Source organism: Nitratireductor sp. ZSWI3, from assembly GCF_024655565.1.
Lineage (GTDB): Bacteria > Pseudomonadota > Alphaproteobacteria > Rhizobiales > Rhizobiaceae > Nitratireductor.
In genome coordinates, this window is record NZ_JANKOF010000006.1 from 1 (window position 1) to 56,872 (window position 56,872).

Here is a 56,872-nt window from a genome sequence, read left to right on the forward strand (position 1 = left end):
GGCCAGCCGGCGAGGAAGTCGAGCGTGAGATCGCCGCGCCGGGCGGCGATCTCACGCAGGGCGCGCGGCAGGGCGATGGCCTTGCGCTCGGGATGCGTGATGCCTTCGAGCAGCCGGTCGACCTCATGGAACGAAGCATTCGCAAGCCGTGTCCAGCGGCCGCCATGTCGCGCCACCTCGAAATGCTCTACGAGCGTGGCAAAGACCTTGAGGGCGATCTCGCTGCGGGTCCTGGCGCTGAGCATGGCCAGAAGCATCTGGCTGACCGGGTCGAGGCGCACGAATTCGGCCGGCGCGCCGAACGTCGCCCGCAGGCTTCGATGGACGCCTGCAATCCGGTTGAATGGTGCAAGGGGCAGGGTGTACTGCATCCCTTCATGATAAGAACAAAAAGGGAACAAATCAATCGGCTACCACGCCGGAATGAAAAAGGCCGCCAGACGGATCTGCATCGCGGTCATTGCGATCCGTCTGACGGCCGTGCTCCAGCGCTCTTTGCGACGCCTTCCTGGAGAGTCCCCTCCGGACTCGCCAAGGAAAAGCATCAAACGTGCCAGTTTCTGAAAGACGGAATTACATCTTCATTTTCAACAAGTTGCTTGATCTGGCAAAGAGCTCGATTGCCGAGGCATCCGCAGGCTTGGACAGAGCGAAAGCAGCATGTGTAAAATTTAGGCAACGGGAGCGTGCGCATTTCCTGTGCGCACGAGCGGCCTCGCCTCGCCTTACAGCGTTCTTTCTGCGTCCAAAAAGACGCACAGCGCTCTAGTTTGCGACTTCGAGGCGGTTGCGACCGGTCGAGCGCGCACGGTTGAGCGCGGTGTCGGCCTGACCGAGAGCGGCCCAGAACCCTTCCTGGCGCGGCAAGGGCGTGTGAAGCCCGACGCTGATGGTCAGCGAAACCGGCGTGCCTTCGATCAGGAAGGGCGCCCCGGCGACCGCATCGCGAATGCGTTCCGCAAGGCCGAATGCCCGTTCGGCATCGTAAGCGGGCAGCACGAGCGCTATCGCCTGCGCGCCGAAACTTGCCACCATGTCGGTCTGCCGGACATTGGCCTGGACGACGGAAGCCACGTGCCGCAGAGCTTCCTCGCCGACGGCTTCGCCGTGCCTGTCAAGGATGTCGTCGAAGGCATCGATGTCGATGATGGCCATCGAATAGGGCTGTCCGGCCCAGTTCATGGCGTCGGCGAGTTCCGGCCCAAGCTTGTCGAAGACGCGGCGGTTGAGCAGGCCGGTGCGCGGATCGGTAGCAGCGTCGACCTTGCCGTCGTTGGGCGCAGGCTTGCGCCCCTTCTGCAGCCTGAGCAGGCGGCCGATCACCAGCGTGCTGGCCACGAGCCCGACCGCCGCAAGGGCAAGAAGCTGCAGCGACCCGGGATGCGGGAAGGCGAGAAAGACGGTCAGCGCAACGGCAGAAAGGGTGCTGACGACGGCCAGGGGCCCCATCGTGATCGAGCGGCCCTTCATGGCGCGTGCGAAGGCAAAGCCGATGAGGGAGCAGAGCACGACACCGAGAATCCCGCTCGGATCGCCAAGGAAGACACGCCCGGCAGCGGCGGCGAGGGTCGAGGCGATCGCCGCCCACCAACCACCATAGGCCATGGCCAGAATGACGAAGGTATTCTCGATGCCGAAGGGCAGGCTCCTCGAGAAGTCCGGCGCAATCAGCATCGGCCCGACGCTGCCCACGGAAAACAGCAGCGCCAGAATGATGTTCCTGAAGGTGCTGGTGGTCTGCGGCCGAAGAGCCACATGATAGAAAACCACAACGATTGCCGCGATCCCCAGCCCCTGCAGGAAGTGGGACGTCAAGCCCAGCATGTCCATCAAGCGAACTCCCGCAACATCGAACACCCTGCAACAGCAATGTAACAGGTAAATAACGGTGACAATAGTGTGTTGGCCGCAATATGCCGAGGCGGCATGCTTTAGGCAAGAAACAGTGATGACGTGGATCAATATTCAACTTTTAAGAGATTTTTAACGTTAAATACTCCCGCTTAGGTAGAGTGATTTGATTTCGCTTCACCTCTGCGCGGGACGGGAAGCAGCCGCGGGGCAGGCGGATCGGCGTCGCGAGCGGCACGGAACCGATTGGACGCGTGATGGTGTTGCCGAATAACCATGTCCGTAAAAATGGTGTTACGAAATACAAAGCGATTAACCCAGGTTAATTACGCGGGCTTTCACCTATGCTAGCTAATTATCACGCCGCGAGGGCGGGGAAGTTGGGGCTTAAGGAACGGCCGTGACGACAGCAGGATAAGAAAATCAAGCTCTGTCGCCCGTTTCTTGCAAAAAACCCTGCCAGTTTTACTGGCAGGGTTTTTTGCTTTTTGGAACCTTTGGCGGTGTGCCCCATCTTGTGCCGGGTTCAGCGCACCAGGATCATCGTTCGACCCGCATACATCTTTCGGCCGCCCAGTTCCGCCGTGCAGTCGGATGCTATATCCGACGTGCCGTTCATTTCGATCGTGTCGCCAACGAGGCGCAGGCACTTCCCCGATATTGAGCTTGCATTGCCGGTGTATTGTATGTGCGCACCCGGCGCATAGATGAAGCCGCTGACGGCCGAATCGAGGGTCCCGTTGATCGTCACCGCGTTGCTGTTGGACGCTTCCTGATAGACAGTAACGCCCGCATAAGGACCGTTGTCGGGCGGCGACAGCTCGACTTTCTGATTCGCGTTGATGGCCATCTCCGCGCCCTCGAGCAGGAAGATCGTGACGCCGTGGCCGACAAGCGAGCCATTGCCGCCGAGCTGGATGCGTCCGCCGCGCAGGATGTAATATCCAGGGTCGAGGACGACGTCGCCCGAGAAGGTCTTGCCGCAATAGGTGCCTGGCTTCAGCGTTTTCGATTTGCCGCCCGGCATCGATTGGCAGGCCGTGTAGTTCGGCGTGACGAGGTTTTTCAAGGGGTCGGGTGACGGATACTGATTCTCGATCGCATTCGGGCATTCCAGCGAAACGCTGGATGTTCCGCCGAGGCCGTAGGAACCGCCGACCGTGACCACGCATTCCGCCGCGATCTTCGCCGATCCGCCGCGATAGACCGAACTGGACGAGGCGGAGTTCGAGGCGATGACGCATTTGTCCAGCGTGACCTCCGTCGATCCCTGGATCTTGACCGCCTGATCCGCGGTCTTGTCGAGCGCGAGAACGCAAGCCGGTTGGCCCGGCTGCACCTTCACGACGCTCAGCCGCTCGAGCGGCCAGTCGAACTTCCCGAACAGGCTCTTGTGCAGGATCGTTCCGCGAACCGTCACATAATCGCCCTCGGGCGCCTCGCCGTCGGTTGCCGGGTAGCCCTTGTGGAAATCGAAGCCATCCTTCGACACCGCCAGGCCGTCGCCGTTGGTTTCGACATATTGGAAGCCGACATCGGTGAATTCGGTGTCGGACAGTCCCGAATAATATTGCGCGGCGATCGACAAAGCCGCGTGGTCGAGCGCGTTCTGCAACTGACCTGCCTTGCGGCTGGCGGTCGCGTAATCCACCACGCCCGCAACCGCTGCCATGACGGGAACCATTGCCAGTGCCGTCAAGGCAGCAAAGTTCCCGTCCCGGTTCCCCAGGAAATGGACAATCATAGCGTTAGCCCCTTCGCCGAATTTGCCCAAGAGAGGAACTTTACGGCCGAGGTCTGTGTGATGTGTTTACGAAACAGTTACACTTTGAGCGATCGGCCGATTCCGGAGGCCCATGGACCCGCTCCGCGCTCTATGGCTGCAGCGTTCTTGAATCTGCGCATCGTGCTCTCCGAAAACCGATCCCGATTTTCCGGCCGATGCGCTAGCCCGGCAGGTGGATCGAGTTGGCGACCTCGATGATGTGCGGCGCGATCTCCTCGCGCACCCGGTCGACGGTCCAGCGCATGGCGGAGACGGAGCACTGGACGGTGGCCACCGGCCGGCCGCGTTCGGAGGGAATGGGGGCGGCGATGCCGATCTCGTTGATGATGTTTTCGCTGACGGTCAGCCCGTAGCCGCAGGCCGCCGCTTCCTCCACCGCCTGCGCGATCTTGCTGCGGTCGAGCGTCGTTTTCGAGGTCATGACCCTGACCGGCCACGTCTCGACGGCTTCCTTGCGGGCGGCGGGATCAAGGCAGGAGACCAGGGCGCGGCCGCTCGACGTGGTGAGCGCCGACAAGCGGCGTCCGGCGACCATCGCCCCGAAGGCTGTCAACTGGGTCGGGATGCGGATGATGTAAACGATCTCGGTGCCGTCGAGCCGCGCCACGTTCACGCGCTCGCCGAGCTTGCGGCCGAGTTCGATCAGCTTCGGCATGGCGAGCTGCACGAGCGGATCGGCCCAGAGATAGGCATTGCCGAGCTCCAGAAATTTCAGCGCCGGGCTGTAGCGCCGCGACTCCGGATCCTTGTGAAGATAGCCGGTCTTGTGAAGCGTGTTGGCGAGCCGCTGCACGGCGCTCTTGTCGAGGCCGGTCAGATTGGCGAGATCCGTCAGGCCGAGCGCGGTGTGGTGCTCGTTGAACGCGCTGAGGACGCGCATGCCTTTTTCAAGCGAGCCGACGAACAGCGTGTCCTGCTTTTCTCTTGTCTCTTTTTTCTCCGACACCGCGCGCCCTTCTTCCCGTCCAGCCCTTCACACAAGTCTTTCGCAGACACCCGACATTCTTGACAAGCGTGCATCCCGTTAATACGCTAAATTATAATACAGTGCCATGTATCATTATATAATAAAAAATCCACAGAGGGGCCGGCCAGGCCGGTAAGAGAGAAATGAGAACATGTCTTTTGGCGAGTTCCGTCGCATTGGCCGTTGCGGCGGGCGTTGGTAGCGCAATGGCCGGCAAGGCGGACGATACGCTGAATGCCGCCTTCACCAAGGAGCTGGAATCGGTCGACAGCTATTTCAATTCGGCGCGCGAAGGCGTCATTCTCCAGCGCTCCATCTGGGACGGCCTGCTCTATCTCAACCAGGAGACGGGTGAATACGAAGGCAACCTCGCCACCTCGTGGCAGTGGGTCGACGACACGACGCTGGAGCTGAAGCTGCGCGAGGGCGTCAAGTTCCACAATGGCGAGGAATTCGACGCCGACGATGTCGTCTACACGGTGAACTTCGTCGCCAAGCCTGAGAACGGCGTTGTCGTGCAGCGCAACGTCAACTGGATGAAGGAGGCGGTCAAGGTCGACAAATACACCGTCCGCATCATCACCAACGGACCGTTCCCCGCCGCGTTCGAATATCTGGCCGGCCCGGTCTCCATCTATCCGAACGAATATTATGCCGAAGCCGGCCCGGCCGGCATGGCGCTGAAGCCGGTCGGCACCGGCCCCTATCAGGTCGAAAGCGTGGAGCCGGGTAAGCACTTCGTTCTGAAGAAATACGAAGGCTATCACGACAGCCCGAAGGGCAGGGCCACCATCGGCACCGTCGATATCCGCACCATTCCCGACATCAACACGCAGCTTGCCGAGCTCTTCAGCGGCGGTCTCGACTTCATCTGGGGCGTGCCGGCTGACCAGGCCGAGAAGCTGGAGGCGATGGGCCGCTTCAACGTGGCCAATGAAAGCACCATGCGCATCGGCTATCTGGAGCTCGACGCGGCGGGCCGCAGCGGCGAGCATCCGATCAAGAAGCGCGCCGTGCGCCAGGCCATTGCCCACGCGATCGACCGCCAGGCCATCGTCGACAGCCTCCTGAAGGGCAAGTCCAAGGTGGTCAACTCCGCCTGCTTCCCGAGCCAGTTCGGCTGCGAGCAGGACGTTGCGGTCTATGATTACGATCCGCAGAAGGCGAAGGCGCTGCTTGCCGAGGCGGGTTATCCCGACGGGTTCACGGTCGATTTCTATGCCTATCGCGACCGGCCCTATGCGGAGGCGATGCTGTCCTACCTCGCCAATGTCGGGATCACCGCCAATCTCAAGTACCTGCAATACTCGGCGCTGCGCGAGATGCGTCACAAGGGCGAGACGAGCATGAGCTTCCAGACCTGGGGGTCCTATTCGGTCAACGATGCGTCGGCCATCACCAGCCAGTTCTTCAAGCATGGCGTCGAGGACTTTGCCCGCGACGATGAGGTGAAGGCCTGGCTCGACAAGGCCGACACGTCGATCGACCCGGCCGTTCGCAAGGAAAATTACTCGCTGGCCCTGAAGAAGATCGCCGACGAGGCCTATTGGGTCCCGCTCTTCTCCTACAATTCCAACTACGTCCTCACCCAGGATGCGGAGTACACGCCGACACCCGACGAGGTGGTGCGCTTCTTCCAGGTGCACTGGAAATAGCCGACCCGGAGCGCCGGTGCCCGCCGCCGGCGCTCGCTCATTCGTTCCGAGGTGATCGATGCTTGCTTTTGCCCTGAAACGGCTGGGGCTGGCGGTGCTGGTGACGCTGACCGTCTCGCTCCTCAGCTTCAGTCTCCTGTTCATGTCCGGCGATCCGGCTTCGGCGATCGCCGGTGAAAATGCCGGCGCTGCCGACATCGAGGCGATCCGCACCCTCTACGGCTTCGACCGGCCGTTCCTCGTGCAATATGCGGATTGGCTTTTCAGCGCCCTGCGCGGCGATTTCGGCCAGAGCTACTATTTCAAGCTGCCCGTCTCGGAACTCATCGCCGACCGGCTGTCGGTCACCATGCTGCTCGGCGTGTGCGGCATCTCCTTCGCGCTGCTGACGGCGGTGCCGCTCGGCGTTGCGGCGGCGATGCGCCCGAACTCCTTCATCGACCGGACGGCGCTGTTCCTGTCGGTGATGGGGCAGGCGATGCCGAGCTTCTGGTTCGGCCTGGTCCTGATCGTCATCTTCTCGATCCGCCTTGGCTGGCTGCCGCCGTCGGGCACGGCGGGTTGGCAGAACTTCGTCATGCCGACCATCGTGCTCGGCTACTACGCGATGCCGGCCATCATGCGGCTGACGCGCGCCGGCATGCTGGAGGTGCTGGGCGCCGACTATATCCGCACGGCGCGCGCCAAGGGCGCCAGCGAGTGGCGCGTCATGTTCAAGCATGCGCTGCGCAACGCCGTCGTCCCGGTGGTCAGCCTTGCAGCCGTCCAGATGGGATTCATGCTGGGCGGCTCGATCGTCGTCGAATCGATCTTCGCCCTGCACGGCGCCGGATACCTCGCCTGGGAATCCATCGGTCGCAACGACCTGCCGACCGTCCAGGCGCTGATCCTCATCTTCTCGATGTTCTACATCGTCTTCACCTTCCTGTCGGACCTCGCCAACGCCTGGCTCGACCCGCGCATCAGGGTGGGCTGAAACCATGGCACGCACGATCGACACGGCTGCGCAGCAGATCCGCACCGCAAGCCCAGCGGCCCTGCTGCGCCGGCGGATCTTCGGCCATTACGGCCTGCTTTTCGGCATCGTGGTGCTGGCGACGATCGTTCTGATCGCCGCCTTTGCGCCGCTGCTGACCGCGCACGATCCTTACACGCAGGATCTGCTGGCCCGCATGAAGCCGCCGTTCTGGATGGCAGGCAGCGATCCCGACCACCTGCTGGGCACCGACCACCTCGGCCGCGACTATCTCGCACGGCTCCTCTACGGGGCGCGCATCTCTCTGGCCATCGGCGTCATCGCCGCGCTGATCTCCGGCCTCATCGGAACCGCGATGGGCGTTGCCGCCGGCTATTTCGGGGGACGGGTGGATCTCGTCGTCACCTTCCTCATCAACGTCAGGCTGGCGATGCCGGTGGTTCTCGTGGCGCTTGCCGTGGTGGCCATCCTCGACGGTTCCCTGCAGGTGGTGATCATGGTTCTCGGGCTGCTGCTGTGGGACCGTTTCGCGGTGGTCATGCGCTCCTCCGTGCTGCAGGTGCGCGACCTCGAATATGTCAACGCGGCCAAGGCCATCGGCTGCTCGGTGCCGCGCGTCATCCTGTCGGAGATCATGCCCAACGTGGTCAACAACCTGATCGTCGTGGCGACGCTCGAAATGGCGCACGCGATCCTGCTAGAGGCGGCGCTCTCCTTCCTCGGCCTCGGCGTGCAGCCGCCGACGCCCTCATGGGGCCTGATGATCTCGGAGGGCAAGCAGATGCTGCTGTTCGAGCCCTGGCTGATCGCCATCCCGGGCGTTGCCCTGTTCGTGCTCGTGCTGGCCATCAACCTTCTGGGCGATGGGCTGCGCGACGTCAGCGCACCGGAAAACAAGGGGTAGGGGGCACCATGACAGACCCGATCCTCAGTGTCCGCCGCCTGACCATCGACATCCCGCTCGCGCAAGGGACGATGCATGCGGTGCGCGGCATCGACTTCGATCTGAAACGCGGTGAAACCCTGTGCATCGTCGGCGAATCGGGCAGCGGCAAGTCGCTGACCTCGCTCGCCGTCATGGGGCTGCTTTCGGGCAAGCTCAGGCGCAGTGCCGACAGGCTCGAATTCGCCGGCATCGATCTGATGCGGCAGAAGCCGCGCACCATGCGCAGCCTGCGCGGCGACCGCATGGCGATGATCTTCCAGGAGCCGATGACCTCCCTCAACCCGGCCTACACGATCGGCGACCAGCTCGCCGAGGCCTATCTGCTGCATCGCAGGGCAAGCAGGGTTGAGGCCCTGGCGCGCGCTGTCGAGCTCTTGGGCAAGGTGGGCATCACGGCGGCCGAAAGCCGCCTGTCGCAATATCCGCACCAGCTTTCGGGCGGCCTGCGCCAGCGCGTCATGATCGCCATGGCCCTGATGTGCGAGCCGGAGCTGATCATCGCCGACGAGCCGACGACGGCGCTCGATGTGACCATTCAGGCGCAGATCCTGCGGTTGCTTGCCGACCTGCAGCGCGAGATGAACATGGCGATGATCCTCGTCACCCACGATCTCGGCATCGTCGCGCGGATCGCCGACAAGGTGGCGGTCATGTATGCCGGCGAGGTGGTCGAGCAGGGCACCGCAAGGGAGATCTTCGACAACCCGCGCCATCCTTATACGAGGGGTCTGCTGCGCTGCATCCCCGTGCCGGGCAAGACGAAGCCGGGCGAGCATCTCGGTTCCATTCCCGGCATCGTGCCCTCGCTCGTCGGCGTGGTGGAAGGCTGCGCCTTCCGCGGCCGCTGCGATGTCGCCGCGCCGTCCTGTGCCGACCCCATACCCGAGCAGAAGGAGGGCGCAGAGCACGCCTGGCGCTGCATCCACGGACAAGCCGAGGAAGGAGCGCCGGCATGAGCGAGACCGCGACACCGCCGGTCCTGGAACTGGCCTCGGTCACCAAGACCTATCAGGTCAAGCAGGGCATGTTCGGCAAGCCGAAGCCGCTGCACGCTCTGAGCGGCGTCAGCCTGCGCCTGAACCGGAAGGACGTGCTCGGCCTGGTCGGCGAATCGGGGTGCGGCAAGTCCACGCTCGCGAAGATCCTGCTCGGACTGGAGATGCCGACCGACGGGCGGGTGCTGGTCGACGGCAGGGAGATCGCGCCGGGCGAGCGCCGGCTTCTGGCGCGCCGCATCCAGCCGGTCTTCCAGGATCCCTATTCCTCGCTCAACCCGCGCAAGAGCATCGAGGACATCATCGCCCTGCCGCTGCTGGTGCACGGCATCGGCGACGGCGCCGCAAGGGAGCAGGCGGTGACGAGGATGCTCGACCTGGTGGGCCTGCCGGCGCGCGTGCGCCGCGGCTATCCCAGCCAGCTTTCGGGCGGCCAGCGCCAGCGCGTGGCGATCGCCCGCGCGCTGATCATGAAGCCGGAGATCGTCATCTGCGACGAGCCGACCTCGGCGCTCGATGTCTCCGTGCAGTCGCAGATCCTCAACCTGCTCGGCGACCTGCGCGAGGAGCTGGGGCTGACATATCTCTTCATCAGCCACAATCTGGCGGTCGTCGAGCATCTGGCGACCCGCGTCGCCGTCATGTATCTCGGCCAGATCGTCGAGGAGGCGCCGGCGCGGGATCTGTTTGCCGGTCCGCGCCATCCCTACACCACGGCGCTTCTGGAATCCGTCCTGACGCCGGATCCCTCGCTGTCGGTGCCCGACACGCATCTCGGCGCGGCTTATCCGAATCCCATCTCGCCCCCGCCCGGCTGCCGGTTCCATCCGCGCTGCGGGAAGGTTCGCGACATCTGCAGGACGACGCCTCCGCCGCGTGTCGAAGGCCCGGAAGGCCACGTGGATTGCCATCTTTACAGCGCGGCGCCCACCCACTGAACGGACAGGATCATGAGCAATTTCTCCCGCACGCAGACCGTTGCGAAACATGTCGCCGCCACCAGAAACGGTGTCGTTGCCGCCCAGCACCGGGTGGCGGCCGAGGTCGGCGCGGCGGTGCTGGAAGCCGGCGGCGACGCGATCGATGCGGCGGTCGCCACCTCCTTTGCCATCGGGGTCGTCGAGCCCTGGATGAGCGGGCCGGCAGGCGGCGGGGCCATGGTGATCTGGCGCGAGGACGAGAAGAAGGCACAGACCGTCCAGTTCGGCATGCGCTCGCCCGCGTCCCTCGATCCGGCCGACTACCCGCTTTCCGGCAACGGCAAGGCCTCGGATCTCTTTCCCTGGCCCGCCGTGGTCGACGACCGCAACGTTCAGGGGGCGACGGCGATCGCCGTGCCCGGAACGGTGGCCGGCATGGAGCTGGCGCACGGGGCTTATGGAAGGATGGCCTGGCGGGATCTTCTGGCGCCGGCGGTGGATCTTGCGCGGAAAGGCATGCTGGTCGACTGGTACGCCTCGCTGCTGATCGCTTCGACCGCCCGCGAGCTGGCCCAGGATGCCGACGCGGCGGCCCTGTTTCTCGAGGACGGGCAATGGCCGAAGATCGCCGGCTGGACGGCGCTTTCGACGACGCGGCTCGACCAGTCGCGCATGGCCGACACGCTGCTTCGTCTGGCCGAGGCCGGCGCCCGTGACTTCTATGAGGGCGACATCGCGGCGGCACTCGCCGCCGACGTGCGCGACAAGGGCGGCTCCCTTTCTCGCGACGATCTTGCCGCCTACCGCGCCCGGCTGACGCCGACCGTCGACGCGGCCTATCGGGGGGGAACGGTGCGCGCGGCCGCCGGGCTGACGGCCGGCACCAACCTTGCCGAGTGCCTCGCCATGATGGAGCGTTCCTTCGAGCCGGGAGCGCGACCGGACGCGAAGAGCTTTGCCGAGACGGCCCGCGCGCTCGGCGCGACCTATGAGCGGCGCCTGCGCGAGATGGGAGACGGGGAAGCACCGCATGCGCCGTCCTGTACGACGCATTTCAGCGTCGTCGACCGGCACGGCAACATGTGCGCGGTGACGCAGACGCTGCTGTCGATCTTCGGCTCGCGCGTCGTCTCGCCATCGACCGGACTTTTGATGAACAACGGCATCATGTGGTTCGATCCCGAGCCGGGGCGGCCCAATTCGCTGGCGCCGAACAAGGCCTGCCTGATGAATGTCTGTCCGGCGATCGGCGAGAAGGACGGGCGCCGCTTCGCCATCGGCGCCTCCGGCGGCCGCAAGATCCTGCCGGCGGTGTTGAACCTCTCCTCCTTCATGATGGATTTCGGCATGTCGCTGGAGGAGGCGTTCCACCATCCGCGCATCGACAACAGCGGCGGTGAGGTGATCGTCGCCGACGAGACCCTGCCGGGCGAGATTCTGGCTGCGCTGGAGGGCGTGCAGCAGGTGGTTCCGGCAAGGCGCAACGTCTTCCCCTATGCCTTCGCCTGCCCGGCGGGTGTGATGCGCGAGAATGGCATGAACATGGGCTGCACGGAGATCATGTCGCCATGGGGCGATGCCGTGCACGAGAAAGAAGGAGCTTAGTCTTGGCCAGTCGCGACAGTGTCATCGCCCGCATTGGGGCGTATTTTTCGTCCGGCGGCTTCGTCGACGAGCTTGCGCGGATGGTCGCCTACGAGACCGAGAGCCAGGATCTCGGCAAACGCGCGGAACTGAAACGCTACCTGACCGAGGAGATGGCTCCGAAGCTCGCCGATCTCGGCTTCTCCCACCGTCTCCTGGACAACCCGCTCGTTGCGGACATGCCGTTCCTACAGGCCGAGCGGATCGAGGATCCGGCGCTCGAAACGGTGCTGATCTACGGGCACGGCGACGTGATCCGCGCCCAGACGGAGCAGTGGCGCGAAGGGCTGCACCCGTTCAGGACGGTGATCGAGGGCGACCGCCTCTATGGCCGGGGCACGGCCGACAACAAGGGGCAGCACTGCATCAACATCGCCGCGCTGCGCGCGGTGCTGGCCGAGCGGGGCCGGCTCGGCTTCAACTGCAGGATTATCATCGAGATGGGAGAGGAATGCGGCTCGCCGGGCCTCGGCGAGCTGTTCCGCCTGCACCCCGACCTGTTTGCCGCCGACGTGCTGATCGCCTCCGACGGACCCCGCCTGCACCCCGATCGCCCGACGCTGTTCATGGGATCGCGCGGCGGGGTCAGCTTCGACCTCCTGGTCGATCTGCGCGAGGGCGCGCATCATTCGGGCAATTGGGGCGGGCTCCTGCGCGACCCGGCCGTGGTTCTGGCGCATGCGATCGCCTCCATCGTCGACCGGCGCGGCCAGATCCAGGTGCCCGAGTGGCGCCCCACCAGCTTGACGCCGGCCATCCGCAAGGCGCTGGCGGATTGCCCGGTCGGCGGCTTCGACGGCCCCGAGATCGACCTGGACTGGGGCGAGGAGAGCCTGAGCCCGTCCGAACGCGTCTTCGGCTGGAACAGCTTCGCCGTCCTGGCGCAAAAGAGCGGTGTTCCGGAGGCTCCGGTCAATGCCATCTCCGCATGGGCGAAGGCCCATTGCCAGTTGCGCTACGTGGTCGGCACGGACCCCGAGGATATCCTGCCCGCACTGCGCCGCCATCTCGACAGCAACGGGTTTGAGCGGGTGCAGATCATCCCCGCCGAGCGCGGCTTCTTCCATGCCACCCGGCTCGATCCGGACCATCCCTGGGTGCAGCGCGTCCGGCGGTCGATCGAGGTGACGACCGGCAAGCAGGCGGCGCTCCTGCCCAACCTCGCCGGCTCGCTGCCCAACGAGACCTTTGCCGATATCCTCAACCTGCCGACGGTCTGGGTGCCGCACTCCTATCCGGGCTGCTCGCAGCACGCGCCGGACGAGCATCTGCTGCTGCCGCAGAGCGCCGAGGCCCTGGCGATGATGGCCGGGCTGTTCTGGGACATCGGCGAGAGGAGAGCGGAGTGAGGGGCAGCGGATAGCGGCGTTCGGCGAGAAGAACGGTCTCCCGTTACAGCGCCGTGCGTCCATTCGAACGCACAAAGGACGCTGTAAGTCTTTGAATCTGCGCATCGTGCTTTCCGAAAATCGATTCCGATTTTCGGGCCGATGCGCTACCGGCCCTGGCTGCCGGCGCCCGGCTTGCTGCGCCGGTCGAGATTGGCGATCAGATCGCTGAAACGGTCGCCCTGCACGGCGATGTGGTCGCGCAGGAGCCGGCTCGCCGCGTCCGCCTGACCGGCCAGAATAGCCTCGACGATGGCCGCGTGCTCGCCGAACGAGACCTTCATGCGGTTGCGCACGCGCAGTTGCAGGCGCCGGTAAGGGCGCAGGCGCCGGTGCAACGCGATGCACTGCTCCTCGAGAAAGCCGCTGTGGCTCGCCGCATAGATGGCGCGGTGAAAGACCTCGTTGTTGTAATAGTAGGAGTCCGTCTCGCCGCTCTGCGCCGAGCGCTCGCATTCCGCGTGGCTTTTCAGGATCGCCGCCCTGTCTTCCTCGGTGTGGCGCCGCGCCGCCAGGGCGCCGGCCATGCTCTCGAGCTGCGCCATCACCTCGAACATCTCGAAGATCCGGTTCGGGCCGGGGTCGACGACGGTGGCGCCGCGGCGCGGCCGGGTCTCGACGAGCCCGATAGCGCTGAGCTGCATCAGCGCCTCGCGGATCGGCGTGCGCGACACGCCGAAACGCGCCGCCAGCTGCGCTTCGTCAAGGCGCTCTCCAGGGGCGAACTCCCCCGTCACGATGCCGTTCTCGATCTCGTCCCGCAAGGTCTGGAAGGTGTTCTGCGCCATGGCCGCTCCCGGTCGCCGCGACATATTGAATGCATGAATGAAGTTTTTGTATACAAGACAATTGACTCTGCGTGCAAGATTCGCAAGGTAGAAATCCATCCGGCTGGAGGGCCGGAAGCTATGGGAGGAAACCATGCAGAAACGCTTCAAGTCATTGGTCCTGGCGGCTTGCGTCGCCGCAAGCGGTCTTTCCGCCGGTGCGGCGGGTGCGCAGACCATTCTCAAGGCATCGCACCAGTTCCCCGGAGGCAAAGGGGACATCCGCGACGAGATGGTGCAGATGATCGCCCGCGATGTGGCGGAGGCGAATGTCGGGCTGGAAATCCAGGTGTTTCCCGGCGCATCGCTCTACAAGCCGAACGATCAATGGAACGCCGTCACGCGCGGCCTGTTGGCCATGACGTCCTTTCCTCTCGACTATGCGTCGGGAAGGCACGCCGAATTTTCCGCGACCTTGATGCCCGGCCTTGTCGGCAATTTCGACCGTGCCATGCGCCTCAACGACTCCGAATTCATGGCGGACATCAAGAAGATCATCGAGGATGCCGGCGCCATCGTCATATCGGACGCCTGGCTTTCGGGCGCCTTTGCTTCCAAGAAGGGCTGCATCACCGCTCCGGACACGGTCAAGGGGCAGGTGATCCGCGCCGCAGGCCCGGCATTCGAGGAGATGCTGGCGGCGGCCGGCGCGTCGATCACCTCCATGCCCTCGTCGGAAATCTACACCGGCATGCAGACCAACGTGCTCGACGCGACCAACACATCCTCGGCGAGCTTCGTGTCCTACCGCCTCTACGAGCAGGTCAAGTGCCTGACCGCGCCGGGCGAGAACGCGCTGTGGTTCATGTATGAGCCGGTCCTGATGTCGAAGAAGGTTTTCGACGGGCTGACGCCCGAGCAGCAGAAGGCGATTCTCGATGCCGGCGAGAAGGCCGAGGCCTTCTTCAACGCGGAGATCCGCAAGGGCGACGAGGAACTGATCAACACCTACAAGGAAGCCGGCGTCGAAGTGGTCGAGATGTCGAAGAGCGACTATGATGCCTGGCTGGAAGTGGCGAAGGCGTCCGCCTACAAGAACTTTGCCGAAAACGTGCCGGGCGGCGACAAGCTGATCGAAAAGGCTCTCGCCGTGGAGTGAGAAGGGCGCCCCGGCGGCGTGGATCCCGCTGCGCCGCCAACCTTCTCGCATAAGGAACTCGCATTATGGTCCAGGTCTATATCAAGGCCGTCGGCAATCTGTCGCGCGCACTCGCCGTGCTTGCGACGGGACTGATGATCGCGGCGATGCTGGTCGTCTGCCAGATGATCCTGCTGCGTTACGTGTTCCGCCAGCCGACGATCTGGCAGAACGACTTCGTGGTCTTCTCGGCCACCGCCGCCATGTTTCTGGGCGCGCCCTATGTCCTGCTCAAGGGCGGGCATGTCGGCGTCGATGTCGTCGAGCTCATCGTCGGCGATACGGCGCGCCGGCGGTTGCGGGCCGTCGCCAGCCTGCTTGGCCTGTCCTTCTGCGCGATCATGCTCGCTGCGACCTGGGTGCAGTTCCATGAGGCCTGGGTCGGCAACTGGCGCCATTCGAGCGTCTGGGCGCCGCCCTTATGGGTGCCGCTCTCGGCGCTGCCCCTGAGCTTTGCGATGCTCTGCCTGCAATACATCGCCGGGATCGCCGGGCAATTGTCGGGGGACGCGCCGGCGGTGGAGCATGACGTGGCGCGCGAGGCGGTGGAGAGTGCCGGTGCGGCAGCCGATCTCAAACCAGTCACGAAGGAGAATGCCTGATGAGCCCGACCCTGGCAGGCCTGACCATCATCGCAGCTCTGTTCGTGCTGCTCGGCACCGGAATGCCGATCGCCTTCGCCCTCGGCTTGGCGGCCTTCCTCGCCCTGTTCCTGCAGAGCGGCCTCGACATCTTCTACGTGCTCGGCGACACGATGTTCTCGGGCATCGCCAACCTTGCCTATGTGGCGATCCCGATGTTCGTGCTGATGGGGGCGGCGGTCGCCTCCTCGCCCGCCGGAGCCGATCTCTATACGGCGCTCGACCGCTGGCTCAACCGCGTCCCGGGCGGGCTGGTCCTGTCGAACATCGGCGCCTGCGGCATCTTCTCGGGAATGACGGGATCGTCGCCGGCCACCTGTGCCGCGATCGGCAAGATGGGCATTCCCGAGATGCTGCGGCGCGGCTATCCGACATCGGTGGCGACCGGCTCGATCGCCGCCGGCGGCACGCTGGGCATCCTCATCCCGCCCTCCGTGACGCTCATCGTCTACGGCATCGCGACGGAAACCTCCATCGGGCGCTTGTTCATGGCCGGCGTCATTCCCGGCATCATGCTGACACTGATGTTCATGACCTGGGCGATCATCGACTGCCGGCGCAAGGGCTATGCCTTCGACACGCGCGCCGTGCGCTTCAGCCTGCGCGAAAGGTTCGCCGCCCTGCCGCGCGTCCTGCCGTTCCTGCTGATCATCGCCGGCACGCTCTATGTGCTCTATGGCGGCCTTGCGACGCCGTCGGAAGCGGCGGGCGTCGGCGCCATGCTGACGCTTCTGGTGGTGATCGTCGCCTACCGGCTGTTCCGGCTGCGTCCGGTCGCCACGATCTTCGGCGCGGCGATGCGCGAAAGCGTGATGATCATGATGATCATGGCGGCGGCGGAGCTGTTCGCCTTCGCGCTGTCGTCGCTGTTCATCACCCAGACCATCGCCGGTGCGATCGCCGACATGGAGGTCAACCGCTGGGTGCTGATGGGGATCATCAACGTCTTCCTGCTCGTCGCCGGCATGTTCCTGCCGCCGGTCGCGGTGATCGTCATGACGGCGCCGATGCTCTTCCCGATCATCACCCAGGCGGGCTTCGATCCGTATTGGTTCGCTATCGTCCTGACGATCAACATGGAGGTCGGGCTCATCACCCCGCCGATCGGCCTCAACCTCTTCGTCATCAACGCGATCGCCCCGGATATCCCGACGCGGGATATCCTCTGGGGGGCCTTGCCCTATGTGCTGGTCATGTTCCTGGCGATCGTCGTCCTGTGCATCTTTCCCGAGATCGCCACCTGGCTGCCCAACCAGATGATGGGGGTCGTGCGATGAACAGCGCCAGCTTTTTCAGCGACATGCTGCAGGCCATCACGGATCGCGGCCGCCGCTTCCTGTCTTTGAGTCCGCGCGAGAATGGGGCCGGCAACGGGCTCGGCGCGGTCGAGGCGGCATGCGAGACCCTTCTGACGAGCCGCGGCGAAGCCTCGGGCATGGCGCTCGCCAAGGAGATCATGGAGCGCTGGGAGCAGCTCGAGCCGGTCGGCCGCCGCGAGTTCATGCTGATGCTGCTCGAGCGCTTCGGGCCCGACACCGTGAGGCTGGAGCGGGCCATCGACCGATACCGCGCCGAGCAGACGCCGGCGGCTCTCCTCGAGCTCCACACCGCTGCGGAGCCGCGGCGGCAGGAGCTGATCCGCCGCCTGAACCTGGCGCCGAAGGGGATTTCGACGCTGGTGCGTATGCGCGAGGCGCTGCTGACGCTGAAGGATGAGGAGCCGAACCTTGCCGCGGTCGATGCCGATTTCGCGCATCTCTTCACCTCCTGGTTCAATCGCGGCTTTCTGTTGCTGTGGCCGATCAGCTGGTCGACGCCCGCCGACATCCTGGAAAAGATCATCCGCTATGAGGCCGTGCACCAGATCGACGATTGGGACGAGCTGCGCCGCCGCCTCAAGCCCGCGGACCGGCGCTGTTTCGCCTTCTTCCATCCGCAACTGGTCGACGAGCCGCTGATCTTCGTCGAAGTGGCGCTTACGCAGGACATGCCGGCGGCGATCGCCGACGTGCTGCGCCAGGACCGGGCGCTGGTGCAGGCCGAGGACGCCACGACGGCCGTCTTTTATTCGATCTCCAACTGCCAGAGAGGATTGCGCGGCGTCTCCTTCGGCAATTTCCTGATCAAGCAGGTGGTGGAGGACCTGCGGCGCGAGCTGCCGCGGCTCAACACCTTTGTGACCCTGTCGCCGGTTCCGGGCTTCGCCGACTGGCTGTCGCGCGAGCGGCGGGCGGAGAGCTCCGACATGCTGAGCGCCGACGAGCGCAGCCAGCTCGAATTGCTGGACGATCCGCAATGGCCGGACGAGGCGGAGGCCGCCGGTGCGCTGCGCCCGCTCTTGACGGCGCTGACGGCCCGCTATCTGCTCCACGCCCGTTCGACGAGCGGCAGGATCATCGATCCGGTCGCCCGGTTTCATCTCGGAAACGGGGCGCGGCTCGAAAGGATCAACTTCCTTGCCGACCGCTCGCCTCGGGCGATGCGCCAGGCGCATGGCATGATGGTCAACTATCTTTACAAGCTCGACGACATCGAGACCAATCACGAGGCGTTCGCCGCGCGCAGCGAGGTGGTGGCAGCACCCGCCGTCCGGCGCCTGGCCCCGGCCAGCCGCGCTGGCCGCAGTCTCGTGCCCGCCGCGTCTCCAAAAGCGGTCGCCGGAAGCAAGAGGGGCGAAGACCCCGAGAAGAAAGACAATAAGGAACTGACGCAATGAGCAATCATATGTTCGACGCCATAAGGAGCGCCGCCCGGCCGGAAGCCACCTTCATCGAGACGCTTGACGGCCAGGTGTGGACATATGAGCGAATGCTCGACTTCTCGGCGCGCCTGGCGCATGTGCTGACGGAGCTTGCGGTGCGCCCCGGCGACCGCGTGGCGGTGCAGGTGGACAAGAGCCCGCAGGCCCTGATGCTCTATCTCGCCTGCCTGCGTGCCGGCGCCGTCTATCTGCCGCTCAACACCGGCTACACGACGGCCGAGCTCGACTATTTCATCGGCGACGCGGAACCGCGCATCGTGGTGACGACGCCCGCCGCCGCCGAAGGACTGCGCGCCGTCGCCGAAAAGCACGGGGCGCGGGTGGAAACGCTGGACGACAGGGGCGGCGGCTCGCTGCTCGAAGGCGTCGCGGGCGCCGACGCCGGTTTCCAGGACGTGCCGCGCGGACCCGACGATCTTGCCGCGATCCTCTACACATCCGGCACGACCGGCCGGTCGAAGGGCGCCATGCTGACGCATGACAACCTCCTGTCGAACGCGCTGACGCTGCGCGAATACTGGCGCTTCACGGCATCCGACCGGCTGATCCACGCCTTGCCGATCTTCCACACGCATGGCCTGTTCGTCGCCTCGAACGTGATCCTGCTGTCCGGCGCGTCGATGTTCTTCCTGCCGAAGTTCGATGCCGACGCCGTGCTGCGGCTGATGCCGCGGGCGACGGCCCTGATGGGCGTGCCGACCTTTTATGTGCGGCTGCTGCAGCATCCGGGGCTGACGCGCCAGGCGGTTGCCGGCATGCGCCTTTTCGTCTCCGGCTCGGCACCGCTGCTCGCCGAGACGCACAATCGTTTCCGCGAGGTGACCGGACACGCCATCCTCGAACGTTACGGGATGACCGAGACCAACATGAACACCTCCAACCCCTATGACGGCGAGCGGATCGCCGGCACGGTCGGGTTTCCGCTGCCGGGCGTGTCGCTGCGCGTGGTCGACCCCGAAACGGGCGTTCCGGTCGCCACGGGCGAGACCGGAATGATCGAGGTGAAGGGGCCGAACGTCTTCAAGGGCTACTGGCGCATGCCGGAGAAGACCGAGGCCGAGTTCCGCGACGACGGTTTCTTCATCACCGGCGATCTCGGCATGATCGATGCCGGCGGCTACGTCCACATCGTCGGGCGCGGCAAGGACCTCGTGATCTCGGGCGGATACAACGTCTATCCGAAGGAGGTCGAGACGCAGATCGACGAACTGCCCGGCGTCATCGAGAGCGCCGTCATCGGGGTACCGCATCGCGATTTCGGCGAGGGCGTCACCGCTGTGGTCGTGCCGGAGCCGGGCGCGGCGCTGGACGAGCAGACGATCCTCAAGGCGCTGGAGGACCGCCTGGCGCGCTACAAGCAGCCCAAGCGCGTGATCTTCGTCGAAGAGCTCCCCCGCAACACCATGGGCAAGGTGCAGAAAAACATCCTGCGTCAGGACTATGCCGATCTCTACCAGACAGCCGATGCGAGCTAAGATTCTATAAAATAGAGAAAATCTTTCTTGATAGAGAAAGATCGGCGGCGCACGGCCTCATTCTGGAGCATTTTGAAAAATTAAATCCGCCCGATCGCATCGAATAGGCCGTCGGGGCGCTCCGGCCGCTTGAGAGCGGGCGGAATGGCGGCTTATGCTCCGGCGAAACGGAGGAAATCGATGCCGACGGAGGACCAGGACTTGGCTGACAGGATGAAGCAGATCGCGCTGGAGCGCTCGCCCTTCAGCGAGGCGGTGGGGATCCGCACGGTCAGTTTCTGTCCCGACGAGGTCGTCGGCGAGATGCCGGTGTCGCCCGGGCTCGGCAACCGCAACGGTGTGCTGCATGGCGGCGCTCTCATGACGTTTGCCGACAATCTTTGCAGCACCGGCACGCTTCTCAACCTCCCGGAAGGGCAGGTGACCGTGACGGTGGAGAGCAAGACCAACTTCCTGCGCCCGATCCGGGTGGGAGACGTGGCGCACGGCGTCGCCACGCCCGTGCACAAGGGGCGCACCATGATGGTGTGGCAGGCGACAATCTCGCGCGGCGACGGCAAGGTCGCCGCCGTCGCAACGCAGACGCAACTGCTCGTCGAATGGTCGGGCGAGCGGAACGGTTGAAGGGAGAGGGGCTATGTGGACGACTGCAACGCTGCGCCGGGCGGCGCGCCTGCCGGTGATCGGCGCACCGATGTTCCTCACCTCCGGGGTCGATCTTGTTGTCGCGCAATGCCGGGCCGGCATCATCGGCACCTTTCCGGCGCTCAATGCCCGCCCGCAGGAAGAGCTGGACCGCTGGCTGACGCGGATCGAGGACGGGTTGGCGCGGGCCGAGGCGGAAACGGGACGCAAGCCGGCACCCTATGGCGTCAACCTCATCGTGCACGATTCCAATCCCAGGCTTGCGGAGGACCTCGAGGTGATCGCGGCGCATCGTGTGCCTCTGGTGATCACCTCGCTCTCCCAGCCGGGGGCGGTGGTGGAGCGTGTGCACGCCTATGGCGGGCTCGTGTTCCATGACGTGATCAACGTGCGCCACGCACGCAAGGCGGCGGGGGCGGGCGTCGATGGCCTGATCCTCGTCTGCGCTGGGGCGGGCGGGCATGCCGGCCGGCTCAGCCCGTTTGCGCTGGCCGCCGAGGTGCGGCAGTTCTTCGATGGCGCGCTCGCCCTGTCCGGGGCGATCTCCGACGGCGGCGCGGTGGCGGCGGCCGAGGCCATCGGCTGCGACTTCGCCTATGTGGGAACGCTGTTCCTGGCGGCGCGGGAATCGATGGCATCGGACGCGCACAAGGAGATGGTGGTGGCGGGCAGCGCCGCCGACGTCGTCTATTCGCCGATGTTCACCGGAACGCACGGCAATTACCTGGCCGCCTCGATCGCCGCCGCAGGCATCGATCCCGAGGAGGCGGCATTCGCCCGGCCGCGGCGCATGGATTTTGCGCAGGGCGCGTCGAAGCCCAAGGCGTGGAAGGAGATCTACGGCGCCGGGCAGGGGATCGGATCGATCGGCGAGATCCTGCCTGTCGGCGACATTGTCGAGCGGCTCGATGGCGAGCGCCGGGCAGCGATCGCCGCCTTGTGCGCGAGCTAGATCATTTCCTCTTTTGACGGAAGCGGTCAGCCGGTGCGGCTCTGCTCGCCCGCGCGGCGGCCGTACAGCATGGCCGAGAGATAGGCGGCCGTATCGCGCAGTTCGTGCGCCAGCGCATCGAGCTCGGGCTCGGACATCTGTCCGGTGATGGCGATGCCGCTGATGCCGAGGCGGGCCTGCCCCTCGTGGTCGAGGACGGCCGAGGCGGCGATGTCCAGCCCCTGGAACAGGTTGGCCCGATCGAAGGCGAAGCCGGTCGCCTGAGCGCGCACCACGTCGTTGGCGTATTCTTCGAAGCTCGGCGGGTTCTGCCAGCGCAGCGCTCCGAACCTGCGGTGCAGCTCGCGCATCGGGATCTTCTGCGCCGCCGCGACGCAGCGTCCGATCGCACCGACCAGAGCCGGCAGACGTGACCCCAGCGCCATGTCGACCCGCACGACGGATCCTTCGACGACGCGGTCGACCAGGATGATGCGGTCGAGGGGCGTCACCTTCCACAAGCCGATCAAAGCCTTGTGCTTCATCGAAAGCTGCTCGAGCCGGGGGCGGATCAGGTCGATCTGGTTGGTGCCGAGCAGCGGCACGGAGAACTCCAGAAGCCCGATGCCGGGGCGGTATTCCTTGGTCGAGGGATCGAAGGAGATCAACCCCTCCTTGGCCAGGGTCCTGAGGATGTTGAAGGTCGTCGAGACGTTGATCCCCGTCTCGCGGGCGACCCGCGCGACGCCGGAGGCGGCGTGATCCTGTGTCAGGAAGCGCAGGATCGCGACGGCGTTCTCGACCGCGCCCACATATTTCGCCTGTCCCCGTGGCGTGTCGCCATTCGCGTCCTCGGGAAGCTTGCCGCTGTCCGGTGCCATCTTGCCTCTCTGCCTGGCGCATCGGCCCGAAGATCGAAATCGATTTCGAAACGGGCGATGCGCGGATTCAACAACTTCCAGCGTCCCTCGTGCGCTCCGAGGAGTCCCCAGACACCCTCGTCCGTCGCTTTTTGCCGCTCCGTCATCTTCCTCCATCGCGCCCGGCCTTCCAAGCGGATCGAAAGGTTTTCACCGGCAGATTAATTTTTCTCTTGGAAGAATGTAATTCTTGATGCAGAAAAAAGAAAGAGGAGAGTCCTGCATTTCGAATGGGAGGTTGAAATGACGAAGGGAAGAATTTTTGCCGCGCTGGCGACCGCCTGCCTGTGGGCCGGTGGAGCCGGTGCCGAGGACCTGCAGATCGGGGCGCTGTTCCCGTTGAGCGGACCGAACGCCACCTATGGCGACGTGTTCAGCTCCGGCGTCAATCTGGCCGTCGAGCACATCAACGCCGACAAGATGCTGTCGGGAGCCCTGTCGGTCCGCTACGAGGACAGCCAGGCCCTGCCGCAGACCGCCGTCGTCGGCATGACCAAGCTCGTCGAGGTCGACCAGACGCCCTATGTGCTGTCGGCGTTCACGGGCGTGTCGAAGGCGATTTCGACGCTGGCCCAGCGCAGCGAGACGGTGGCCGTCAACGGCGGCGGTGTCGGGCCGGACCTTGCCAAGCTCGGCGACTATTTCTGGAACGTCATCCCGCTCGCCAATCTCGAGGTGCGCGCGGTGGTGCCTTATCTCGCTCAGCACGACATGAAGAAGATCGTGCTCGTCTATGTCGACGACCCGCTCGGCCAGTCGATCCTCGAGGAACTGGAGGCGTCGCTGCCGAACGCCGGCGGTGAACTGGCGGCGCAGATCTCGGTGCCGACCACGTCGCAGAATTTCTCCGGCATCGCCGCCAAGGTCCGCGCCGCCGGGCCGGATGCCGTCTACATCGCCTCCTACGGCGCGCAGCAGATCCAGATCGTCAAGCAGCTCCGCGACAACGGGGTGGAGGCGCAGCTCGTGTCGTATTCCGGCTTCGCCGTGCCCGACGCCCTCGCGCTGCCGGAGGCCGAGGGGCTGCTCTACACCACCCAGGCGGTGGACTACGATTCGGCCGATCCGGTGACCCAGCGTTTCGTCAGCGACTACAGCGCCAAGGCCGGCAAGAAGCCGAGCGCCTATGTGGTGAACTACTACAACGCGGTGCGTCTGTTCGCGCTGCTCGCCCAGGGCCTCGAGAAGAAGGGCGAAGCCGTCACCGGCGCCAACCTTCTTTCCGAGCGCAAGGCGACGCAGAGCTTCGACCTCGTCGGCGGCTCCGTGTCATTCGAAGCGAACGGCACGCTGCTCGCCCCGATCCAGATCAACCGGATCGAGGAGGGCGCGGGCGCCGCTCTCGAAACCGTTTCCGTGAACTGACGGGCGGCGGCGATGCTCTGGCTCCAACTCGCGCTGACGGGACTGCAGGTCGGCGCGGTCTACGCGCTGACCGCGGTCGGGTTCTCGCTGATCTTCGGGTCGACGCGGATCTTCCACTTCGCCCATGGCGCGACCTTCGTGCTGGCGGCTTACGTGTTCTACTGGGCGTATCAGGCGGGCCTTCCGGCACCGCTCGGCATCCTGGCGGCGGCAGTCGCAGCGGTGGCGCTGGGCGTTACGATGGACCGTCTGGTCTACGCGCCCATCCAGCGGCACGAGGGATCGTTCTTCACCGTGTTCGTCGCCTCCTTCGGCGTCGGCATCGCGGTGCAGAACATCGTCGGCATGGTGTTCGGCCGCAGCTTCGTGACCGTCACCACCGAGCTCAGCCGTTCCGTGAAAATCCTGGACGGGGTCTATGTCTCGCCGCTCGCCTGGATCGCGGTTGCCTGCGCGGCACTGTTCTTCGTCGGCCTGCAATGGTTCCTGCGCCGCACGCATGTGGGCATGGCGCTGCGGGCGCTCTCCGATTCGCCGGAGCTGATCCGGGCCTACGGGCTCGACCCGCGCCGGCTTTCCACCTACGCCTTCGCGCTCGGCTCGGTGCTGGTGGTGCCGGGGGCGATCATCACCGCCGCCACCTCGGGCCTCAACCCGGCGCTCGGTCATCACGTGATGCTGATCTCGCTGGCCGCCACCATCGTCGGCGGCATCGGCTCGATCGGCGGAGCGCTGGCGGCAGGCTTCCTGCTCGGCCTGGCCGAGAGCCTGGCGCTGATCGTCTTCGAAAGCCAGTGGACCGAGGCGGTGACGTTCGCGATCCTGTTCCTGTTCATCCTCCTGCGCCCGGCTGGCCTGTTCGGCCGCGCCGCGACCAGTTGAGGAGGCCCGACGATGGCGGCTTATCTGCTCAATCTCGGCGTCCTGATCTCGATCTATTCGATCCTCGCGATCACGCTCAACTTCATCATGGGATATGCGGGCATCTATTCGCTCGCCCATGCGGTGTTCTTCGGCGTCGGCGCCTATGCCGGCGCGCTCGCGGCGATGCATCTTTCGGCCTCGATCTTCGTCACCGTGCCGGTGGCGATGGCCTGCGCGGCGGTGCTGTCGCTCGCCCTGGCGCTGCCGGCGCTGCGGGTTCGGGGCGAGTATTTCGTCGCCGCCTCGCTCGGGCTCCAGGTGCTGGCGGTGACCATCTTTGCCGAATGGAAGTCGGTCACCGGCGGGATCGGCGGCCTGATCGGCATCCCGCCGGTCGACCTGTTCGGCCAGGCCGTCTACCGGCCGGCGAGCTTCTTCCCGCTGTCGCTCGCGGTCCTGGCGATCGTGATCGTCGTCACCCGGCTTCTGGTGCGGTCGAGCTTCGGGCGCAACCTGACGGCGATCCGCGACAGCGAAAGCGCCGCGGCGAGCTTCGGCAAGAACGTCCCCCTGATCAAGACCATCTCGGTCGTGATCTCGGCGGCGCTGGCCGCCGTCGCCGGCACGCTCTATGCCGGCTATCTCAGCTTCATCAATGTCGAGAGCTTCATGCTCGACACCTCGGTTCTGGTGATGGCGATGGTCATCATCGGCGGGACGGGCACGAGCTGGGGGCCGATCCTGGGCGCTGCGATCCTGCTCCTGCTGCCGGGCCTGCTGAGCTATCTGAGCTTCCTGCCGCCGACCGAGATCGGCGCCATTCAGCAGACCCTCTACGGGCTCGGCATGGCCATCCTGATGATCTTCAGGCCAGGCGGGCTGGTCGGGCGCGGCAAGGCACGCGAGACGAAAAGCGCGGCCAAGGTCGCCGTCGGTCAGAAGCCGCCCGCGGTCGAGGCGAAGGCGGAGGGCGCCCGATGAACGCGCAAGCGCACATGCCGGCCGCGGGCGCCGGGAACGAGGTCCTGCTGGAGATCCGCAATCTCGACAAGCATTTCGACGGGCTGAAGGCGGTCTCGGACGTTTCGATGGATCTGCGGGCCGGCATCGTCACGACGCTGGTGGGGCCCAATGGAGCGGGCAAGACGACGCTCTTCAACCTGATCACCGGGCATCTGACGCGCAGCGGCGGTTCCGTCCGCTGGCTCGGGCGGGACATCGGCGGCATGAAGCCCTACCGGGTCGCCCGGCTGGGCATCGCCCGCACCTTCCAGGACCTGAGGCTGTTCGGCGACATGACGGTCGAGGAAAACGTCCTGACCGTCATGGAACCGGGCGCCTTGCCCTTCTCGCTGAGCGGACCCTCGACTGCCGAAAAGCGGGCCCGCGTGGCGGAGGTCCTCGAACGCACGGGGCTTTCCGCCAAGGCGCGAACACGCGCCGTCGATCTGGCCTATGCGGAGCGCAAGTTCCTGTCGCTGGCGCGCATCATGGCGACCCGCTCCAGGCTGTGGCTGCTGGACGAGCCGGCCTCCGGGCTCGATCCGAACAGCTACGAGCTCTTCCTGCGGCTTCTGCGCGAGGAGGTCGCCTCCGGCGTCACCGTCTGCATCATCGAGCACAATCTCGACATCGTCGTCAGCATTTCCGACCGCATCGCCTTTCTCGATCGCGGGCGGCTTCTGGCAGACGGCGACCCGCAGACGGTGCTCGATGATCCGGACCTTGCAGCGATCTATTTCGGAGACCGGACATGAGCCAGTCAGCGATTGTCGAGGCCCGTGGGCTGTCGGCCGGCTATGGCGGCGCCATGGTGCTGGAGAAGGTGGATCTCGACCTCAGGGAAAACGAGGTGCTGTGCCTGATCGGGCATAACGGGGCCGGCAAGTCGACCCTGATGAAGACCCTGTTCGGGCTGCACCCGGCGAGCGCCGGCGAGGTCCTGCTCCACGGTAAGCCGGTGACCGGGCTGGATCCCAAGGCGCTCTCGCAGGCCGGCCTTGCCATGGTGCCGGAGGGACGGGGCGTCTTCCCCAATCTCACGGTGGACGAGATCTTCGAGCTCGGCATGTGGGCGGTCGGCATTCCGCAGGCCGAGCGCGCCGCCCGGCGCGACTGGGTGCTTTCGATCCTGCCGATGATCGCCGAGTTCCTGCACCGGCGCGCCGGAACGCTCTCCGGCGGCCAGGCGCAGATGGTCTCGATCGGACGGGCGCTGCTCGGCCGGCCGCGCATCCTGCTGCTCGACGAGCCGTCGATCGGCCTGGCGCCGAAGCTTTTCCAGGACCTTCTTGCGCCGATCCGCGCGCTGCAGCAGGCCGAGGGCCTGTCGATCCTCCTGGTCGAGCAGAACGTCCGCGAAGCGCTGAAGATCTCCGACCGTGTCGTGGTGATGAAGTCGGGGCGGATCATCTGGCGCGGCCTGCCGGCGGACCTTTCCGACAACCGGAAGCTGATGGAGCTCTATTGATGGCGCCGCGGCTCGACGATCTGCTTGCGCCCTCCCGGCGGAATGGGGGTGCGCTGTTCCACCAGCCGGACGGAGGTACGGCGGACGCCGCTGCCTTCGATGCCCTCACGGCGGGTGCGGAAGCCTGGCTGCGCGGCCGTGGCGTCGGTGCCGGGGACAGGATCGCCTTGTGGATGGTCAACCGGCTCGAATGGCTGGCCGTGCTGTTCGCCTGCGCGCGCATCGGGGCGGCCGTCGCGGTCGTCAACACGCGCTACCGGGCGAGCGAGCTCGAACACATCCTGCGCTCCTCGGGAGCCTCGCTGCTGATTCTCGAACCCGATTTCGGCAGGATCGATTTCCTGTCGATCCTGCGCGATCTCAAAGGAAGCGATCTGCCCGAACTGGAGGAGATCGCGCTTTTCGGTGCGCAGGCCGTTCCGGAGGCCATCATCGGCAGGTCCGTGGTGGCGGCTGTTTTCGATCCGACCGAGGGAAGCGGCCCGGACCGGGAGAGCGACCCCGACGCGCCGCTGATCTTCTTCACCACCTCCGGCACAACCAGCGCGCCGAAACTGGTGACCCATCCGCAGCGCACGCTGGCCCTGCACGCCCAGCGCTGCGCGACGGCCTATGGCTTCAATGAGCCGGGTGCGGCGTTTTTCGCCGCGATGCCCTTTTGCGGCGTTTTTGGATTGAACGCGGCGCTCGCGGCCGTCGCCGCCGGCGCGCCGATGCACCTGGCACCGATGTTCGAGGCCGGCGAGGCGGCGCGGCGCATCGAGGAGCATCGCATAACCCATGTCTTCGGCTCGGACGAGATGTTCCGTCGCCTGCTGGAGGCGGGCGAAGCGGTTCTGGCATCGGCACGCTGCTGCGGTTACGCCGCCTTCACGCCGGGGCTCAGCGAGACGATGCTCGCCGCCGCCAAGGCCGGCGTTCCGATCCGCGGGCTCTATGGCTCCAGCGAGGTCTGTGCGCTGTTCGCGATCCAGGATCGCGATGCGCCGCCGGAACAGCGCATCCAGGGTGGCGGCCGGCCGGCCTCCGCCGATGCCGAGGTGCGCGTGCGCGATCCCGAGAGCGGCAGATTGCTTCCGGCAGGCCAGACCGGAGCGCTGGAAATCCGTTCGCCGACCAATTTCGCCGGATACTTCCGCAACCCGGAGGCAACGGCCAAGGCGGTGGACGAGGAAGGGTTCTTTCGCTCCGGCGACATGGGCTTCGTGCGCGGCGACGGCACCTTCGTCTATCTCGCCCGGATGGGAGACGCGATCCGGCTCTCCGGCTTCCTGACGGATCCGGCCGAAATCGAGGAGGTGCTGAAGCGATTGCCGGGCGTGCGCGATGCGCAGGTGGTGGCGGTGGCGCATCAGGGACAGAGCCGACCCGTAGCGTTCGTCATCCCCGCTGCTCTGGAACCGTTCGACGAGGAGCGGGTCATCGCCGAGGCGCGGGCGCAGCTCGCCGCCTACAAGGTGCCGCTGCATGTGTGGCCGGTCGAAGCCTATCCCACGACCGACAGCGCCAATGGGCTCAAGATCCAACGGGCCCGCCTGCGCGCGATGGCGGAGGAACGGATGAGAAAGGTGACGGCATGAGCACGGCACAGGCGGCGACTGCCGGACACAGGACGATGTATTTCGAGGATTTCTCGCCGGGGCAGGTCTTTCAGACGGGCGGGCGCACCATCACCGAAACCGACCTGACCATGTTCTCCATGCTGACCGGAGACTGGAACGCGATCCACAGCGATGCCGACTATGCGCGCACGACGCGCTATGGCGAGCGCCTGGTGCACGGCAGTTTCGGCATCGGGCTGGCGATCGGCCTGATGCACGGGCTCGGCATTTTCGAAGGCTCGGCGGTGGCCATGCTCGGCATTTCCGAGTGGCGGTTCGAACGGCCGATCCTGATCGGAACGACGTTGCATCTGCGGCTCGAGGTGATCGACGCTGAACGGGGACGCACCGGCAGGACCGGGCGGATCGGACGTCATTTCAAACTGATCGACGGGCCGGGCGAGGTGGTCCAGCAGGGGCGCAGCGACGTGCTCGTGCTGACCCGCGCCGGCCTCATCGAGTAATGCCGATCCGGCATTGTCGATAGGCAAAACATGCATTTGATGCATGATTTCCGCCTTGCCAGCATGCCGGAAGAGACCAAGGAGAAAACATGGACGATCAGACGTCGACAATGATCGCCGCGCAGGGGCCGCAGGCGACCTACGAGGCTTTTCTGGCCGAAGGACGCTTCATGATCCAGCGTGCCCGCAGGACCGGTGAATACGTCTTCTATCCCAAGGTGATGTCGCCTTCCGGCGAAACCGAGCTCGAATGGGTCGAGGCATCGGGGGGCGGGACCGTCTACGCCATCACCGTCAACCGCAGGCGCGAGGGCTCCTACAATGTGGCGCTCGTCGATCTCGACGAGGGGCCGCGCATGATGACGACCATCACCGGCGTCGAAACCTTGCCGATCGGCGCGCGGGTGCGCGCCCGCGTCGAGCCGGGCGAAACCCCACGCGTCGTCTTCGAGCCCGAGGAGCGTTGACCATGAGCCATCCCATCCGCGGCAAGACCGCCATCGTCGGCATGGGCACCGCCGGTGTCGGCGAGGCGCCGGGTTTCTCGGCGATCGAGCTTCTCGGGCTGTCGGTGCACGAGGCGCTGGCCGATGCCGGCCTCGAACTGTCGGACATCGACGCCGTGTTCGCCGCCACCAGCAGCCACGCCTTCGCCTCGATGAGCGTTACCGAATATCTGGGCCTCAAGCCGAAATATTTCGACAGCACCAATGTCGGCGGCTCCAGCTTCGAGATGCATCTGCTGCAGGCCTCGCTGGCGCTGGAAGCCGGGCTCTGCGACGTGGCGCTGATCTGCTACGGCTCGAACCAGCGCACGGCCGGCGGGCGTCTCGTCTCGATGTCCGAGCCGCAATGGCACGAGACGGCCTACGGCCCGCGCCACCCGATCACCGCCTATGCGCTGGCGACCAGCCGGCACATGCACCAGTACGGCACGACGCGCGAGATGCTGGCGGATGTGGCCGTTGCGGCACGCCAATGGGCGAACCTCAATCCGGCAGCCTTCGCGCGCGGCCCTCTCAGCCGCGAGGATGTGCTGGCCAAGCGGATGATCAGCGATCCGTTGACGGCGGGGGACTGCTGCCTGGTGACGGACGGGGCGGCCGCCTGCCTCATGGTGCGGGCGGACCGCGCCAGGGATTTCCCGAAGCCGCCCGTCTATTTCCTGGGCGCCGCCGGGGCCAACTGGCACCGTTCCATCCAGGCGATGCCCGACCTGACGGTCACCTGCGCCAGCGAAAGCGGCCCGCGAGCCTTCGCGATGGCCGGGCTCGGCCATGCCGACGTCGACCTCGTCATGCTCTACGACGCCTTCACCATCAACATGATCCTGTTCCTGGAAGATCTCGGCTTCTGTCCCAAGGGCGAGGGTGGGCGTTTCGTGCAGGACGGGCGCATCGCGCCAGGAGGGGAACTGGCCGTCAACACCAATGGCGGCGGGCTCTCCTGCGTCCATCCGGGCATGTACGGCATGTTCCTGATCGCCGAGGGAGTCGCGCAGATCCGCCGCGAGGCAGGCGAGCGGCAGCTGGCCAGGGCGGATGTCGCGCTCCTGCACGGCAATGGCGGCACGCTGTCGAGCCAGGTCACCGCGTTTCTCGGCTCGCAGGCGACGCTATGACCATGGTCGAGGGCTCCATGCGATATGATTTCGCGGCCCTGGGGGCGTTGCTCCAGCCGCGCTCGGTGGCCATCGTCGGCGCTTCTTCCGATCCGACGCGGATCGGCGGGCGGCCCATCGCAGCGATGCTTTCGGCGGGCTATCGGGGCCGCATCCTGCCGGTCAATCCCGGCCGCGAGGAGGTGCAGGGCCTGCCCTGCTACGCTTCGGTGGCGGAGCTGCCGGAGGTTCCGGAAGCCGGCATCGTCGCCGTTGCGGCGAAACATGCGCCGGGCGTGGTCGAGGCGCTCGGCGAACGCGGCTGCCGTTCGGTGACGCTCTTTTCGGCGGGATTCGCCGAGACCGGGGCGGAGGGGGAGAAGGCCCAGGCCGAGCTGTTGTCGATCGCCAGGCGCCACGGCATGCGCGTCCTCGGCCCGAACACGCTCGGCGTCTACAATGTCGGCATCGGCTATTACGGCACCTTTTCGTCGTCGCTGGAGATGGCCTTTCCGCTGCCCGGCAACATCGGCATCGCCAGCCAGTCGGGTGCCTATGGCGCCCATCTTGCGGCGGTGGCACGCTCGCGCGGGCTGGGCGCCTCGGTGCTGATCACCACGGGCAACGAGGCGGACGTCACGGTCGCCGACGCGATCGGCTGGATGGCCGGCAGCGATGCGGTCGACGTGATCTGCGCCTATCAGGAGGGTTTTCGTGACGCCGGACGGCTGATCGCTGCGCTCGAGGCGGCGCGGGCCGCGGGCAAGCCGGTCTTCATGCTGAAATCGGGTCGCAGCCGGCTCGGCGCCTCGGCGGCGGCCTCGCACACGGCCTCGCTGACCGGCGACGATGCGGTCGCCGAGGCCGTGCTTGCAGAGCACGGCGTGATCCGCGTGCGCGACACCGAGCAGATGCTCGACTTCGCCTATGCGGCGCGCCAGCGCATCTATCCGGCCGATAACAGCCTCGGCGTGATCACGGTCAGCGGCGGGGCCGGCATCGTGGCGACGGACGAAGCCGAGATCGCCGGCCTGCCGATGCCGCTGATGCCCGAGGAGGCGCAGGCCCGGCTGAAGGAGATCCTGCCTTTCGGCGCGCCGGCCAACCCGCTTGACTGCACCGCGCAGGCGCTCAACGACCTTTCCCTTTTCGAGGCGTTCACGCGGGCGGCGCTGAAAGATGGCGGGTATCGGTCGATCCTCTGCTTCCTCACCTACGTGGCGGGCGGGGCGACGCTGGCTCCCCGGCTTCTGGAGACGCTGCGCAAGATACGCACCGACTATCCCGACCGGCTGCTGTCGCTGTGCATCATCGCCGACCCGGAGGTGACGCGCGCCTATGAGGAGGCCGGCTTCCTGACCTTCACGGATCCGAGCCGCGCCGTCCGCGCGATCGCCGCGATGGGGCAGGTGGGAGACAGGCTCGCCGCCAGACCCGCCGCGCGTCCGCGATTGCCGCGCGTGACCCTTCCCGCAGCAAGTCCGGACGAGCACGCCGCCAAGGCGCTTCTGGCGGACGCCGGCATCGCCGCGGCGCCGGAGCGCATCGTGCATTCGGCCGAGGAGGCGGCAGCGGCGGCGCAGGCGCTGGGCTTCCCGGTGGTGATGAAGATCGTCTCGCCTGACATCGTGCACAAATCCGACATCGGCGGCGTGCGGCTCGGGCTCGGCGATGCCGAAGCGGTGCGGGCCGCCCATGACGGGATCCTCGATGCGGTGAGAACGGCCGCTCCCGAGGCGCGGATCGCCGGCGTCCTTGTCGCCCGGCAACTGACGGGTGGTGTGGAATGCCTGATGGGGATCAACCGCGACCCGGTGTTCGGCCCGGTCGCCGTGTTCGGCCTTGGCGGGATATTCGTCGAGATCCTCGACGACGTGGCGATACGGCCGTGCCCGTTCGACCGAAACGCGGCGCGCGAGATGATCCTGTCGATCAAGGCGGCCGGCGTGCTGACCGGCGCAAGGGGGCGGGCGCCGGCCGATCTTGATGCGCTCGCTTCGATGCTCTCCCGCTTGTCGGCCTTCGCCGCCGCCGCGGGACCGAGGCTGCGCGCCATCGACCTCAACCCCGTGCTGGCGCTGCCGGACGGCGCCTGCGCGCTCGACGCGGTGATCGAGATCGGACCGGAGGCCAGGGCATGATCGATTACGAACGGCTGATGGCCTATGACATACCGGAGGTGCGGCAGAGCTACGGACCGCGCGAGTGCGCCTTCTATGCGCTGTCCATCGGCGTCGGCCAGGACCCGCTCGATCCTGCCAATCTGCGGTTCGTCGGGGCCGGCGCGCTGGTTCCGTTTCCCACCCTGCCGCTGGTCCTCGGTCACCCCGGCTTCTGGCTCGGCAATCCCGACACCGGGGTCGATGCGGTGCGGCTCGTCCATGGCGAGCAGGGGATCACCATCCATGCGCCCCTGCCCATCGAGGGGACGGTGACCGGCAAGACCCGCGTCACCGGCATCGTCGACAAGGGGGAGGGGCGCGGCGCGCTGCTCTACACGGAAAAGGAGTTGCGCGATGCCGGCGCCGGCACCCTCTACGCCACCACCCGCTCGACGACGTTCCTGCGCGGCGACGGCGGTTTCGGAGGGCCGGAGGGCCCGGTCAAGCGCGCCCACAGCCTGCCTGAAAGCGCGCCGGAGATCGTGCACGAGACGGTGACGCGGCCCGAACAGGCGCTCTGGTACCGCTGGAACGGCGACGACAATCCGCTGCACCTTGATCCCGACATAGCAGCGAAGGCCGGCTTTCAGCGGCCGATCCTGCACGGCCTGTGCAGCCTGGGGATCGCCGCCCATGCGGTCGTCGCGACCCTGTGCGGGGGCGCCCCCGGCCGCCTGAAGACGCTGGACGCGCGCTTTACGGCGACGGTGACGCCGGGCGAGACGCTGCGCACCGAGATCTGGCCGGACGGCTCGTTTCGCACGCGGTCGGTGGAGCGTGACGTGGTGGTGATCGGCAACGGTCTCGCCGGCATCGATTGAGAGGAGAACGGGATGGACGGAGCATTCGGACAGGACGAGGAGCGGCGCGAGGGGCTGCGCCTTCTCGTCGAGAGCGCCTCGGGGCTTGCGCCCCGCACCGGTGACCTGCGCGCCGTGCGTGCCTTGCGCTTCACGCGGCCGGGGATCGACCGCGCCCGCTGGCGCCGGATCGCCGAGATGGGCTGGCTCGGCCTGCGCCTGCCCGAGGAGGCGGGCGGCGCGGGGCTCGGCATGAGCGAATACGCCGCCCTTGCAACCGAGATCGGGGCGGCGCTTTTGCCCGAGCCGGTGATCGAGGCGCAACTGGCGCTCGATCTCATGGGGGAGAAGGCGCCTGCCGGTGCTCTTTCCGGCGACACGCTGGTGCTGCCGGCCTGGGCCACGGGGCCGGACGGCCTCGGTGCCGGGGAGGGGCTTTCGGAGGCGGACGGGCGGCTGAGCGGCCGCAGGCTCTTCGTGCCGATGGCGCAGGCCGCCGATGTATTTCTCCTCGCCGGCTCCGATGCCTGCTGGCTGGTTCCGGCGGATGCGCCGGGCCTCGGCCTTACGGCGGAAGACACGCTCGACGGCGGGCACACGGGCACGCTCACCCTCGACGGGGTGGAGGGCGAGCGACTGCCGGCGCCCGACCCGCATGCCTTCGAGGCGGCGGCGCTGGCGACGGCGGCGGCCCTGCTCGGGATCATGGAGCGGGCCTTCGCCATGACGCTCGACTATCTGAAGACGCGCGTGCAGTTCGGCCAGCCGATCGGCAATTTCCAGGCGCTGCAGCACCGCGCGGTGGATCTGGAGATTGAGATCGGCCTGACCCGGGCGGCGCTGCGCGATGCGGTCGCGGCGATGGATGCGGGCGAGGACTGCCGCCGCATCGTCTCGCGCGCCAAGGCGCGCGCCGCCGATGCGGCGATGCGCGTCACCCGCCAGGCGGTGCAGCTGCACGGCGCCATCGGCTACACCGACGAGGCCGATATCGGCCTGTTCCTGCGCCGCGCCATGGTGCTCGCGCCGCGCTACGGAAGTGCCGCCTATCATCGCCGGCGCTATGGCAACCTGTCGGAGGGACGGCCATGAGCCTGACCGTCGATCACGAGGAGGGGGTGCTGATCCTGACCCTCGACGAGCCGCAGCGCCGCAATCCGATCGGCCATGCGGTGCGGCAGGAGATCGTCAGGCGCCTTTCCGACGCCGAGCGCGACGGGCAGACCCGCGCGGTGGTGCTGACCGGCGCGGGAGGGCATTTTTCGACCGGCGGCGACATTCGTGACCAGAAGGGCGTCGCAAGCCGCATCGAGGCACGCGACCGCTTCGCCGTCATCAAGGACCTCATCGGACGCATGGTGCGCTTTCCAAAGCCGCTCGTCGCCGCCGTCGAGGGGTGGGCCGCCGGTGGCGGCTTCTCCCTGGCGCTGGCCTGCGAGACGGTGGTCGCGGCCCGTTCGGCGCGCTTCGTGTCGAGCTTCGGCAAGATCGGACTGGCGCCGGATCTCGGCCTGCTCGCCACCCTGCCGGCCCGCATCGGCACGATGAGGGCGCAGCGCATCTTCCTCACCTCGGCGACGATCGATGCCGAGGAGGGGCATCGCCTCGGCTTCGTCGACGAACTCGCACCCGAGGGCGAGGCTCTCGACCTTGCCAAGACGATCGCGCGCCAGGCGGCCGCCACCGCGCCGCTGCCGCGCGCCTTCGTCAAGGATTTCCTCGCCGCGGATGTCGACCGCGCGCTCGAGTTCGAGCGCCAGGTCCAGCCGATGCTGATGTTCAGCGCCGACGCCGTCGAGGGCCGCACGGCCTTCTTCGAGAAGCGCGCTCCGGTCTTCAGGGGAGAATGACATGACCGACACGGCCACCGCGGCCCCGGCGCCGCACGCCGACCTCAACCCGTTGTCCGACGCGGATTTCCGCCGCACCGTTCGCGACTGGATCGCCGCCAACTACCCGCCCGAGCTGCGCAACCCGCCGAAGCGGCTGCACGCGGCCGAGGCGATGCCCTGGTATCACCGCCTTTCGGCGCAGGGATGGCTGGCGCCCGGCTGGCCGCGCGAGCACGGCGGCATGGGGCTTTCGCCGGCGAAGCTGCTGATCATGATGGAGGAGATGGAGCGCCACGGCTGCGCCCGCCTGCCCGACAGCGGCCTGACCATGGTCGGCCCGCTGCTGATCGCCCATGGCAGCGAACAGCAGCGCGCCTATCATCTGCCGAGGATCCTGTCCGGCGAGATCATCTGGTGCCAGGGCTACAGCGAGCCGAATGCCGGCTCGGACCTTGCCGCGCTGCGCACCTCGGCGGTGCGAGACGGTGAGGAGTGGGTGCTCAACGGACAGAAGATCTGGACCACGCTCGGCACCGACGCCAACTGGATCTTCGTGCTCGCACGGACCGATCCGGAGGCGGCGAAGCAGAAGGGGATCAGCTTCTTCCTGGTGCCGATGGACACGCCGGGCCTTACCGTTCGGCCGATTGTCAACATCGACAGGCACGACGAATTCGCGGAAGTCTTCTTCGACAATGTTCGCATCCCCGCCGATGCGATCGTCGGCGCGGTCAACGCCGGCTGGACCATCGCCAAGAACCTGCTCGGCTTCGAGCGTCTCTTTCTCGGCTCTCCCAAGCAGGCCGAGGGCGCGCTCGACCACCTGGAGCGGCTTGCCGCGCATCTGGGCTGCAAGGAAGACTGTGCGGCGCTCGTCAACGGGCTGCGCATGGAGCTTGAGGACCACAAGTCCTTCTATGCGACCTTCGCCGACCAGGTCCGCCGCGGCGAGACGCTGGGCCCCGACGTGTCGATGCTGAAGATCAACCAGACGGCGCTCTACCAGAAGATCACCGACCGCATCATGGAACTGGCGGGCGAACTGGGGACCCTGGCCGGCGCCCTGCCGGACGACCCGGCGCTCTATCCGGGCAGCGTCTTCCTGCAGGCGCGCCCCTCTTCGATCTACGGCGGCTCGTCCGAGATTCAGCGAAACATCGTCGCCAAGCAGGTGCTTGGCCTGGGAAGATAAGAGAAGGAGAAATTCATGGCAGTGGATCTCGGGCTGGAGGGCAAGGTCGCCATCGTCACCGGTGCCGGCGGCGGCATCGGCCGCGGTATCGCGCTGGAGTTCGCCAAGGCGGGCGCCAGGGTGGTGATCAACGACATCGGCGTCTCGCTGGGGGGCACGGGCGAGCGCTCGTCGGCGCCCGCGGAAGAGACGAAGGCGATGATCGAGGCTCTCGGCGGCGAAGCCATCATCAGCAGCGAGAGCGTCTCCGAATGGGCCTCGGCAAGACGCACCGTCGAGATGGCGCTCGACGGTTTCGGCCGCGTCGACGCGGTCGTCAACAATGCCGGCATTCTGCGCGACGTCATCTTCCACAAGATGGACCCCGCCGACTGGGAGGCGGTGATCAACGTTCATCTGAACGGCAGCTTCTACATGAGCCGGGCGGCGGCCGAGCCGTTTCGCGCGCAGGGAAGCGGCGCATTCGTGCACATGACCAGCACTTCGGGCTTGATCGGCAATTTCGGCCAGGCCAACTATTCGGCTGCCAAGATGGGCATCGTCGGACTGTCGAAGTCGATCGCCCTCGACATGGCACGCTTCGGCGTGCGGTCGAACTGCGTTGCGCCCTTCGCCTGGAGCCGCATGACCAATTCGATCCCCGCCAACACTCCCGAGGAGAAGGCGCGCGTCGAGCGCATGAAACGCATGACACCGGAAACCAACGCGCCGCTGGTCGTCTTCCTGGCCTCGGCGGCGGCCGAAGGGGTTACCGCGCAGATCTTCGCCGCGCGGCTCAACGAACTCTTCCTGTTCAGCCAGACGCGGCCGGTGCGCAGCGTTCATTCGGCGGATGGCTGGACGCCGGGGCTGATCGCCGAACTGGCCTTGCCGGCCCTCCGTCCGGCCTTTGCCGCGGTCGAACGCAGCGGCGACGTCTTCGCCTGGGATCCGATCTGAGGCGGCCGTGAACGACGCTGCGGGATCGGCACTGCAGGCGGCCGGACGCCAAGCCGTCGCCGCGCAGGGGCTGATCTGCGTGGCGGTCGCCGTCGGGATCGCCGGCGTCTTTAGGCACCATGCGGCGATGACCGTGGCCGGCGGACTTTCGCTGCTGCTGTTCCTCTGGCTCAGCCGGCGACGTCTCGGGCTCGCCGCTCTCGTGCCGCTGTGCCTTTCGCTTGTCGCGTTTGCGGGCGCGCTGGCGAGGGGCGTGTCGGCCGATGGTCTGCTCCACGCGGCCGACCGGGCGCTGTTCCTGACGGCCCTGTTGTCGATGCTTACCCTGTTGCGGCAGGCGGCCAGCCGGTCGCGCGACGTGTTGCGCGCCGGCGCCTATCTCACCGGTCAGCCGCCGGGCCGGCGCTATATGGCGTTGTGCTTCGGCGGGCACCTCTTCGGCACGCTGATCAACCTTGGCGGGCTGGCGATCCTCCTCGACATGGTGGCGCGCGCCAACAAGGCCAATCTCAGCGGCCTGCCGCCGGCGCTGCAGGAGCTGAGGCTCAAGAGGATGACGCTCGCCATCGTGCGCGGTTTCACGCTGGTCGCCTTCTGGTCGCCGCTCGGCTTTGCCGTGAACTCGGTCCTGCTGGCGATGCCGGGGCTGGACTATGCGTTTCTCGGGCCGCTCGGGCTGGCATTGACGATGCCCGTCTTTGCGCTCGGATGGATGTTCGACAGGATGCTGGCGCCGCGCGGCAACCGCCATGCGTTCGCACCGCCGGAGCCTGCCGGCGGATCGGTGCTGCGCCTCGTTGGCCATGTGGCCCTGCTGGGGCTTCTGGTGATGGTGCTGCATTCGCAGAGCCCGCTCAGCTTCCAGGAGGCATTGCTGATCACCGTGCCGGTCTATGCGCTCACATGGCTCCTGAGCGCCGGGGCTGGCCGGCAAGCCGTCGGCGCCGCGGCCGCGGGCGTCGCCTCGACCATTCGCGCCTTGCCGATGGCGGCCGGCGAGATCGGCGTGTTCGCTTCCGCCGGCCTGTTGTCGGTCCTGCTGCTCGAGGTTCTGCCGGTCGAGACGATCGAGACGATGCTGAACGGTGCCGACCTGCCGCCCGAAGCGATCTCGGCGATGCTCGGTCTCGCCACGCTGGGCCTTGCCCTTGTCGGGGTGAACCCCATCATCACGGTCTCGGTTCTGGGAAGCCTGGTGGCGCAGGTCGGCATCGCGGGGCTGTCGCAGGCCGCCGCCGCCTTCGCCATGCTCAGCGCATGGTCCGCCGCCATGGGACTTTCGCCCTTCATCACGACGGTCGCCTATGCGGGGGCGATCGTCGGGCGCTCGCCGGTCACGGTCGGCATGCGCTGGAACGGCGCTTATGCGGCGACGCTGCTGGTTCTTTCGCAGCTTGCCGTGGCCGGTGCCATACGCGCCGGCTGGCTCTGATCATCAGGACGCCGGAACGGCGGCGAATTCCTCGCGGATCGCCATGCTGTCCTCGCCGAGGCCAGGCACGCGGCGACCGCTGTGCCGTGCGCCGTCGACCACCGGCGCCGGCGCCGGGATGGCCTGCGGCCCGGTCTCTGTATCGATCGCGGCCTGGTTGAGATGCGGATGGGTCAGAAGATCGGTGATGCCGTTGACGTCGGCGAAGGCCGTGTCGGTGTCCACCAGAAGCCGGATTGCCGCCTCGCGGTCCAGGGTTGCAAAGCGCGCGCCCACCACCGCATCCACGGCGGCGCGGTTCTGCACCCGTGCATTGTTGGTGGCAAAGAGCGGGTCGGCAATCATTTCGGGGCGGTCGAGGACGATGCGTGCGAAAATCGCCCATTCGCGATCGTTCTGGATCGACACCAGGATCTCGCGCCCGTCGCGGGTCGTGAAGACGCCGTAAGGCGAGATCGAGGGATGAGCAAGGCCTATGCGCCGCGGTGGCTTGCCGGCCCGGGCGTGCAGGAACGGCACGGTGAGCCAGTCTGCCATGACGTCGAACATGGAGATGCGGATGTCGCTGCCGCGGCCGGTGCGTTCGCGCAGGATCAGGGCCTCGAGGATCGCGGCATGGGCGGTGGCGCCGGTGGCGATGTCGACCAGGGAGATGCCGACACGGGCGGCCGATTCCGGGCCGCCGGTGATGCTGCAAAGCCCGCTGTCGGCCTGGATCAGCAGGTCGTAGGCCTTGCGCTTGGCATAGGGGCCGGTGTCGCCGTAGCCGCTGATCGAGCAGCAGATCAGGCGGGGGTGCCGTGCGAGCAGCGTCTGCGGCCCCAGTCCCATGCGCTCCAGCGCGTCCGGTTTCAGATTCTGGACCAGCACGTCGGCCCGCGCGATCATGCGCAGGAGCAGCGCGTGATCGTCGGTGTTCTTGAGATCCAGGACGAGCGATTCCTTGCCGCGGTTCAGCCACACGAAATAGCTCGACAGGCCGTCGGCGGCGCTGTCGTAGCCACGGGCGAAATCGCCCTCGGGCCGCTCCACCTTGATCACCCGTGCGCCGGCATCGGCCAGGCGCGAGGTGCAGAACGGAGCCGCGACCGCCTGTTCGATCGTGACGACGAGCTTGCCTTCCAGAGCTGTCATTGTCCGGCCTCCCCAAAATCGGCGGCGCGCCGAACCGGGCGCTCGTCATTCCGCCATGCAGCCCAAAGCTAGGGCGCCCGGGCGGGGCGGACAAAAGCCGTTTCCGAATTTCAGCGATAGCGTTCCGGCATGGAACGGCGCTCCGGCATGCCGCGATCAGAGTTTGCTGCCGGGCCATTCACCATTGGTGACCAGCCGGCGCACGGTGTCACCGAGCATGGTCATGAAGGGACCGGTGAGCCGGGTGCTCTGCCGGTTGAGCGGCGTCCACAGCACGAGCATGCGGTCGAGCACCGGCGCTTCGATCGGTCGTGCCACGAGGCGGCCCTCGTTGACGCGCTGGAAGACGCTGACGAGCGGCAGGATCGTGCTTCCCGCGCCGCGCTCGACGAAGGCGAGAAGGGTGGGCAGGATGTCGACTTCGAGGCTCACGCTAAGCTCTATGGAGCTCTGCCGGGCCGCGCGGTCGACCAGCTTGCGCAGACCATGGTCGGGGCTCGGCAGGATGAGATTGCGGGACAGCGCCTCGGCGAGCCGCACGGGCGTGCCGGGCGCCCCCGGAGGCTCGATGAGGAAGAGCCTTTCGAGCAGCAGCGGGTGCGAGCGCACCAGCGGCACCTTGGTGCCCTCATAGGTCACGCCGATGTCGATCGTGCCGCGCTGCAGCCAATCCTGCACGTGGCCGCTGAAGCCGGCGACGATGCGCAGCTTGACCTCCGGATAAAGACGCAGCGTTTCCGCAACGAGGGGGGTGGCCAGAACTTCGGCGACGGTCGGCGGCAGGCCCAGCGTCACCGTGCCGCGCAGGCGATGATCACGCGCCACGACGTCACGGACCATCGATTCCACGTCATCGAGGATCTGGCGGGCGCGATCGGCAAGGGTGCGGCCCTCGTCGGTGGGAACGACGCCGCGCCCGTGCCGTCTCAGAAGCGCCACGCCGAGCTCGTCCTCGAGTGCCTGGACCTGCCGGCTGAGTGCCGGCTGGGCGATCTGCAGACGCTCCGCCGCGGCGGTGATGCTGCCCAGTTCGACGATCTGCACGAAGCTGCGCAACTGCCGCATGTCCACGATGCCGGATCCTTATGGCTGATATATCTCTAATGCACTTGAAACATAAGTCGACGCGGGACAGCGTTAGTCAAGAGGGTGCGTCCCTGACGGGACGGCGGGGAGAGGAGACCGCGCCGGCCGCCCTTATCATTCCAGGGAGGAAAAGAGAGAATGAGCCATAGCAAAGCAAGGATCCGTCGTCTGCTGGCCGCTTCCGGACTGGTCGTGCTCACCACGGGGGCGACCGCCTGGGGGCAGGACCTGCCGAAGACCATGATCTGGTCGACCTATGATGTCGGCTCGGCGGGCTATGCCGAGGCTTCCGCCATCGCCGATGCCTTCGGCCAGAAGTTCGGAACCAAGATCCGCATCCAGCCCTCGGGCAGCGGCATCGGCCGGCTGCAGCCCATCCTGAAGGGGCGCGCCGATTACGGCTTCCTGGCGACCGAGGCCTTCTTCGTGTCCGAAGGCGCATTTGATTTTGCCACGCCCGAATGGGGACCCACCGAGCTGCGCACCGTTGCCGGCCGTCCCGCGTCGATCTCCCTGGTGACGGCGGCCAATGCCGAGATCGAGACCGTCGCCGACGTGAAGGGCAAGCGGCTCGCCTTCGTGGCCGGCAATCCGTCGATCAACGTGAAATGCGAGGCGATCCTGGCCTTTGCCGGGCTGACGCTCGACGATGTCGAGGTCGTCATGTTCCCGACCTACGCCGCAGCGATGAGCTCGATGACCAAGAACGAGGCCGACGCGACCTGCACGACGCCGACCACCAGCCAGCTCTACGAACTCGCCGAGTCGCCGCGCGGCATCCACTGGGTGGCGCTCGAACCGGACAACGCCGAGGGCTGGGCCAAGCTCGACGAAGTGCTGCCGATCATGAGCCCGTTCGAGGAGGATATCGCCGCCGGGCTGAAGGAAGGCGAAAAGGTTCCGATGGCGGCTTACCGCTATCCGGTGATCACCACGACGAAGGACAAGTCGGCCGACGAGGTCTATGCCTTCGTGAAGGCGCTCGACGAGACCTACGATCTCTACAAGAACGGCACGGCGACGATGAAGCGCTGGGCGCTCGACCAGTCCGGCCATCCGGCGATCGACATCCCGTTCCATGAGGGCGCGGTGCGCTACCTGAAGGAAAAGGGCATATGGACGGAGCAGGACGAGGCCTGGAACCAGAAGAGGATCAAGCGCATGGACGCGCTGGTCGCCGCCTGGAAGGATTTCATGCCTGCCAACAAGTCGCTCTCGCCGGAAGAGTTCTCCAAGGCGTGGACGGCCAAACGCAAGGAAGTCCTCGCGACGCTCGGCTGACGCACGGGACCGTTCCCAACGCCCATGCGGGGAGCCAGCCCCCGCATGGGTCCTGTCCTGCCTGTCTCCCGGGAGAAGATCGCTCATGACGATGCACGCGCAATCGCCGTCCGCCGACGCTCACCATTCGGCCGAGCCGCCGTTATCGGGCGAAAGGGCCAGGCCGTCCGGTCTTGCGCGGATTGCCGCGCTCGTCCTCGGCGCCCTTGGCGTCGTCCTGGCCCTGAACCAGGTTTTCCTGCTCAACCTTTTCGGCTTCCAGCCGCTCGGCAACAGCTATCTCTACTATCTGATCGGCATATTCCTGTCGGTTGCCTTCATCTGCCTGCCGGCCCGCAAGGCGGACGCCGCGGCACCGCGCTGGTATGACTGGCTGCTGGTGGTCCTGGTTCTTCCGGCCGCCGGCTATCTCGGCCATCACGGTCTCGACATCATCCAGCAGGGCTGGGAATACGAGGCTCCGCTGACGGCGGACATCGCCGCCGGCATCGTGATCCTTGCCGCGCTGGAGGGCGTGCGCCGCGCGGCGGGGCCGGTCCTGCTCGGCACGGCGCTCCTCTTCGGCAGCTATCCTCTGTTCGCCGACCACATGCCCGGCTTCCTCTGGGGCACCTCCTACGGGCCGCTGGAGGCGGTGCGCGCCCATGTCCTCGGCGTTGAGAGCATCATCGGCATCCCCATGCAGGTGGTGGCCGAACTGGTGATCGGCTTCGTCATCTTCGGGTCGGTGCTGACGATCACCCGCGGCTCCGAATTCTTCATGGAGCTTGCCGCGGCCCTGCTCGGCCGCAGCCGCGGCGGGCCGGCGAAGGTCGCCGTTCTCAGCAGCGGTATCCTCGGTTCGCTTTCCGGCAGCGTGATCTCCAACATCCTCACCATCGCGCCCTTTTCCATCCCGACGATGAAGCGGATCGGCTATCCGCCGGTCTATGCGGCGGCGATCGAGAGCTGCGCGTCGACGGGCGCAACGCTGATGCCGCCGGTGATGGGAACGGTCGCCTTCATCATGGCCTCGTTCCTCGGCGTGCCCTATGCCGACATCGCCGCCGCCGCCTTCATCCCGGCCATGCTGTTCTACGCGGCGCTCATCTTCCAGGTCGACATGTTCGCTGCGCGCAACGGCCTGAAAGGCGCGCCGGCGGAGGAGATTCCCGCCTTGCTGCCGACGCTGCTGCGCGGCTGGCCCTATCTGCTCGGGCTTGTGGTGCTGGTCTATGTGCTGATGGTGCTGCGCCAGGAGACCTATTCGCCCTATGCCGCCTCGGCCGTGCTGCTGGCGGCGACGGCGTTCCGCTCGCACACGCGGCTGACGCTCGGCCGGGCGGTGCTCCTGCTTTTCGACATCGCCAAGAGCATCGCCGCTCTGGTGGCGGTTCTCGCCGGCATCGGCCTGATCGTCGGCGGCCTGTCCTACACGGGTGTCGCGGGGGCCTTCTCACGCGAGCTGCTTCTTTATGCGGGTGGCAACGTCCCGCTGATGCTGATTGCCGGCGCGGTGACGAGCTTCATCCTCGGCATGGGGATGACCGTCAGCGCCTGCTACATCTTCCTGTCGATCCTTCTGGCGCCGGCGCTGATCGAGGCGGGCCTCAACCCGCTCGCCAGCCATCTCTTCATCCTCTACTGGGGCATGCTGAGCTACATCACCCCGCCGGTCGCGCTTGCCGCGATCACGGCCGCCAGCATCGCCGGCTCGCCACCGATGCGCACCGGCTTCTACGCCATGCGGCTGGGGGGCATCCTGTTCATCCTGCCCTTCATCTTCGTCTATGACCCCGCCCTGATCATGCACGGGAGCTGGCCCGCGGTGCTCAAAGCCGTCGTCTTCAGCATCGTTGCGATCTGGGCGATGACCACGGCGCTCGAAGGCTGGTTCTACGGCGGCGGCAGGCTCAATCCGGTGCTGCGGGTGGCGACCGGCGTCGCCGGCGTCCTGATCCTGCTGCCGGAGTTCTATACGAGCCTTGCCGGCTTCGTCGTGCTTGCCAGCGTGGCGGCGATGATGGGGGTGTCGCTCGTCCGGCGGACGGAGGCGGCGCGATGATCGACAAGCGCGTGGCCGATCTTGCCGCCGCCGTCGCGCCGATTCACGACGGTGCGGCGGTGATGATCGGCGGCTTCGGAAGCGCCGGCATTCCCTACGGCCTGATCGATGCGCTGGTGGCGCACGGCGCCGGCGGCCTGACGATCATCTCCAACAATGCGGGCGCCGGCGAGGAGGGCATATCGGCCCTGCTGCGCGAAGGGCGGGTCGCCAAGGTGATCTGCTCCTATCCACGCACGCCAGGCTCGATCTGGTTCGAGCGGCGCTACGAGGCAAAGGAGGTGGATCTGGAGATCGTGCCGCAGGGGACCCTGGCCGAACGCATTCGCGCTGCCGGGTCCGGGCTCGGCGGGTTCTTCACGCCGACCGCCTACGGGACCCGCCTCGCCGAGGGAAAGGAGACGAGGATGATCGATGGACGCGGCTATGTGTTCGAACAGCCGCTGCCCGCCGATTTCGCGCTGATCAGGGCGGAGGCCGCGGATCGCTGGGGCAACCTGCGCTTCCACGCGACGGCGCGCAATTTCAATCCGGTGATGGCGATGGCCGCGCGGCACACCATCGTCGAGGCCCGCCAGGTCCTCGACGGGCCGATGGAGCCGGAGGCGGTGGTGACACCCGGCATCTTCGTGAAATCCGTGGCCCGCTATGCGGTGCGCCCATGATCCGGCTGAGCGACGACGATGTGGCGCGGCGGCTCGCCCGGGACATCCCGGACGGCGCCTATGTCAACCTCGGCATCGGCATGCCGAACCGTGTCGCCTCCTTCGTTCCCGAGGGGCGCGAGGTCATGTACCAGACCGAAAACGGTCTTCTGGGCGTCGGCCCGGCCCCGGACGCGGGGATGGCGGACCCCGAACTGATCGACGCCTCGAAGAAACTGGTGACCACGATCCCAGGCTCGGCTTTCTTCGATCATCCCACCAGCTTCGGCATGATGCGGGGCGGGCACTTGGACATCGCCGTGCTCGGCGCCTACCAGGTCGCCGAAAACGGCGATCTGGCGAACTGGGCGACGCTCGACGACAACTATCCGCCGGCGGTCGGCGGGGCGATGGACCTGGTGGTCGGCGTGCCCAGGATCTACATCATCATGCGCCATGTGAACCGCGACGGCTCGCCGAAGCTTCTCGAAAAATGCACCTATCCGCTGACCGGGCTCGGCGTGGTGAGCCGCGTCTATACGGACCTTGCCGTGCTCGACGTGACGGCGGACGGCTTCCGGCTGGTCGAACTCGCACCCGGCAACAGCTTTGAGGACGTGCAGTCGGTGACCGGTGCGAGGATCGCCGCCTGAGGGGCGCTGGAGCCGTTACAGGACGGCGGCCGCGGTCATCGTCGTCTGGCCGGCCGCGTTCGAGACCCACAGGTCGAGCGGAGCGCCACGCCCGGCATTGACCGTGAAGGGCTGACCGTCGAAGAGGGGAGCGACCCCGCGGAAGGCGAAGCTGGCGGGATAGGCGCCGCCGTTCTCCTGCCGGGCAAGATGCAGCAGCAGGGTCGCCTGCAGCGGCCCATGCACGATCAACCCCGGATATCCCTCCACGTTGCGGCAGTAATCCCGGTCGTAATGGATCCGATGGCCGTTGAAGGTGACGGCGGAGTAGCGCAGCAGGAGAACGGGATCGGCTGCGACCGTGATCTGCCGGTCGGCCCTGCGCGGCGGGGACGGTTCAGGCGGCGCCTTCGGTGCGTCGGGCGCGCTCTCCAGCGGCCGGTAGACGATGTCGTGCCGCTCGCGCAGAGAGAGGCCGCGCGGCGTCTCGTAGGTGTGCAGCACCTCGACGAAGCAAAGCGGGCCCGACCGGCCCGACTTCACCGACACGTCCTCGATCCGCGACGTGCGGCGCACCCGGTCGCCGACCCTGAAGTCGCCGCTGAACCACAGTTCGCCGCCCGCCCACATGCGCCGGGGATAGGGGACCGGCGGCAGGAAATCCCCGCGCGCCGGGTGCCCGTCAGGACCCAGCCCAGACATCGGCACGATGTCGGGGCAGAGGCACCAGTGGATCGCCGTCGGCGCGGCAGCGCCGTCGCGGAAATCGACGGGTTCGTCGAGCACGGCGGCGAGGCTTGCGGCGAGCCGCGGCGTGATCGTGTCCTCGACGATCCGCTCCCTGCCGATCCAGCCGCGCAGGTGCCCGATGTCGATGTCGGAGGGAGCCGTGTCGTCCATGTGCGGCGTCCTAATAGGAGCGCGGCATGCCGAGCACATGCTCGGCGATGAAGCTCAGGATCAGGTTGGTCGAGATGGGCGCCACCTGGTAGAGCCGCGTCTCGCGGAACTTGCGCTCGATGTCGTACTCCTCGGCGAAGCCGAAGCCGCCATGCGTCTGCACGCAGGCCTCCGCCGCCGCCCATGAGGCCTCGGCGGCCAGCATCTTGGCGATGTTGGCTTCCTCGCCGCATGGCTCGCCGGCTTCATAGCGCCGGGCCGCTTCGTGCACCATCAGCTCGGCCGCGCGCATCTGCGCATGCGCCCTGGCGATCGGAAACTGGATGCCCTGGTTCTGGCCGATCGGACGGCCGAAGACCACGCGCTCGCAGGCATAGTTCCGCGCCTTGTCGATGAACCATTTCGCGTCGCCGATGCATTCAGCACCGATCAGGATGCGCTCGGCGTTCATGCCCGACAGGATGTAGCGGAAGCCCTTGCCTTCCTCGCCGATCAGGTTGCGGGCCGGCACCCGCACATTCTCGAAGAACACCTCCGTCGTCGCATGGTTCATCATGGTTCGGATCGGCCGGATCGTGAGGCCGGCGGACTTCGCCTCGTTCATGTCGAGGATGAAGACCGACAGCCCGTCGGTCTTCTTGGCCACCTGATCGCGCGGCGTGGTGCGGGCGAGGAGCAGCATCAGATCGGAATGCTCGGCGCGGGAGGTCCAGATCTTCTGCCCGTTGACCACGTACTCGTCGCCCTCGCGGCGAGCGGTCGTGCGCAGCGACGTGGTGTCCGTTCCGCTGGTCGGCTCGGTCACGCCGAAGGCCTGCAGACGCAGCTCGCCGCTGGCGATGCGCGGCAGATATTCGCGTTTCTGCTCCTCCGAGCCGTGGCGCAGGATGGCGCCCATGATGTACATCTGCGCGTGGCAGGCCCCGCCATTGCCGCCGGCGCGCTGGATCTCTTCCAGGATCGCCGCCGCGCCCGAAAGCGGCAGGCCGGCCCCGCCATATTCCTCGGGAATGAGCGCGGCAAGATAACCGGCGTCGGTGAGCGCCTGGACGAACTCCGTGGGATAGGCGTTGTCGCGCTCGAGCCGCTGCCAGTATTCGCCTGGAAAATCGGCGCAGAGCTTGGCGACTTCCTCGCGGATGTCACGGTAATCGGTTGCGGCAAAACTCATCTGATCGTTCATCCTCGCGCCTCCCGCACGGGCGCAGCCGTCAAGGCCCGCCACATCGCAGACGACGTTAGAGAGGCCTGGGTATATCGGCAAATATAGAATGGATGCACCATCTATATCAAAAAGTTCTATCAGTCGCGCAGCGCGCGCAGCGTGGGCATGTCGACGAGCCCGGCCAGACGCTCATGCAGTCCGGCCGCGCCGTCGTTGAGGACCGGGCGGGCAAGGGTCATGAACTTGGCCGCGAGCGCTTCGGCCGTCGGGAAGGTCTCGGGCTCGCCGGACGGATCGGGGATGCGGCGGGTGACGGTTCCCTGCCGTGTCGAAAGCTTCAACGTTGCGCCGAACGGATGGCGCAGGCCTTCGAGGCTCTCGTCGCGGACGACGTCGATGCGGTCGCACAAGGCGTCGATCTCGGCCCGTGCGAGCAATGCGTAGTCGTCCCAGCCGAAGCGGCCGAGCGTGAGCGCCACGGCGGCGGCGAAGGGCATCGAGAACTGGCCCTCGACGATGCTCCCGGCACGGCGTTTTTCCGACAGAGGGGCGCCCGTCAGCGTGATGCCGTTGCGATGCAGGCCGACGGTGACGGCCTGCACCTCGTCCGCGACGAGCCCGAGTTCCGAGCGCAGGGCGATCAGCCCGTCGACGGCGGCATGGGTGTAGCGGCAGGCGGGATAGGGCTTCAGCCCGATCTTCATCGTTTCCCAGACGGAGCCGAGCCCGGCAATGGCGCGCTCGGGGTCCGCACCGTCGGTGTAGCCGACAAGGAGGCCGTGCTTGCCTTCGATGGCTTCAGCGGCGCCGACAAAGCCTTCCCGCGCCAGGGAGGCCGCGATGAGCCCGTTCATCGCCGCGGCGCCGACTTGGTAGCGCTTGTTCCAGGCGCCGTTGACGAGAAACTGCAGCGAACCGGCCGCCTGGCTGGCGGCCACGCCGAAAGCCGAGGCGATCTCCCCGGCGGACAGGCCGAAGATCCGGCCCGCCGCCGCAGCGGCCCCGAAGACGCCTGCCGTCGCGGTCGGATGGAAGCCGCGCGCGTAATGGGCGGTGGGGTCGAGAGCATTGGCGATGCGCAGCATCACCTCATAGCCTGCGACGATGGCCGTCAGCGTGTCCCGGCCGCTGGCACCGGTCATCTCGGCGGCGGCAAGCGCCGCGGGAACGACCGGAGCGCTCGGATGGGTGGAACTGTCGGAATGCGTGTCGTCGAAATCGAGCGAATGGCCGAGCATGCCGTTGAACAGGGCGGCGGTCGGCGGAGCGTAGCGCCGGTTGAAGCCGAAGACGGTGGCCTCGCCCGGTCCGTCCATGCCGAGGCGCGCCGCCATGGCAAGCAGCGCCGGCGTCGAATTGGCCTCGGCGCCGGCACGCACGATGCTGCCGATCAGGTCGATCGTCAGGTCGCGCGCCCGCAGGGGAACCTCCGTCGGCAGATCGTCAAACCGCAGCGACGCCGCGAATCCGGCGAGCTGTTGCGTGACCGCAGGAGGGTTTTTTGCATTCATCTCGCACCGGCCTCGGCTCGTCGCACAATCTGTTCGGCCCGCCTGATGACGGGCGCATCGACCATCGTCCCGTTGACCTTGGCGGCGCCGCCCCCATGCGGGACCGCCGCAAGGATGCTCCGCGCCCAGTCGAGCTCGGCCGGGCCGGGAGTGAAGGCCCGCCGGGCCGGCGCGATCTGCCGCGGATGGATGAGCAACTTGCCCGTCATGCCGAGGGACAGCGCGTGGCGGCAATCGTCCGCCAGAGCTTCAGCATCGTCAATGGCGACGGTCACGCCATCGAGCGGCGCCGGCCGGCCGGCGGCCCTTGCGGCGATCACCAGCATGCTGCGCGCGCACAGGAGGGCTTCGCGCGTGTGGCCGGCACCGATGTCGGCCGCATAGTCGATGGAGCCGAAGGCGAGCCGCGCCGCGATGCCGGCAAACTCGGCGACCGCGTGAAGGCCGCGCGCCGTCTCGACGAGGGCGATCACCGGATGACCGCTTGCCGCGGCAGCGCGCGAGACCTCCTCCGCCGTTTCCGCTTTCGGCAGCATGATCGCGGTGAGCGGAAGGTCGGCACAGGCCGCAAGATCGTCCCGATGCCAAGCGGTTCCGGCGGCGTTCACCCGCACGAGGATCGGCACACCGAGCCGCGCGGGGCCGAGCGCGGCGGCAAGGCCCGACCGGGCACCCGGCTTTGCGGCGGGGGCGACCGCATCCTCGAGGTCGACGATGACCGCGTCGGGCCGGGCCGCCGCCGCCTTCGGGATCCGCTCGGCGCGGTCGGCGGGCACGAACAGGGGCAGGCACATCGTGTCGAGCGCTGTGCGGGGCAAGCTCTCCTCCTTGAATTCACCGGGCGAGAATGGCCGCGCGAGGAGGGAAGGGGAAATAGGGATTTGCGTTCCCGGCCATAGCATGAAGCTATAACCGTGGCGGCCGGCAGGTTTGAACCGCTGCCGGGTTGGTTATATGCTGCACATATGGCTTTACGACGACATATAATTCATTTCTATCGGGGGCGTTCTTGGACCTGAGGCAGTTGCGCTACTTCGTGGCCATCGTCGAGCAGGGATCGTTCTCCAGGGCCGCGCAGGTGCTGAACGTGGCTCAGCCGGCGCTCAGCGCCCATGTGCGCAACATGGAGGCCGATCTGGGGATGCGGCTCCTCTTCCGCAGCGCGCAAGGGGTGGTGCCGACGGAGGCGGGAGCGACGATGCTGCGCAACGCCCGGCTCATCATCGACCAGGTGGCGACGGCGGAAGCGGAGATCCGCGGGCACGCCGCGGAGCCGCAGGGCGAGGTGCGGATCGGCATTCCCGGCACGATCAGCCAGAAGCTTGCCGTCCCGTTGATCCTCGCCGTTCGCACGCGCTATCCCGGCATCAAGCTGCGCATCGCCGAGGCGATGAGCGGTTTCGTTCTCGACTGGCTGAGGGCCGGGCATGTCGACCTGGCGATTCTCTATATGCCGGCGGTGGACAGGGGCCTGGCGTCGGAACGCCTGTTCGTCGAGGAACTGTGCCTGTTGGGGCCGGCTCGTCCGAAAACCGGGCTGCGGACGCCCGGAGGGCCATCGGTCGATTTTTCGGCGGTGGCGGAACTCCCCCTGATCCTACCGGGACAGGCGCACGGCCTGCGCCAGATGCTGGAAAGACTGGCGGTTGCGCGCAACGTGACGCTCAACAGCGAACTGGACGTCGATTCCTATGCCGCGATCAAGGACCTGGTCGCGCGCGGCCTCGGCTTCTCTATCCTGCCTCTGCATGCGGTGGCGAGCGAGGTGACGGCGGAGCGCCTGCGGTGCTGGTCGATCGTCGACCCCGTCATACAGCGCGAAGTGCATCTCGTGCGGCCGTCCGACCGGCCGGTGCCGCGCGCCGTATCGGTGGTCGAAAGCCTGTGCCGGGAAGTCCTGCTCTCCCTGGTCGCCGAGGGCGCATGGGACGGCGCGGGCAATGTCGCCCCGGAGAAAGTGTCGACCACCTCCGCGGAATGAAATCCAAGCCATGTGCCGGAAATGGAGCGGTGAGCGACCCGAGACATAGGTGACGTTTTGTCCCGGACACATGGGTAACACTTTTCGCTTTGCGGGAGGTGTTGATGCCGTGGAAGGAGTGTTCGGTGATGGAGGAACGTATTCGCTTCGTCGGCCGTGTTCTGGACGGCGAGAGCATGAGCGAGGTGTGCCGGCAATTCGGGATATCGAGGAAGACCGGCTACAAGATCTTCAACCGCTACCGGCAGGAAGGGCTGGAGGCGCTGACGGACCGCTCGCGGCGGCCGGTGCAGTTGCCCGAGCAGATCGAGCGGCTGATCGTCGAGAGCAAGCGGGAGAAGCCGCACTGGGGGGCGCGCAAGATCAGGGAACTGCTGGTCAGGAGGCTGGCCGGGGACGTGCGCATTCCGGCCAAGTCGACGGTGCACGCGGTGCTCGACCGGCACGGCCTGGTCAAGCGGAGCCGGCAGAGGCGCCGGATGAAGGCCGAAGGAACGCAGCTTTCCGCAGGCCTTCATCCCAATGATCTGTGGTGCGCCGACTTCAAGGGCGAGTTCAAGACCGGCAACGGCCACTACTGTTACCCCCTGACGGTCACCGACCAGGCATCGCGCATGATCCTGGCCTGCGAAGCCTTGGAATCAACAAAAGAGCAGCCGGTCATCGAGACCTTCGTGCGCCTGTTCAGGGAGCGCGGCTTGCCGGCCGCGATCCGCTCCGACAACGGCCTTCCCTTCGCCAGTCCCAACGGCCTCTACAACCTGTCGAAGCTGTCCGTGTTCTGGCTGAGACTGGGGATCGCCATCGAGCGCATCAGGCCGGGCCACCCACAACAGAACGGCCGCCACGAGCGCATGCACCGGACCCTCAAGCAGGAGACCGCCCGGCCGCCCGGCATGAACGTCCTCCAGCAGCAGGATCGGTTCGACGACTTCGTCAGCGAGTTCAACGAGGAAAGACCGCACGAAGGCATCGCCATGAGGGTTCCCGCCGAAGCCTACACACCCGCTTCACGGCCCTATGACGGGCTGCCGGACGTGGAATACCCCTTCCACGACAAGGATATCCTCGTCACCGCATGCGGCCGCATCTGCATGATGAGGAAGAAGATCAACGTCTCGACCGTGCTGGCCGGTCAGAGGCTCGGCATCAAGGAGGTCGACGACGGCATTTGGCTCGTCTCCTTCATGCGCTATGATCTCGGATATATCGATCTGGAGCAGAGGACCTTGCAGACAATCGACAACCCGTTCGGCACGAGGTTGTCACCCATGTCTTAGGTACATTCTGTTACCTATGTCTCCGGGCCGTACACGGATTTTCTGGTCGGAGTGGCAGGATTCGAACCTGCGACCCCCTCGTCCCGAACGAGGTGCGCTACCAGGCTGCGCTACACTCCGTGACCAGACGGCGGGCTTATAGCCGCCGCATGTGAACTGCGCAAGATCAAACCGTCTTCAATATGGGCTTTCCACGTCGCCCATCTCCACATAGACGGATTTCACCTGTGAATAATGGGAAAGGGCGGCGAGCGCGTTCTCCCGCCCGAAGCCGGACTGCTTGAACCCGCCGAAGGGAAGCTCCACGGGCGTCAGGTTGTAGGCGTTGATCCAGCAGGTGCCGGCCTGCAGCGCGCCGATGACGCGGTGACCACGCGAAAGGTCGCGGGTGAACACGCCGGCGGCGAGACCGAAGGGCGTGTCGTTGGCTCGCTCCACGACCTCCTCCTCCGTCTCGAAGGCCAGCAGGCTCATGACCGGACCGAAGATTTCCTCGCGGGCGATTCGCATGTCGTCGCGCACCTTTGTGAAGATGGTGGGCGAGACGTAGAAGCCGCTCTCGAAGCCCTGCAGCCGGGGCGCATCGCCGCCGAGGTGGAGGCTCGCGCCTTCCTCCGTGCCGATCTCGATGTAACGCATCACCTTGTCGTGCTGCGCCTTGCTGATCAGCGGGCCGAGATGGGTCTCCGGATCGAGCGGGTCGCCCAGGCGGATCGCCTTGGTGCGTTCGGTGAGCCGGGCGAGGAAACGGTCGTAGACCCCCTTCTGCACGAAGACGCGGGTTCCGTTCGAGCAGATCTGGCCGGTCGAGTAGAAATTGCCCAGCATCGCCCCGCCGACGGCGTTTTCCACGTCGGCATCGTCGAAGACGATCAGCGGCGACTTGCCGCCGAGCTCCATGGTCGCGTGCTTCATGTGGCTGCCGGCGAGCGCCTGAACCTTCTTGCCGGTCTCGACCGAGCCGGTGAGCGAGACCTTGGCGACGGCCGGGTGCGCGACGAGGGCGGCGCCGACGTCGCCGAGCCCCTGGACGACGTTGAAGAGCCCGTCCGGCAGGCCCGCCTCGGTGAAGATCTCGGCAAGCTTCAGCGCCGACAGCGGCGTGAGCTCCGATGGCTTGAAGATCATCGCATTGCCCATGGCGAGCGCCGGCGCCGATTTCCAGCCGGCGATCTGGATCGGATAGTTCCAGGCGCCGATGCCGACGCAGACGCCGAGCGGCTCATGCCGCGTGTAACCGAAGGAGCCGCCCAGCTCGACCTGCGCGCCGGTGAAGGCGGCGACCGCTCCGCCGAAGAACTCCAGCGCCTCGGCCGCCGACGGCGCATCGGCGACCAGCGTCTCCTGCAGGGCCTTGCCGGTGTTGAGCGTCTCGAGCCGCGCCAGCTCTTCGTTCCGCGCGAGGATGAGATCGGCCGCCCGGCGCAGGATGCGCCCGCGCTCGACCGGCTTCAGCCGCGCCCAGGCCGGCTGCGCGTTGCGCGCCGCCTCGACGGCGAGCGCGACGATGTTGCCGGTGGCCGAATGGATCCGCGCGATCGCCTCGCCGGTGGCCGGGTAAAGAATGTCGATGGCCGTGCCCTGATCGTCCTCGACGTAGCGGCCGTTGATATAGTGCGATGCTTTCGGTTGGGCGCGCATGGTTGGCTCCGCTTGGTTTTCCGGTCGTGCCGCATTGGTTGCTGATGCCGGGCCGAGAGGCTCGGCCGAAACATGTCCTATCGGTCGGACTCCCGCCAGCGCGGGTTGATCCAGGGTTCCTGGTTCGACGGCGCGAGCGGCGTCCTGCCCAGGATATGGTCGGCTGCCTTCTCGCCCACCATGATGGAAGGCGCGTTCAGGTTGCCGTTGGTGATGCGCGGGAAGATCGAGGAATCGGCGACCCGCAACCCCTCGACGCCGATCACACGGCATTCATTGTCCACCACGCTCATCGCATCGTCCCTGGCGCCCATGCGGCACGTTCCGCAGGGATGATAGGCGCTTTCGGCGTGCTCGCGTATGAAATCGTCGAGCGCCGCATCCGATCCCACGGCATCGCCCGGCGCGATCTCCAGGCCGCGATACGGATCGAACGCGGCCTGGGAGAAGATTTCCCGCGTCAGTCGTATGCAGCGACGGAAATCGCTCCAGTCGTCCGGATGCGACATGTAGTTGAAGCGGATCTGTGGCGTCTGCCAGGCGTCGGGCGAGGCGAGGCGGATCGTGCCGCGCGACTTCGACCGCATCGGCCCGACATGGGCCTGAAAGCCGTGACCTTGCGCAGCTGCCTTGCCATCGTAGCGAATGGCGACGGGCAGGAAATGGTACTGGATGTCGGGATAATCGACACCCGCCGCGGAGCGCAGGAAGGCGCCCGCCTCGAAATGGTTCGAGGTGCCGAGCCCGCTCTTGAAGAACAGCCACTGGGCGCCGATCAATGCTTTGGAAAGGAGGTTGAGTTTTGAGTAGAGCGTGATCGGCTGCAGCGACTGCTGCTGGATGTAGAGCTCCAGATGGTCCTGCAGATTGCTGCCGACGCCCGGCCGGTCGGCGATAACGGCGATCCCGTTGTGCCGCAAGTGATCGGCAGGGCCGATGCCGGACAGCATCAGCAGCTTTGGCGAATTGATCGCCGAGGCTGCGACGATCACTTCACGCCGGGCCTTAACGAGCTGAATCTTCTTGTGAGCTTCGATCTCGACGCCGACAGCGCGTTGATTCTCCACGACAACACGTCGGGCAAAGCCGTTGAGGAGACTCACGTTCTGCCGCTTCAGCGCCGGTTTGAGATAGGCATTCGCAGCCGACCAGCGGCGACCCCGGTGGATCGTCTGCTCCAGGGCGCCGAAGCCTTCCTGCTTGCTGCCATTGTAGTCCTGCGTCAGCTCGAACCCGGCCTGGCGGCCTGCTTCGAGGAAGGCGGCAAAGAGCGGATTGTCGCGCGGCCCGCGCCGCACGTGAAGCGGCCCTCCTGTGCCGCGCCAGCCGGCTTCGCCGTCCGCTGCGCTCTCCATCCGCTTGAAGTAGGGCAGCACGTCGGCATAGGCCCAGCCGGCGGCTCCCTGCTCGGCCCAGTGGTCGAAGTCGCGCGCGTGGCCGCGCACATAGACCATGCCGTTGATGGACGAGGATCCGCCGACCACCTTGCCGCGCGGCGTGGCGAGCACCCGGCCGCCCAGATGCGGTTCCGGCTCGCTCTTAAAGCCCCAATCGTAGCGCGCCATGTTCATCGGGAAGGAGAGGGCGGCGGGCATCTGGATGAAGGGGCCGAAATCGCTGCCGCCATATTCGATGACGATGACGGAATGCCGCCCGTCCTCCGACAGGCGATAGGCGAGGGCGGAGCCGGCGGAGCCCGAGCCGACGATGACGAAATCGGCTTCAAGCACGGCGGGCGCTCCGGGCCAGCGCGGTGTCGAGATAATCCTCGACGAGGTCGATCGCTGCCATGGAATCGGCCGCGCCTTCGCCGAGGGCACGGCGCAGATAGAGCCCGTCGATCAGCGCCGCGATACCCCTCGCGGTGCGCACCGCGCCGGCGCGCGGCAGATGGGTGAGGCCGCTCAGAAGATCGCTGTGAAGCCGCCGCACATAGATGCGGAACAGACGGCCGAGCGCCGCGTTGCGCCGCGCCTCGACATAGAAGGCGAGCCAGGCGGCGATGATCTCCGGCCGGAATTGCCCTTGCGAGAGATTGACCTGAATGACGGCGCGGACGCGATCGGCGCCGGACAGGCCGTGGACGGCGGTGCGCACCTCCAGGCCGAGCTCGGCCAGGATGTGGCGCATGGTAGCGAAGAGCAGGTCGTCCTTGCCGCCGAAATAGTGATGCGCGAGCGCGGCCGATACGCCGGCGCGGCCGGCGATGTCGGCCATGGTGACGTCGAGCGCGCCATGCTCGCCGATGGCAATGATGGTCGCATCAATGAGCGCACGGCGGCGGATGGGTTCCATTCCAATCTTTGGCATAAGCATTCTTATAATTGATTGATGAGTCAATCAAGAAAAAAGAGCGGTGGAGCGATGTCGCGCAGAACGAAGCGGG

50 protein-coding genes, 1 tRNA gene and 1 pseudogene are annotated in these 56,872 nt (G+C 66.6%); 36 read left to right on the forward strand and 16 right to left on the reverse strand.

The features are described from left to right. The 4 genes and pseudogenes from NUU27_RS03590 to NUU27_RS03605 form a co-directional block, all read right to left on the reverse strand. Positions 1-371, reverse strand: a pseudogene (locus NUU27_RS03590) (iron-sulfur cluster loop); the annotation flags it as partial. Between the two features lie 394 nt (positions 372-765). Continuing rightward, positions 766-1,830: a diguanylate cyclase gene (locus NUU27_RS03595; protein WP_257760689.1), complete on the reverse strand. Its 1,065-nt coding sequence runs from the start codon at positions 1,828-1,830 to the stop codon at positions 766-768. Between the two features lie 547 nt (positions 1,831-2,377). Further along, a complete protein-coding gene (locus tag NUU27_RS03600; RefSeq protein WP_257760690.1) occupies positions 2,378-3,595 on the reverse strand; it encodes a TadE/TadG family type IV pilus assembly protein in 1,218 nt (405 codons plus the stop codon). Positions 3,596-3,797: 202 nt separating this feature from the next. Continuing rightward, entirely contained in the window at positions 3,798-4,583 is a 786-nt protein-coding gene (locus tag NUU27_RS03605; RefSeq protein WP_257760691.1) for an IclR family transcriptional regulator, read from the reverse strand. 164 nt (positions 4,584-4,747) lie between these two features. Here NUU27_RS03605 and NUU27_RS03610 point away from each other — a divergent pair, with 164 nt between their 5' ends. Genes NUU27_RS03610 through NUU27_RS03640 form a run of 7 tightly spaced genes read left to right on the forward strand, consistent with a single transcriptional unit; the run spans position 4,748 to position 13,089 of the window. After that, entirely contained in the window at positions 4,748-6,259 is a 1,512-nt protein-coding gene (locus NUU27_RS03610) for an ABC transporter substrate-binding protein (protein ID WP_257760692.1), read from the forward strand. A 58-nt stretch (positions 6,260-6,317) separates the two neighbouring features. After that, positions 6,318-7,235 carry an ABC transporter permease gene (locus tag NUU27_RS03615; protein ID WP_257760693.1) on the forward strand — a complete coding sequence of 306 codons (918 nt, stop codon included), beginning with the start codon at positions 6,318-6,320 and terminating at the stop codon, positions 7,233-7,235. A 4-nt stretch (positions 7,236-7,239) separates the two neighbouring features. Next, positions 7,240-8,139 carry an ABC transporter permease gene (locus NUU27_RS03620; RefSeq protein ID WP_257760694.1) on the forward strand — a complete coding sequence of 300 codons (900 nt, stop codon included), beginning with the start codon at positions 7,240-7,242 and terminating at the stop codon, positions 8,137-8,139. 8 nt (positions 8,140-8,147) lie between these two features. Beyond that, a complete protein-coding gene (locus NUU27_RS03625; RefSeq protein WP_257760695.1) occupies positions 8,148-9,137 on the forward strand; it encodes an ABC transporter ATP-binding protein in 990 nt (329 codons plus the stop codon). Then, complete coding sequence (locus NUU27_RS03630; RefSeq protein WP_257760696.1) at positions 9,134-10,114, forward strand: ABC transporter ATP-binding protein; 981 nt, start codon at positions 9,134-9,136, stop codon at positions 10,112-10,114. The genes NUU27_RS03625 and NUU27_RS03630 overlap by 4 nt, the downstream gene beginning before the upstream one ends. Before the next feature lie 12 nt (positions 10,115-10,126). After that, positions 10,127-11,701, forward strand: a complete 1,575-nt coding sequence (locus NUU27_RS03635) for a gamma-glutamyltransferase (RefSeq protein ID WP_257760697.1) — start codon at positions 10,127-10,129, stop codon at positions 11,699-11,701. Between the two features lie 2 nt (positions 11,702-11,703). Beyond that, the gene (locus NUU27_RS03640) at positions 11,704-13,089 is read left to right on the forward strand and encodes a M20 family metallopeptidase (RefSeq protein WP_257760698.1); all 1,386 of its coding nucleotides are present in this window, start codon (positions 11,704-11,706) and stop codon (positions 13,087-13,089) included. Positions 13,090-13,235: 146 nt separating this feature from the next. Here NUU27_RS03640 and NUU27_RS03645 read toward each other — a convergent pair whose 3' ends face one another. Next, complete coding sequence (locus tag NUU27_RS03645; protein WP_257760699.1) at positions 13,236-13,916, reverse strand: GntR family transcriptional regulator; 681 nt, start codon at positions 13,914-13,916, stop codon at positions 13,236-13,238. 133 nt (positions 13,917-14,049) lie between these two features. On the opposite strand from NUU27_RS03645, the gene dctP reads away from it, so the two are divergent. The 7 genes from dctP to NUU27_RS03680 all read left to right on the forward strand — a co-directional run bounded on the left by dctP (position 14,050) and on the right by NUU27_RS03680 (position 21,567). Continuing rightward, positions 14,050-15,054, forward strand: coding sequence for a TRAP transporter substrate-binding protein DctP (gene dctP / locus NUU27_RS03650; protein WP_257760700.1), 1,005 nt, complete (start codon positions 14,050-14,052; stop codon positions 15,052-15,054). 65 nt (positions 15,055-15,119) lie between these two features. After that, positions 15,120-15,695 (forward strand): TRAP transporter small permease subunit, encoded by a 576-nt coding sequence (locus NUU27_RS03655; protein ID WP_257760701.1) that lies wholly within the window; start codon positions 15,120-15,122, stop codon positions 15,693-15,695. Then, positions 15,695-17,011, forward strand: a complete 1,317-nt coding sequence (locus NUU27_RS03660) for a TRAP transporter large permease (protein WP_257760702.1) — start codon at positions 15,695-15,697, stop codon at positions 17,009-17,011. Before NUU27_RS03655 ends, NUU27_RS03660 begins: the two co-directional genes overlap by 1 nt. Next, entirely contained in the window at positions 17,008-18,450 is a 1,443-nt protein-coding gene (locus NUU27_RS03665; RefSeq protein ID WP_257760703.1) for a malonyl-CoA decarboxylase, read from the forward strand. The genes NUU27_RS03660 and NUU27_RS03665 overlap by 4 nt, the downstream gene beginning before the upstream one ends. After that, the gene (locus tag NUU27_RS03670; protein ID WP_257760704.1) at positions 18,447-19,970 is read left to right on the forward strand and encodes a malonyl-CoA synthase; all 1,524 of its coding nucleotides are present in this window, start codon (positions 18,447-18,449) and stop codon (positions 19,968-19,970) included. Before NUU27_RS03665 ends, NUU27_RS03670 begins: the two co-directional genes overlap by 4 nt. A gap of 180 nt (positions 19,971-20,150) precedes the next feature. Further along, on the forward strand, positions 20,151-20,594 hold the full coding sequence (locus NUU27_RS03675; protein ID WP_257760705.1) for a PaaI family thioesterase: 444 nt from the start codon (positions 20,151-20,153) through the stop codon (positions 20,592-20,594). Positions 20,595-20,607: 13 nt separating this feature from the next. Further along, positions 20,608-21,567 carry a nitronate monooxygenase family protein gene (locus NUU27_RS03680; protein ID WP_257760706.1) on the forward strand — a complete coding sequence of 320 codons (960 nt, stop codon included), beginning with the start codon at positions 20,608-20,610 and terminating at the stop codon, positions 21,565-21,567. A gap of 26 nt (positions 21,568-21,593) precedes the next feature. Here the strand turns inward: NUU27_RS03680 and NUU27_RS03685 are convergent, their stop codons facing one another. Continuing rightward, positions 21,594-22,427, reverse strand: a complete 834-nt coding sequence (locus NUU27_RS03685; RefSeq protein WP_257760707.1) for an IclR family transcriptional regulator — start codon at positions 22,425-22,427, stop codon at positions 21,594-21,596. 282 nt (positions 22,428-22,709) lie between these two features. On the opposite strand from NUU27_RS03685, the gene NUU27_RS03690 reads away from it, so the two are divergent. The 16 genes from NUU27_RS03690 (at position 22,710) to NUU27_RS03765 (ending at position 39,187) form a co-directional block, all read left to right on the forward strand. Continuing rightward, a complete protein-coding gene (locus NUU27_RS03690; RefSeq protein ID WP_257760708.1) occupies positions 22,710-23,831 on the forward strand; it encodes an ABC transporter substrate-binding protein in 1,122 nt (373 codons plus the stop codon). A gap of 12 nt (positions 23,832-23,843) precedes the next feature. Beyond that, entirely contained in the window at positions 23,844-24,713 is an 870-nt protein-coding gene (locus NUU27_RS03695) for a branched-chain amino acid ABC transporter permease (protein WP_257760710.1), read from the forward strand. Positions 24,714-24,725: 12 nt separating this feature from the next. Continuing rightward, complete coding sequence (locus tag NUU27_RS03700; RefSeq protein WP_257760711.1) at positions 24,726-25,676, forward strand: branched-chain amino acid ABC transporter permease; 951 nt, start codon at positions 24,726-24,728, stop codon at positions 25,674-25,676. Next, a complete protein-coding gene (locus NUU27_RS03705) occupies positions 25,673-26,452 on the forward strand; it encodes an ABC transporter ATP-binding protein (protein WP_257760712.1) in 780 nt (259 codons plus the stop codon). Before NUU27_RS03700 ends, NUU27_RS03705 begins: the two co-directional genes overlap by 4 nt. Further along, the gene (locus NUU27_RS03710) at positions 26,449-27,165 is read left to right on the forward strand and encodes an ABC transporter ATP-binding protein (RefSeq protein ID WP_257760713.1); all 717 of its coding nucleotides are present in this window, start codon (positions 26,449-26,451) and stop codon (positions 27,163-27,165) included. The genes NUU27_RS03705 and NUU27_RS03710 overlap by 4 nt, the downstream gene beginning before the upstream one ends. Beyond that, a complete protein-coding gene (locus tag NUU27_RS03715) occupies positions 27,165-28,745 on the forward strand; it encodes an AMP-binding protein (protein WP_257760714.1) in 1,581 nt (526 codons plus the stop codon). The genes NUU27_RS03710 and NUU27_RS03715 overlap by 1 nt, the downstream gene beginning before the upstream one ends. Next, positions 28,742-29,230: a MaoC/PaaZ C-terminal domain-containing protein gene (locus NUU27_RS03720; RefSeq protein ID WP_257760715.1), complete on the forward strand. Its 489-nt coding sequence runs from the start codon at positions 28,742-28,744 to the stop codon at positions 29,228-29,230. Before NUU27_RS03715 ends, NUU27_RS03720 begins: the two co-directional genes overlap by 4 nt. Before the next feature lie 89 nt (positions 29,231-29,319). Beyond that, positions 29,320-29,697 carry a Zn-ribbon domain-containing OB-fold protein gene (locus NUU27_RS03725; protein WP_257760716.1) on the forward strand — a complete coding sequence of 126 codons (378 nt, stop codon included), beginning with the start codon at positions 29,320-29,322 and terminating at the stop codon, positions 29,695-29,697. Positions 29,698-29,699: 2 nt separating this feature from the next. Next, positions 29,700-30,851 (forward strand): thiolase, encoded by a 1,152-nt coding sequence (locus NUU27_RS03730; protein WP_257760718.1) that lies wholly within the window; start codon positions 29,700-29,702, stop codon positions 30,849-30,851. Continuing rightward, positions 30,848-32,971 (forward strand): acetate--CoA ligase family protein, encoded by a 2,124-nt coding sequence (locus NUU27_RS03735; RefSeq protein ID WP_257760719.1) that lies wholly within the window; start codon positions 30,848-30,850, stop codon positions 32,969-32,971. Before NUU27_RS03730 ends, NUU27_RS03735 begins: the two co-directional genes overlap by 4 nt. Next, positions 32,968-33,813 carry a MaoC/PaaZ C-terminal domain-containing protein gene (locus NUU27_RS03740; protein WP_257760720.1) on the forward strand — a complete coding sequence of 282 codons (846 nt, stop codon included), beginning with the start codon at positions 32,968-32,970 and terminating at the stop codon, positions 33,811-33,813. The genes NUU27_RS03735 and NUU27_RS03740 overlap by 4 nt, the downstream gene beginning before the upstream one ends. A 12-nt stretch (positions 33,814-33,825) precedes the next feature. Further along, complete coding sequence (locus NUU27_RS03745; protein ID WP_257760721.1) at positions 33,826-34,884, forward strand: acyl-CoA dehydrogenase family protein; 1,059 nt, start codon at positions 33,826-33,828, stop codon at positions 34,882-34,884. Next, complete coding sequence (locus NUU27_RS03750; RefSeq protein WP_257760722.1) at positions 34,881-35,642, forward strand: enoyl-CoA hydratase/isomerase family protein; 762 nt, start codon at positions 34,881-34,883, stop codon at positions 35,640-35,642. The genes NUU27_RS03745 and NUU27_RS03750 overlap by 4 nt, the downstream gene beginning before the upstream one ends. Before the next feature lies 1 nt (position 35,643). Beyond that, positions 35,644-36,816, forward strand: a complete 1,173-nt coding sequence (locus NUU27_RS03755; protein WP_257760723.1) for an acyl-CoA dehydrogenase family protein — start codon at positions 35,644-35,646, stop codon at positions 36,814-36,816. Between the two features lie 21 nt (positions 36,817-36,837). Continuing rightward, positions 36,838-37,755: an SDR family NAD(P)-dependent oxidoreductase gene (locus NUU27_RS03760; protein WP_257760790.1), complete on the forward strand. Its 918-nt coding sequence runs from the start codon at positions 36,838-36,840 to the stop codon at positions 37,753-37,755. Between the two features lie 7 nt (positions 37,756-37,762). Beyond that, positions 37,763-39,187: a hypothetical protein gene (locus tag NUU27_RS03765; protein ID WP_257760724.1), complete on the forward strand. Its 1,425-nt coding sequence runs from the start codon at positions 37,763-37,765 to the stop codon at positions 39,185-39,187. Positions 39,188-39,190: 3 nt separating this feature from the next. Here the strand turns inward: NUU27_RS03765 and NUU27_RS03770 are convergent, their stop codons facing one another. Then, the gene (locus NUU27_RS03770; RefSeq protein ID WP_257760725.1) at positions 39,191-40,321 is read right to left on the reverse strand and encodes a CaiB/BaiF CoA-transferase family protein; all 1,131 of its coding nucleotides are present in this window, start codon (positions 40,319-40,321) and stop codon (positions 39,191-39,193) included. Between the two features lie 156 nt (positions 40,322-40,477). Beyond that, on the reverse strand, positions 40,478-41,386 hold the full coding sequence (locus NUU27_RS03775) for a LysR family transcriptional regulator (RefSeq protein WP_257760791.1): 909 nt from the start codon (positions 41,384-41,386) through the stop codon (positions 40,478-40,480). A gap of 159 nt (positions 41,387-41,545) precedes the next feature. On the opposite strand from NUU27_RS03775, the gene NUU27_RS03780 reads away from it, so the two are divergent. From NUU27_RS03780 to NUU27_RS03795, 4 genes are all read left to right on the forward strand, one after another. Beyond that, entirely contained in the window at positions 41,546-42,688 is a 1,143-nt protein-coding gene (locus NUU27_RS03780; protein WP_257760726.1) for a TAXI family TRAP transporter solute-binding subunit, read from the forward strand. Between the two features lie 85 nt (positions 42,689-42,773). Next, on the forward strand, positions 42,774-44,732 hold the full coding sequence (locus tag NUU27_RS03785) for a TRAP transporter fused permease subunit (RefSeq protein WP_257760727.1): 1,959 nt from the start codon (positions 42,774-42,776) through the stop codon (positions 44,730-44,732). Then, positions 44,729-45,397, forward strand: coding sequence for a 3-oxoacid CoA-transferase subunit A (locus tag NUU27_RS03790; RefSeq protein ID WP_257760728.1), 669 nt, complete (start codon positions 44,729-44,731; stop codon positions 45,395-45,397). Before NUU27_RS03785 ends, NUU27_RS03790 begins: the two co-directional genes overlap by 4 nt. Then, the gene (locus NUU27_RS03795) at positions 45,394-46,029 is read left to right on the forward strand and encodes a 3-oxoacid CoA-transferase subunit B (protein ID WP_257760729.1); all 636 of its coding nucleotides are present in this window, start codon (positions 45,394-45,396) and stop codon (positions 46,027-46,029) included. Before NUU27_RS03790 ends, NUU27_RS03795 begins: the two co-directional genes overlap by 4 nt. 15 nt (positions 46,030-46,044) lie before the next feature. On the opposite strand, the gene NUU27_RS03800 is transcribed toward NUU27_RS03795, so the two are convergent. The 4 genes from NUU27_RS03800 to NUU27_RS03815 form a co-directional block, all read right to left on the reverse strand. Next, the gene (locus tag NUU27_RS03800) at positions 46,045-46,908 is read right to left on the reverse strand and encodes a MaoC family dehydratase N-terminal domain-containing protein (protein ID WP_257760730.1); all 864 of its coding nucleotides are present in this window, start codon (positions 46,906-46,908) and stop codon (positions 46,045-46,047) included. 10 nt (positions 46,909-46,918) lie between these two features. Continuing rightward, entirely contained in the window at positions 46,919-48,091 is a 1,173-nt protein-coding gene (locus NUU27_RS03805) for an acyl-CoA dehydrogenase family protein (protein WP_257760731.1), read from the reverse strand. Between the two features lie 119 nt (positions 48,092-48,210). Then, positions 48,211-49,584 (reverse strand): MmgE/PrpD family protein, encoded by a 1,374-nt coding sequence (locus tag NUU27_RS03810; RefSeq protein WP_257760732.1) that lies wholly within the window; start codon positions 49,582-49,584, stop codon positions 48,211-48,213. Next, positions 49,581-50,378 carry a CoA ester lyase gene (locus NUU27_RS03815; protein ID WP_257760792.1) on the reverse strand — a complete coding sequence of 266 codons (798 nt, stop codon included), beginning with the start codon at positions 50,376-50,378 and terminating at the stop codon, positions 49,581-49,583. Before NUU27_RS03815 ends, NUU27_RS03810 begins: the two co-directional genes overlap by 4 nt. Positions 50,379-50,593: 215 nt before the next feature. Here NUU27_RS03815 and NUU27_RS03820 point away from each other — a divergent pair, with 215 nt between their 5' ends. Continuing rightward, positions 50,594-51,565 carry a LysR family transcriptional regulator gene (locus NUU27_RS03820; RefSeq protein ID WP_257760733.1) on the forward strand — a complete coding sequence of 324 codons (972 nt, stop codon included), beginning with the start codon at positions 50,594-50,596 and terminating at the stop codon, positions 51,563-51,565. 104 nt (positions 51,566-51,669) lie between these two features. Next, the gene (locus NUU27_RS03825; protein WP_257760734.1) at positions 51,670-52,845 is read left to right on the forward strand and encodes an IS481 family transposase; all 1,176 of its coding nucleotides are present in this window, start codon (positions 51,670-51,672) and stop codon (positions 52,843-52,845) included. Between the two features lie 43 nt (positions 52,846-52,888). On the opposite strand, the gene NUU27_RS03830 is transcribed toward NUU27_RS03825, so the two are convergent. The 4 genes from NUU27_RS03830 to betI form a co-directional block, all read right to left on the reverse strand. Continuing rightward, positions 52,889-52,965 (reverse strand) — tRNA-Pro (locus NUU27_RS03830). A 57-nt stretch (positions 52,966-53,022) separates the two neighbouring features. Next, positions 53,023-54,486 carry a betaine-aldehyde dehydrogenase gene (gene betB, locus NUU27_RS03835; RefSeq protein WP_257760735.1) on the reverse strand — a complete coding sequence of 488 codons (1,464 nt, stop codon included), beginning with the start codon at positions 54,484-54,486 and terminating at the stop codon, positions 53,023-53,025. 77 nt (positions 54,487-54,563) lie between these two features. Continuing rightward, positions 54,564-56,216 (reverse strand): choline dehydrogenase, encoded by a 1,653-nt coding sequence (gene betA / locus NUU27_RS03840; RefSeq protein WP_257760736.1) that lies wholly within the window; start codon positions 56,214-56,216, stop codon positions 54,564-54,566. Next, positions 56,209-56,796, reverse strand: a complete 588-nt coding sequence (gene betI, locus NUU27_RS03845) for a transcriptional regulator BetI (RefSeq protein ID WP_257760737.1) — start codon at positions 56,794-56,796, stop codon at positions 56,209-56,211. The genes betA and betI overlap by 8 nt, the downstream gene beginning before the upstream one ends. Between the last annotated feature and the right edge of the window lie 76 nt (positions 56,797-56,872).

Bases quoted from the DNA above. Each gene is read 5' to 3' on its own strand.
- NUU27_RS03685 (WP_257760707.1), bottom strand. From the start codon at position 22,427: ATGGCACCGGACAGCGGCAAGCTTCCCGAGGACGCGAATGGCGACACG.
- NUU27_RS03625 (WP_257760695.1), top strand. From the start codon at position 8,148: ATGACAGACCCGATCCTCAGTGTCCGCCGCCTGACCATCGACATCCCG.
- NUU27_RS03795 (WP_257760729.1), top strand. From the start codon at position 45,394: ATGATCCGGCTGAGCGACGACGATGTGGCGCGGCGGCTCGCCCGGGAC.
- NUU27_RS03660 (WP_257760702.1), top strand. From the start codon at position 15,695: ATGAGCCCGACCCTGGCAGGCCTGACCATCATCGCAGCTCTGTTCGTG.
- NUU27_RS03700 (WP_257760711.1), top strand. From the start codon at position 24,726: ATGGCGGCTTATCTGCTCAATCTCGGCGTCCTGATCTCGATCTATTCG.
- betI (WP_257760737.1), bottom strand. From the start codon at position 56,796: ATGCCAAAGATTGGAATGGAACCCATCCGCCGCCGTGCGCTCATTGAT.
- NUU27_RS03800 (WP_257760730.1), bottom strand. From the start codon at position 46,908: ATGGACGACACGGCTCCCTCCGACATCGACATCGGGCACCTGCGCGGC.
- NUU27_RS03825 (WP_257760734.1), top strand. From the start codon at position 51,670: ATGCCGTGGAAGGAGTGTTCGGTGATGGAGGAACGTATTCGCTTCGTC.
- NUU27_RS03610 (WP_257760692.1), top strand. From the start codon at position 4,748: ATGAGAACATGTCTTTTGGCGAGTTCCGTCGCATTGGCCGTTGCGGCG.
- NUU27_RS03620 (WP_257760694.1), top strand. From the start codon at position 7,240: ATGGCACGCACGATCGACACGGCTGCGCAGCAGATCCGCACCGCAAGC.
- dctP (WP_257760700.1), top strand. From the start codon at position 14,050: ATGCAGAAACGCTTCAAGTCATTGGTCCTGGCGGCTTGCGTCGCCGCA.
- NUU27_RS03695 (WP_257760710.1), top strand. From the start codon at position 23,844: ATGCTCTGGCTCCAACTCGCGCTGACGGGACTGCAGGTCGGCGCGGTC.
- NUU27_RS03790 (WP_257760728.1), top strand. From the start codon at position 44,729: ATGATCGACAAGCGCGTGGCCGATCTTGCCGCCGCCGTCGCGCCGATT.
- NUU27_RS03690 (WP_257760708.1), top strand. From the start codon at position 22,710: ATGACGAAGGGAAGAATTTTTGCCGCGCTGGCGACCGCCTGCCTGTGG.
- NUU27_RS03720 (WP_257760715.1), top strand. From the start codon at position 28,742: ATGAGCACGGCACAGGCGGCGACTGCCGGACACAGGACGATGTATTTC.
- NUU27_RS03595 (WP_257760689.1), bottom strand. From the start codon at position 1,830: ATGGACATGCTGGGCTTGACGTCCCACTTCCTGCAGGGGCTGGGGATC.
- NUU27_RS03675 (WP_257760705.1), top strand. From the start codon at position 20,151: ATGCCGACGGAGGACCAGGACTTGGCTGACAGGATGAAGCAGATCGCG.
- NUU27_RS03655 (WP_257760701.1), top strand. From the start codon at position 15,120: ATGGTCCAGGTCTATATCAAGGCCGTCGGCAATCTGTCGCGCGCACTC.
- NUU27_RS03715 (WP_257760714.1), top strand. From the start codon at position 27,165: ATGGCGCCGCGGCTCGACGATCTGCTTGCGCCCTCCCGGCGGAATGGG.
- NUU27_RS03670 (WP_257760704.1), top strand. From the start codon at position 18,447: ATGAGCAATCATATGTTCGACGCCATAAGGAGCGCCGCCCGGCCGGAA.
- NUU27_RS03780 (WP_257760726.1), top strand. From the start codon at position 41,546: ATGAGCCATAGCAAAGCAAGGATCCGTCGTCTGCTGGCCGCTTCCGGA.
- NUU27_RS03770 (WP_257760725.1), bottom strand. From the start codon at position 40,321: ATGACAGCTCTGGAAGGCAAGCTCGTCGTCACGATCGAACAGGCGGTC.
- NUU27_RS03710 (WP_257760713.1), top strand. From the start codon at position 26,449: ATGAGCCAGTCAGCGATTGTCGAGGCCCGTGGGCTGTCGGCCGGCTAT.
- NUU27_RS03705 (WP_257760712.1), top strand. From the start codon at position 25,673: ATGAACGCGCAAGCGCACATGCCGGCCGCGGGCGCCGGGAACGAGGTC.
- NUU27_RS03725 (WP_257760716.1), top strand. From the start codon at position 29,320: ATGGACGATCAGACGTCGACAATGATCGCCGCGCAGGGGCCGCAGGCG.
- NUU27_RS03665 (WP_257760703.1), top strand. From the start codon at position 17,008: ATGAACAGCGCCAGCTTTTTCAGCGACATGCTGCAGGCCATCACGGAT.
- NUU27_RS03735 (WP_257760719.1), top strand. From the start codon at position 30,848: ATGACCATGGTCGAGGGCTCCATGCGATATGATTTCGCGGCCCTGGGG.
- NUU27_RS03600 (WP_257760690.1), bottom strand. From the start codon at position 3,595: ATGATTGTCCATTTCCTGGGGAACCGGGACGGGAACTTTGCTGCCTTG.
- NUU27_RS03755 (WP_257760723.1), top strand. From the start codon at position 35,644: ATGACCGACACGGCCACCGCGGCCCCGGCGCCGCACGCCGACCTCAAC.
- NUU27_RS03815 (WP_257760792.1), bottom strand. From the start codon at position 50,378: ATGTGCCTGCCCCTGTTCGTGCCCGCCGACCGCGCCGAGCGGATCCCG.
- NUU27_RS03785 (WP_257760727.1), top strand. From the start codon at position 42,774: ATGACGATGCACGCGCAATCGCCGTCCGCCGACGCTCACCATTCGGCC.
- NUU27_RS03645 (WP_257760699.1), bottom strand. From the start codon at position 13,916: ATGGCGCAGAACACCTTCCAGACCTTGCGGGACGAGATCGAGAACGGC.
- NUU27_RS03775 (WP_257760791.1), bottom strand. From the start codon at position 41,386: ATGCGGCAGTTGCGCAGCTTCGTGCAGATCGTCGAACTGGGCAGCATC.
- NUU27_RS03745 (WP_257760721.1), top strand. From the start codon at position 33,826: ATGGACGGAGCATTCGGACAGGACGAGGAGCGGCGCGAGGGGCTGCGC.
- NUU27_RS03740 (WP_257760720.1), top strand. From the start codon at position 32,968: ATGATCGATTACGAACGGCTGATGGCCTATGACATACCGGAGGTGCGG.
- NUU27_RS03810 (WP_257760732.1), bottom strand. From the start codon at position 49,584: ATGAATGCAAAAAACCCTCCTGCGGTCACGCAACAGCTCGCCGGATTC.
- betB (WP_257760735.1), bottom strand. From the start codon at position 54,486: ATGCGCGCCCAACCGAAAGCATCGCACTATATCAACGGCCGCTACGTC.
- NUU27_RS03805 (WP_257760731.1), bottom strand. From the start codon at position 48,091: ATGAACGATCAGATGAGTTTTGCCGCAACCGATTACCGTGACATCCGC.
- NUU27_RS03730 (WP_257760718.1), top strand. From the start codon at position 29,700: ATGAGCCATCCCATCCGCGGCAAGACCGCCATCGTCGGCATGGGCACC.
- NUU27_RS03680 (WP_257760706.1), top strand. From the start codon at position 20,608: ATGTGGACGACTGCAACGCTGCGCCGGGCGGCGCGCCTGCCGGTGATC.
- NUU27_RS03750 (WP_257760722.1), top strand. From the start codon at position 34,881: ATGAGCCTGACCGTCGATCACGAGGAGGGGGTGCTGATCCTGACCCTC.
- NUU27_RS03615 (WP_257760693.1), top strand. From the start codon at position 6,318: ATGCTTGCTTTTGCCCTGAAACGGCTGGGGCTGGCGGTGCTGGTGACG.
- NUU27_RS03630 (WP_257760696.1), top strand. From the start codon at position 9,134: ATGAGCGAGACCGCGACACCGCCGGTCCTGGAACTGGCCTCGGTCACC.
- NUU27_RS03635 (WP_257760697.1), top strand. From the start codon at position 10,127: ATGAGCAATTTCTCCCGCACGCAGACCGTTGCGAAACATGTCGCCGCC.